General features: G+C 63.7%; 57 protein-coding genes and 1 pseudogene (1 of these 58 running past the window's edge). 23 read left to right on the top strand and 35 right to left on the bottom strand.

The features are described 5' to 3' along the window. Positions 1–42 precede the first annotated feature (42 nt). Together LB547_RS30020 and LB547_RS30015 are read right to left on the bottom strand one after the other, a co-directional pair. Positions 43–744, bottom strand: coding sequence for a haloacid dehalogenase type II (locus LB547_RS30020; RefSeq protein WP_140763693.1), 702 nt, complete (start codon positions 742–744; stop codon positions 43–45). A 203-nt stretch (positions 745–947) separates the two neighbouring features. Then, on the bottom strand, positions 948–1,409 hold the full coding sequence (locus LB547_RS30015; RefSeq protein ID WP_140763696.1) for a cupin domain-containing protein: 462 nt from the start codon (positions 1,407–1,409) through the stop codon (positions 948–950). 127 nt (positions 1,410–1,536) lie between these two features. Here LB547_RS30015 and LB547_RS30010 point away from each other — a divergent pair, with 127 nt between their 5' ends. After that, positions 1,537–3,075 (top strand): winged helix-turn-helix domain-containing tetratricopeptide repeat protein, encoded by a 1,539-nt coding sequence (locus LB547_RS30010; RefSeq protein WP_140763699.1) that lies wholly within the window; start codon positions 1,537–1,539, stop codon positions 3,073–3,075. Positions 3,076–3,094: 19 nt separating this feature from the next. Here the strand turns inward: LB547_RS30010 and LB547_RS30005 are convergent, their stop codons facing one another. The 5 genes from LB547_RS30005 to LB547_RS29985 form a co-directional block, all read right to left on the bottom strand. Continuing rightward, positions 3,095–3,895 carry a class I SAM-dependent methyltransferase gene (locus LB547_RS30005; RefSeq protein ID WP_140763702.1) on the bottom strand — a complete coding sequence of 267 codons (801 nt, stop codon included), beginning with the start codon at positions 3,893–3,895 and terminating at the stop codon, positions 3,095–3,097. Between the two features lie 280 nt (positions 3,896–4,175). Next, positions 4,176–4,688 (bottom strand): RidA family protein, encoded by a 513-nt coding sequence (locus tag LB547_RS30000; protein ID WP_140628741.1) that lies wholly within the window; start codon positions 4,686–4,688, stop codon positions 4,176–4,178. A 90-nt stretch (positions 4,689–4,778) separates the two neighbouring features. Further along, the gene (locus LB547_RS29995; protein ID WP_140554582.1) at positions 4,779–5,192 is read right to left on the bottom strand and encodes a c-type cytochrome; all 414 of its coding nucleotides are present in this window, start codon (positions 5,190–5,192) and stop codon (positions 4,779–4,781) included. A 49-nt stretch (positions 5,193–5,241) separates the two neighbouring features. Continuing rightward, positions 5,242–6,843, bottom strand: a complete 1,602-nt coding sequence (locus LB547_RS29990; protein ID WP_224655984.1) for a flavin monoamine oxidase family protein — start codon at positions 6,841–6,843, stop codon at positions 5,242–5,244. Positions 6,844–7,202: 359 nt separating this feature from the next. After that, positions 7,203–8,297: a LacI family DNA-binding transcriptional regulator gene (locus tag LB547_RS29985; protein ID WP_181178040.1), complete on the bottom strand. Its 1,095-nt coding sequence runs from the start codon at positions 8,295–8,297 to the stop codon at positions 7,203–7,205. Positions 8,298–8,847: 550 nt separating this feature from the next. On the opposite strand from LB547_RS29985, the gene LB547_RS29980 reads away from it, so the two are divergent. The 4 genes from LB547_RS29980 (at position 8,848) to LB547_RS29965 (ending at position 13,261) form a co-directional block, all read left to right on the top strand. Continuing rightward, positions 8,848–9,810, top strand: a complete 963-nt coding sequence (locus LB547_RS29980) for a sugar-binding protein (RefSeq protein ID WP_140491278.1) — start codon at positions 8,848–8,850, stop codon at positions 9,808–9,810. 116 nt (positions 9,811–9,926) lie between these two features. Further along, complete coding sequence (locus LB547_RS29975; protein WP_140676583.1) at positions 9,927–11,465, top strand: sugar ABC transporter ATP-binding protein; 1,539 nt, start codon at positions 9,927–9,929, stop codon at positions 11,463–11,465. Positions 11,466–11,515: 50 nt separating this feature from the next. Then, entirely contained in the window at positions 11,516–12,511 is a 996-nt protein-coding gene (locus LB547_RS29970; protein ID WP_140517717.1) for an ABC transporter permease, read from the top strand. 231 nt (positions 12,512–12,742) lie between these two features. After that, the gene (locus tag LB547_RS29965) at positions 12,743–13,261 is read left to right on the top strand and encodes a DUF2231 domain-containing protein (RefSeq protein WP_140493403.1); all 519 of its coding nucleotides are present in this window, start codon (positions 12,743–12,745) and stop codon (positions 13,259–13,261) included. Positions 13,262–13,316: 55 nt separating this feature from the next. Here LB547_RS29965 and phnN read toward each other — a convergent pair whose 3' ends face one another. The 9 genes from phnN to LB547_RS29920 all read right to left on the bottom strand — a co-directional run bounded on the left by phnN (position 13,317) and on the right by LB547_RS29920 (position 22,933). Continuing rightward, positions 13,317–13,949 carry a phosphonate metabolism protein/1,5-bisphosphokinase (PRPP-forming) PhnN gene (gene phnN, locus LB547_RS29960; RefSeq protein ID WP_181178041.1) on the bottom strand — a complete coding sequence of 211 codons (633 nt, stop codon included), beginning with the start codon at positions 13,947–13,949 and terminating at the stop codon, positions 13,317–13,319. Next, positions 13,946–15,085: an alpha-D-ribose 1-methylphosphonate 5-triphosphate diphosphatase gene (locus LB547_RS29955; RefSeq protein WP_140582931.1), complete on the bottom strand. Its 1,140-nt coding sequence runs from the start codon at positions 15,083–15,085 to the stop codon at positions 13,946–13,948. Before LB547_RS29955 ends, phnN begins: the two co-directional genes overlap by 4 nt. Positions 15,086–15,129: 44 nt before the next feature. Continuing rightward, on the bottom strand, positions 15,130–15,837 hold the full coding sequence (locus tag LB547_RS29950; RefSeq protein ID WP_140625520.1) for a DUF1045 domain-containing protein: 708 nt from the start codon (positions 15,835–15,837) through the stop codon (positions 15,130–15,132). Between the two features lie 151 nt (positions 15,838–15,988). Then, on the bottom strand, positions 15,989–16,801 hold the full coding sequence (gene iolB, locus LB547_RS29945; protein WP_140625519.1) for a 5-deoxy-glucuronate isomerase: 813 nt from the start codon (positions 16,799–16,801) through the stop codon (positions 15,989–15,991). A gap of 4 nt (positions 16,802–16,805) precedes the next feature. Continuing rightward, positions 16,806–17,024, bottom strand: a complete 219-nt coding sequence (locus LB547_RS29940; RefSeq protein WP_140491266.1) for a DUF3329 domain-containing protein — start codon at positions 17,022–17,024, stop codon at positions 16,806–16,808. Between the two features lie 40 nt (positions 17,025–17,064). Beyond that, positions 17,065–17,982 (bottom strand): myo-inosose-2 dehydratase, encoded by a 918-nt coding sequence (gene iolE, locus LB547_RS29935; RefSeq protein WP_140524144.1) that lies wholly within the window; start codon positions 17,980–17,982, stop codon positions 17,065–17,067. A 144-nt stretch (positions 17,983–18,126) separates the two neighbouring features. Beyond that, entirely contained in the window at positions 18,127–19,977 is a 1,851-nt protein-coding gene (iolD, locus tag LB547_RS29930; RefSeq protein WP_140671620.1) for a 3D-(3,5/4)-trihydroxycyclohexane-1,2-dione acylhydrolase (decyclizing), read from the bottom strand. A 34-nt stretch (positions 19,978–20,011) separates the two neighbouring features. Beyond that, positions 20,012–21,946 carry a bifunctional 5-dehydro-2-deoxygluconokinase/5-dehydro-2-deoxyphosphogluconate aldolase gene (locus tag LB547_RS29925; protein WP_140662359.1) on the bottom strand — a complete coding sequence of 645 codons (1,935 nt, stop codon included), beginning with the start codon at positions 21,944–21,946 and terminating at the stop codon, positions 20,012–20,014. A gap of 141 nt (positions 21,947–22,087) precedes the next feature. Beyond that, complete coding sequence (locus tag LB547_RS29920) at positions 22,088–22,933, bottom strand: MurR/RpiR family transcriptional regulator (protein ID WP_181165350.1); 846 nt, start codon at positions 22,931–22,933, stop codon at positions 22,088–22,090. Between the two features lie 155 nt (positions 22,934–23,088). On the opposite strand from LB547_RS29920, the gene LB547_RS29915 reads away from it, so the two are divergent. From LB547_RS29915 to LB547_RS29900, 4 genes are all read left to right on the top strand, one after another. Next, the gene (locus LB547_RS29915) at positions 23,089–24,198 is read left to right on the top strand and encodes a Gfo/Idh/MocA family protein (RefSeq protein WP_140676504.1); all 1,110 of its coding nucleotides are present in this window, start codon (positions 23,089–23,091) and stop codon (positions 24,196–24,198) included. Between the two features lie 54 nt (positions 24,199–24,252). Beyond that, a complete protein-coding gene (locus tag LB547_RS29910) occupies positions 24,253–24,612 on the top strand; it encodes a hypothetical protein (protein ID WP_210241356.1) in 360 nt (119 codons plus the stop codon). Between the two features lie 163 nt (positions 24,613–24,775). After that, positions 24,776–24,967 carry a hypothetical protein gene (locus LB547_RS29905; RefSeq protein WP_140676507.1) on the top strand — a complete coding sequence of 64 codons (192 nt, stop codon included), beginning with the start codon at positions 24,776–24,778 and terminating at the stop codon, positions 24,965–24,967. A 246-nt stretch (positions 24,968–25,213) separates the two neighbouring features. Continuing rightward, on the top strand, positions 25,214–25,828 hold the full coding sequence (locus LB547_RS29900) for a hypothetical protein (RefSeq protein ID WP_140676510.1): 615 nt from the start codon (positions 25,214–25,216) through the stop codon (positions 25,826–25,828). Positions 25,829–25,861: 33 nt separating this feature from the next. Here the strand turns inward: LB547_RS29900 and LB547_RS29895 are convergent. Then, a pseudogene (locus LB547_RS29895) lies at positions 25,862–26,235 on the bottom strand (helix-turn-helix transcriptional regulator); the annotation flags it as partial. A gap of 58 nt (positions 26,236–26,293) precedes the next feature. Between LB547_RS29895 and LB547_RS29890 the strand changes: the two are divergent. Further along, positions 26,294–26,929, top strand: coding sequence for a LysE family translocator (locus LB547_RS29890; RefSeq protein WP_140563550.1), 636 nt, complete (start codon positions 26,294–26,296; stop codon positions 26,927–26,929). A 49-nt stretch (positions 26,930–26,978) separates the two neighbouring features. Here the strand turns inward: LB547_RS29890 and LB547_RS29885 are convergent, their stop codons facing one another. The 9 genes from LB547_RS29885 to LB547_RS29845 form a co-directional block, all read right to left on the bottom strand. Then, positions 26,979–27,476 carry an SRPBCC family protein gene (locus LB547_RS29885; protein WP_140676513.1) on the bottom strand — a complete coding sequence of 166 codons (498 nt, stop codon included), beginning with the start codon at positions 27,474–27,476 and terminating at the stop codon, positions 26,979–26,981. Further along, positions 27,454–27,819: an ArsR/SmtB family transcription factor gene (locus LB547_RS29880; protein WP_140676516.1), complete on the bottom strand. Its 366-nt coding sequence runs from the start codon at positions 27,817–27,819 to the stop codon at positions 27,454–27,456. The genes LB547_RS29885 and LB547_RS29880 overlap by 23 nt, the downstream gene beginning before the upstream one ends. A 219-nt stretch (positions 27,820–28,038) precedes the next feature. Then, positions 28,039–29,130, bottom strand: a complete 1,092-nt coding sequence (locus LB547_RS29875; protein ID WP_140738861.1) for a 3-deoxy-7-phosphoheptulonate synthase — start codon at positions 29,128–29,130, stop codon at positions 28,039–28,041. Positions 29,131–29,586: 456 nt separating this feature from the next. After that, positions 29,587–30,381 carry an SDR family oxidoreductase gene (locus tag LB547_RS29870; protein WP_140517731.1) on the bottom strand — a complete coding sequence of 265 codons (795 nt, stop codon included), beginning with the start codon at positions 30,379–30,381 and terminating at the stop codon, positions 29,587–29,589. Between the two features lie 25 nt (positions 30,382–30,406). Further along, positions 30,407–31,402 carry an inositol 2-dehydrogenase gene (gene iolG / locus LB547_RS29865; protein WP_140563543.1) on the bottom strand — a complete coding sequence of 332 codons (996 nt, stop codon included), beginning with the start codon at positions 31,400–31,402 and terminating at the stop codon, positions 30,407–30,409. Positions 31,403–31,520: 118 nt separating this feature from the next. Continuing rightward, the gene (locus LB547_RS29860; RefSeq protein ID WP_140491237.1) at positions 31,521–32,288 is read right to left on the bottom strand and encodes an ATP-binding cassette domain-containing protein; all 768 of its coding nucleotides are present in this window, start codon (positions 32,286–32,288) and stop codon (positions 31,521–31,523) included. 2 nt (positions 32,289–32,290) lie between these two features. Continuing rightward, a complete protein-coding gene (locus LB547_RS29855; protein WP_140491235.1) occupies positions 32,291–33,367 on the bottom strand; it encodes an ABC transporter permease in 1,077 nt (358 codons plus the stop codon). Between the two features lie 108 nt (positions 33,368–33,475). Then, positions 33,476–34,417 carry a sugar ABC transporter substrate-binding protein gene (locus LB547_RS29850; protein ID WP_140491233.1) on the bottom strand — a complete coding sequence of 314 codons (942 nt, stop codon included), beginning with the start codon at positions 34,415–34,417 and terminating at the stop codon, positions 33,476–33,478. A 393-nt stretch (positions 34,418–34,810) separates the two neighbouring features. Further along, a complete protein-coding gene (locus tag LB547_RS29845) occupies positions 34,811–35,842 on the bottom strand; it encodes a LacI family DNA-binding transcriptional regulator (protein ID WP_140685563.1) in 1,032 nt (343 codons plus the stop codon). A 166-nt stretch (positions 35,843–36,008) separates the two neighbouring features. Here LB547_RS29845 and LB547_RS29840 point away from each other — a divergent pair, with 166 nt between their 5' ends. The 3 genes from LB547_RS29840 to LB547_RS29830 are packed head-to-tail and all read left to right on the top strand — an operon-like array spanning position 36,009 to position 38,701. Beyond that, positions 36,009–37,106, top strand: a complete 1,098-nt coding sequence (locus LB547_RS29840) for a fatty acid desaturase family protein (protein ID WP_140491229.1) — start codon at positions 36,009–36,011, stop codon at positions 37,104–37,106. A gap of 45 nt (positions 37,107–37,151) precedes the next feature. After that, positions 37,152–37,466: a MocE family 2Fe-2S type ferredoxin gene (locus tag LB547_RS29835; RefSeq protein WP_140763707.1), complete on the top strand. Its 315-nt coding sequence runs from the start codon at positions 37,152–37,154 to the stop codon at positions 37,464–37,466. Then, entirely contained in the window at positions 37,463–38,701 is a 1,239-nt protein-coding gene (locus LB547_RS29830) for an NAD(P)/FAD-dependent oxidoreductase (RefSeq protein WP_181178042.1), read from the top strand. Before LB547_RS29835 ends, LB547_RS29830 begins: the two co-directional genes overlap by 4 nt. A 71-nt stretch (positions 38,702–38,772) precedes the next feature. Here the strand turns inward: LB547_RS29830 and LB547_RS29825 are convergent, their stop codons facing one another. The 5 genes from LB547_RS29825 to hslV form a co-directional block, all read right to left on the bottom strand. Next, positions 38,773–39,732, bottom strand: a complete 960-nt coding sequence (locus LB547_RS29825; RefSeq protein ID WP_140763713.1) for a DUF1402 family protein — start codon at positions 39,730–39,732, stop codon at positions 38,773–38,775. Between the two features lie 162 nt (positions 39,733–39,894). Next, positions 39,895–41,205: an ATP-dependent protease ATPase subunit HslU gene (hslU, locus tag LB547_RS29820; RefSeq protein ID WP_140763716.1), complete on the bottom strand. Its 1,311-nt coding sequence runs from the start codon at positions 41,203–41,205 to the stop codon at positions 39,895–39,897. 4 nt (positions 41,206–41,209) lie between these two features. Continuing rightward, on the bottom strand, positions 41,210–41,809 hold the full coding sequence (locus LB547_RS29815; RefSeq protein WP_140491219.1) for a DUF2585 domain-containing protein: 600 nt from the start codon (positions 41,807–41,809) through the stop codon (positions 41,210–41,212). A gap of 3 nt (positions 41,810–41,812) precedes the next feature. Continuing rightward, complete coding sequence (locus LB547_RS29810) at positions 41,813–42,346, bottom strand: GNAT family N-acetyltransferase (protein WP_140763720.1); 534 nt, start codon at positions 42,344–42,346, stop codon at positions 41,813–41,815. A gap of 74 nt (positions 42,347–42,420) precedes the next feature. Beyond that, entirely contained in the window at positions 42,421–42,972 is a 552-nt protein-coding gene (hslV, locus tag LB547_RS29805) for an ATP-dependent protease subunit HslV (protein WP_140524119.1), read from the bottom strand. Positions 42,973–43,185: 213 nt separating this feature from the next. On the opposite strand from hslV, the gene hisB reads away from it, so the two are divergent. The 10 genes from hisB to LB547_RS29755 all read left to right on the top strand — a co-directional run bounded on the left by hisB (position 43,186) and on the right by LB547_RS29755 (position 50,669). Then, a complete protein-coding gene (gene hisB, locus LB547_RS29800; protein ID WP_140763725.1) occupies positions 43,186–43,785 on the top strand; it encodes an imidazoleglycerol-phosphate dehydratase HisB in 600 nt (199 codons plus the stop codon). A 4-nt stretch (positions 43,786–43,789) separates the two neighbouring features. Next, complete coding sequence (locus LB547_RS29795) at positions 43,790–44,266, top strand: DUF2628 domain-containing protein (RefSeq protein ID WP_140554571.1); 477 nt, start codon at positions 43,790–43,792, stop codon at positions 44,264–44,266. A gap of 1 nt (position 44,267) precedes the next feature. Next, positions 44,268–44,918 (top strand): imidazole glycerol phosphate synthase subunit HisH, encoded by a 651-nt coding sequence (hisH, locus tag LB547_RS29790; RefSeq protein ID WP_140491209.1) that lies wholly within the window; start codon positions 44,268–44,270, stop codon positions 44,916–44,918. 6 nt (positions 44,919–44,924) lie between these two features. Further along, on the top strand, positions 44,925–45,215 hold the full coding sequence (locus LB547_RS29785) for a DUF1330 domain-containing protein (protein ID WP_140491206.1): 291 nt from the start codon (positions 44,925–44,927) through the stop codon (positions 45,213–45,215). Positions 45,216–45,219: 4 nt separating this feature from the next. Then, positions 45,220–45,969: a 1-(5-phosphoribosyl)-5-[(5-phosphoribosylamino)methylideneamino]imidazole-4-carboxamide isomerase gene (gene hisA, locus LB547_RS29780; protein WP_140491204.1), complete on the top strand. Its 750-nt coding sequence runs from the start codon at positions 45,220–45,222 to the stop codon at positions 45,967–45,969. After that, on the top strand, positions 45,966–46,802 hold the full coding sequence (locus LB547_RS29775; RefSeq protein WP_140763728.1) for an arginase family protein: 837 nt from the start codon (positions 45,966–45,968) through the stop codon (positions 46,800–46,802). The genes hisA and LB547_RS29775 overlap by 4 nt, the downstream gene beginning before the upstream one ends. Continuing rightward, positions 46,799–47,593: an imidazole glycerol phosphate synthase subunit HisF gene (gene hisF, locus LB547_RS29770; protein WP_181173428.1), complete on the top strand. Its 795-nt coding sequence runs from the start codon at positions 46,799–46,801 to the stop codon at positions 47,591–47,593. Before LB547_RS29775 ends, hisF begins: the two co-directional genes overlap by 4 nt. 33 nt (positions 47,594–47,626) lie before the next feature. Further along, positions 47,627–47,950, top strand: a complete 324-nt coding sequence (locus tag LB547_RS29765; protein WP_140491199.1) for a phosphoribosyl-ATP diphosphatase — start codon at positions 47,627–47,629, stop codon at positions 47,948–47,950. Positions 47,951–47,973: 23 nt separating this feature from the next. Beyond that, entirely contained in the window at positions 47,974–48,933 is a 960-nt protein-coding gene (gene coaA / locus LB547_RS29760; RefSeq protein ID WP_140491197.1) for a type I pantothenate kinase, read from the top strand. A 143-nt stretch (positions 48,934–49,076) separates the two neighbouring features. Then, on the top strand, positions 49,077–50,669 hold the full coding sequence (locus tag LB547_RS29755; protein WP_140582995.1) for a hypothetical protein: 1,593 nt from the start codon (positions 49,077–49,079) through the stop codon (positions 50,667–50,669). On the opposite strand, the gene LB547_RS29750 is transcribed toward LB547_RS29755, so the two are convergent. From LB547_RS29750 to LB547_RS29735, 4 genes are all read right to left on the bottom strand, one after another. Then, on the bottom strand, positions 50,663–51,280 hold the full coding sequence (locus LB547_RS29750; RefSeq protein ID WP_140524103.1) for an alpha-ketoglutarate-dependent dioxygenase AlkB family protein: 618 nt from the start codon (positions 51,278–51,280) through the stop codon (positions 50,663–50,665). The two genes, LB547_RS29755 and LB547_RS29750, sit on opposite strands and share 7 nt — an antisense overlap. Before the next feature lie 103 nt (positions 51,281–51,383). Then, positions 51,384–51,857: a peptidoglycan-binding protein LysM gene (gene lysM, locus LB547_RS29745; RefSeq protein WP_140491191.1), complete on the bottom strand. Its 474-nt coding sequence runs from the start codon at positions 51,855–51,857 to the stop codon at positions 51,384–51,386. Positions 51,858–51,946: 89 nt separating this feature from the next. Next, positions 51,947–52,384 carry an alternative ribosome rescue aminoacyl-tRNA hydrolase ArfB gene (arfB, locus tag LB547_RS29740; protein ID WP_140491189.1) on the bottom strand — a complete coding sequence of 146 codons (438 nt, stop codon included), beginning with the start codon at positions 52,382–52,384 and terminating at the stop codon, positions 51,947–51,949. 83 nt (positions 52,385–52,467) lie between these two features. Further along, positions 52,468–53,455 carry the 3' portion of a phosphoenolpyruvate carboxykinase gene (locus LB547_RS29735; protein ID WP_140563523.1) on the bottom strand. Its footprint extends 623 nt past the window's final position, so 988 of the gene's 1,611 nt are visible here — the last part of the coding sequence; its start codon lies beyond the right edge, outside the window; it ends in the stop codon at positions 52,468–52,470.

The raw sequence follows: 53,455 nt of genomic DNA, 5'->3' as shown, positions 1-53,455 counted from the left end.
GGTTTTGGAGTGGTTCGAGCCCGCCCACCCATCCCTCCGACATCAAACCCACCCAGCCTCTTCAAAAAACCCAGGCACCTCGTCCAGCCCCCGCGCGACCGCGTCCGGCTCGTAATCCGCCGGCGGCCTTCGTCCAGTCCCGCGATCCACCCACACAGCGCGGAAGTGCAGGTCGCGGGCGGCGGTCAGGTCGAGGTGCGGGCTGGCGCAGATGTGGACCAGCTCGTCCCTGGTCACGCCAAGGGTGCGCCAGGCGTGTTCGAAGATCTGCCGCGACGGCTTGTAGGCCTGCGCCTGTTGCGCCGTGATGACCCGGTCGATGGCGCCGCCAAGCTGCGCGACATTGCCGGCGATGATGGCGTCGTCGGTGTTGGAGATGATCGCCAGCTTGAAGCCGGCCTGCTTCAGCCTTTGCAGCGTCGCGACGACTTCCGGGAAGGGCGGCATGCGGCCGATCGAGGATGTCAGCAGTTCGGCGTCGCCGGCTTCCGCTTCCAGCGAAAAATCCCGCATCGCCAGATGCAGCGCCTTGGCCGTCACCTCGGCGAAGGAGAGGTGCGGCCTGGTATGCTCGAGCTGGTGTTCGTGCCGGTCGTAGACCGGGATGAATGTCTGCGCCTCGATCCTGCGGCCCTTGCGCGACAGGATCGTCTCCATCGCGGCCATCAGCCCTTCATCCCATTGGATCAGCGTGCCGTAGCAGTCGAAAGTAAGCCAGGTCGGGCGCGGTCCGCCAAGTGCCATTCGGGAACCTTTTGCGAAAAGACGTCGGGAGCCTCCGGGCACAACTTAGACCATTGGGCGCTTTTATCCAGGTGCAGGATTCTCCGCGTCGGACGGCCGGCTCTCGGCCGCAGCGATGATCTTTGCTGTGTCCAGGCATCCGAGGCACCGAAGGCCGCCGTTACGCCGGAAGCATGCCGATCACGCCTATGTACCAACTGCGCCTATGCACTCGTCGTCAACGTGGAGAGCTGGTCGGTGTCGTAGCGGTTCCGCAGTTCGGCAAGCGCCTTCGGGTCCGGGGAGCCTTTTGCGGCAAGCCTGGCAAGGTCTTCGAAATAGTGCTCATGGCCGGGCGGCGAGACGGTCATCAGCACGCGGGCCGGTTTTTCGCCGACATTGGTGATGTTGTGCTGCACGCCGGGCGGAATGAACAGGAAGGTGCCGGGGGTCGCGCGGATCACCTGCGCGCCGACGTGCCAGACACATTCGCCGTCAAGCACATAGAAGGTTTCTTCCTGCACGCGATGGACATGCAGGCCGGTGGCGAAGCCGGCCGGTATGGTCCAGTCGAACATGCTCGTGTGTCTGGTATCCGCGCCGGTGACGAGGAACACCATCGGCTGGCCACGCAGCATGACCCCCTTGTTCTCGTCGGGCATCCGGATGACAGGGGCGGCGCTCATTTGATCCTCCATCGGTTCGCTGCTTTTTCCCGCAGCCACCGGCACAGGATGCCTCTACCCGGCCGGCCAGTCGTGAAGCCGTTGCGAAATCATTGCGAAAAGATTGCAAACGGTATCTCCTTCGGGAATGGCAACGAGCCTCGCCTTTGGCCCCTTTCGCATCGACGGCGAAGCCGGGATCCTGTTCCACGGTGACCAGCCGACGCCGCTCGGCCAACGGGCCGTCGCGCTGCTGGCGCTGCTTGTCGAACGCACGGGCAAGCCGGTTCCCAAGCAGGCGCTGATCGACGCCGCATGGCCGGGCCAAGCGATCGAGGACAGCAATCTGACGGTGCAGATCGCGGCGGCCAGGCGCATGCTGGAGAGCGCGGCCGGCGGCGGAAGCTGGATCGAGACGCTGCCGCGGCACGGCTATCGCTATGTCGGGCCCGAGGTCGCGATCGGTGGTCTTGGCCCCGAGGCGGCAACGCTGACATGGCCCGGCAAGCCTTCGATCGCGGTTCTGCCGTTCTCGAACCTGAGCGGTGATCCGGAGCAGGACTATTTCGCCGACGGCATCGTCGACGACATCACCACCGGCCTGGCGCGCATCAACTGGCTGTTCGTCATCGCGCGCAACTCCTCCTTCACCTATAAGGGGCGCGCGGTGGACGTGAAGCAGGTCGGCCGCGAGCTCGGCGTCCACTATGTGCTCGAAGGCAGCGTGCGCAGGGCCGGCGGCAGCGTGCGCGTCACCGGCCAGTTGATCGACACCTCGACCGGTGCCCACATATGGGCCGAGCGCTTCGACCGCGCCTCCGCCGATATTTTCGCGCTCCAGGATGAGATCGCGCTCGCGGCCGTCGGCGCGATCGCGCCCAGCCTGCGGCGCGTCGAGATCGAGAGGGTGAGGCGCAAGCGACCCGACAGTCTCGATGCCTACGACCTCGTGCTGCGGGCCCAGCCGGACGTGGATTCCGGCATGCCCGAACGGGTGACGCAGGCGCTCGTGCTGCTCGAACGCGCCATCGAACTCGAGCCGACCTATGCGCTTGCCCACGGCAACGCCGCCATGTGCCACCATTGCCTGTTCGTTCGCGCCGGCATGCAGGAAGCCGATCGCGAGGCTTCGGTACGCCATGCCCGCCTGGCCATCCTGCACGGGCAGGACGACGCCTCGGCGCTTACCCTTGCGGGGTTTTCGATCGGCATGGACGGACATGACCGCAAGGCCGCCTTCACCGCCCTGGAAGCCGCGCTCGCCGTCAGCCCGTCATCCGCCCTGACCTACATTCTGGGCAGCGTGATCCTGGGCTGGAGCGGCGAAGCCGAGCAAGCCATCGCGTGGAGCGAGCGCGGGATGCGGCTAAGCCCCTTCGATCCCTGGGCTTTCGCCGCCTTCGACGCCCAGGCGATGAGCCATCTGCTGCGCGGTCGCTACGGCGAGGCCTGCCGCGCCGCATACAGGTCCGTTCAGGCCAATCCCGCCCACAGCATCACCTATGTGCAATTGGCCGCCGCTTTGGCCAAGCTCGGCCGGCTGGAAGAGGCGGCGGCGGCGGCGGCGCGGGTGCGTGAGCTGCACCCGACGTTTCGCTACAGCCGGCAGTTCGCCGCCGTACACTGCGCCCCGGCGCTCGCGCAATGCCTTGGCGAGGCGCTGCAGGCCGCCGGTTTGCCGCAATAGGGCGGCTCTTCGACCCCCTTTACCGCACCACGCCCCTGCAAGCCCAGGCCACATTCGCGAACGACCGCGGCCCATCCGGCCGGCCTGCCTCATAGGCATCGCGGACGGCGGCCTCGGTGCGCGACCGCTCGGCTGGGTCGAGCGTCATCATGTATCTGCCGAGCGGGCCTTCGCCGGCCGCTATCGGCGCCCAATAGTCGTCGAAGTCCCGGTAATCCATGCGGATCATCAGCTCGGTTTCGGTCACATCGGCCAGGTCCTGCTCGACAAAAGTCCGCTTCATTTCGCCCGGCTGCATCATCGGCTGGAAGCAATAGCGGCTGCGCATCTGGCGTCCGCCTTCGCTGAGCGCGGCCGCCGTGTCGATCATCATGCGCATGCCGGGCATGCCGCCGAGATGGTCCCACACGACGGCCGCCACCACGCCGCCCGGCCGCACCACGCGGCGCATCTCGCCCACCGCCTTGCCGGCCTCCTGCACGAAGTGGAGCACGAGCAGCGCCAGCGCGCGGTCGAAACCATCGTCGGCGAACGGCAAGGCGGTGGCGTCGGCTTGCTGGATCTCGATGCGCGGGTCGGTGTTGCGCCGCTTCGCCGCCTCGACGAAGACAGGCGAAAAGTCGATTGCCGCGATTGCCGCGAGCTCGGCGGATTTCGCCAGCTCGAACGTCAGGCTGCCGGTGCCGCAGCCGACGTCGAGGATCTTTTCGCCACCGGCAAGCCCGGCGAAGTCGATGAATTTGGGCGCGAGCTTGCGGCTCCAGCGGCCCATGAGCTGCTCATATCCGCTGGCGTCATGAACGGTGAAACTTGAGGTCATCTCGCTCTCCCTGCGCTGAAGAGGCGAGGCTAGGGCAATTCCGGGAAAGGTGTGAGGCGGTTTTCCGTCCGCGGTCGCGCGACCTGCCTTCGACGAATGGCTAGTGCCTGGGCGTGGGCTCCGCGCGGTTTAGCCCTCACTGGCGGGTCAACATCGCCCAACTCCGCCTTTCGGTGGGTGCCTGAAGGTCACTTCAACCGTACGATTCCCGCCCCGCCGGATCCGCGCCTCGCCAGCCCGTTTGGCATCCTGGCGCAACGGGCTGGCCGAACACCCGGCTTCAGGGCCGCACGGCGGTCACTTCGATTTCGACCAGGAAGCCGGGACCGGCGAGGCCCGCGACCTGCACCACCGAACGCGTCGGCAGGTTCGGCTGGTCCTTGGTGCCGAAAAACTTCGTGTATCCTTTCATGAAGCCGGCAAAATCCATCTTGCCGCCCTTGGCGGGATCGCCGACCAGGAAGACCTGCATCTTGACGACGTCGCCCATCTTCAGGCCGAGATCGGCCAGCGTCTTGTCGATCGACTTCAGCACCGAGCCGGTCTGGGCCTCGGTGTCGCCATAGGCGGCGATCGTCGCCTTGTCGGCCTTCTCGTCGATGACCGACGGCACGGCGCCGCTGAGATAGACCGTGGTCTTGCCGGCCGGCACCTCGACGGCGCGCAGGATCGGAAAATCCGAATTCGGAATCTTGTGGCGAACGACGTCGTCGGCCACGGCCGCGCCGGCCGCCAGCATTCCCGCCGCCAGCACGGCGGCCCCAATCCATGATTTCCCGATCGATGGTTTCATGACCCGTTTCCTTCCATTCGAGAGGGCGGCGAGCGCCGGAATGCCCGCCGCGCGGTTTGCGTTGCCGCATGTGCGGGCGACATCCGCCACTCAGCGGACATCCTTCACGTCCTGCGCCGTCACGGCATCCTTGTAGTCGTTGCCGAAATGCGTCCTGACATAGTTGACCACGGCCGCGACCTGGTCGTCGCTCATCATCTGCCCCACCGGCGGCATGCCGTTTTGCCCGTGCAGGACGAGGCTTACGGGATAGCCGCCGGTCTCCAGGTTCTTGTTCTTGGCCAGCGCCGGATAGTGGCCGGCGCCGACCGCGCCTTGCCCCTTGTCCAGGTGGCAGGCGGCGCAGACATTGGCATAGAGCGCCGCGCCGTCCTTTTCGGTGAAAGTATCGCCCTGGCTGAACGTGACACCGGCCGAATCGGCGAACGCGCCGGGGGCCGTGAACGCCATGGCGACGGCCATGGCGGCGATGAGACCGCTGGGTCTTTTGAAGGAGCTGCTCATGATGGGATGCCTCGCGGGATACGGGGTGAACGAAGGAATCGGCATGGCCTCATCCCTGCATGACGCGCTGGTGCAGGCGGGTGATGGCGTTGAGCGAGGACAGGATCGCGCCCTCCTGCCAGGCGGGAATGTAGGAGGCATGCTCGCCGGCCAGCACGATGCGGCCGTCGATCTGGCACAGATTGTCGTAATGCTCCTTGCGTGCCTCCTCGGTCCAGTCGCCCGCGCAGCCAAGCGTGAAGGGCGAGCGGTGCCATGCCCAGGAAACGCCGGTCTCGAATTCCTGCTTGTATTGCGGGTGGAGCTGCGCGCCGTATTCCACCGCCTTCTGCACGCGCTCCTGCGGGGTCATGGCGGTGAATTCGTAGGAGTTCGGTCCGTTCCATGTGTAGCAGCCGAGCAGCACGCCCTTGCCGCCGGCGTTGAAGCCGGTGCTGGGGTAGGAGATCTGCGAAATGGGCAAGTTGGTGTAGCTGACGCCGCCGAAGATCGATTCGTCCTCCTCCCAGAAACGGCGCTTCATCTGCAGGCCGACCTTGACCGAGGACGCATAGGGCACCGCCCCGATCGCCGCCTGCATGGCGCCGCCGACCTGGATTTCGATCTGGCTGAGGATGGTGAGCGGAATGGTGCACACGCACCAGTCGGCGCTGGCTTCCTGGGCGGTTCCGGGGTTTTTCGCGTCCTCATAGGTCACCGTCACGCCCTTGTCGTTCTGGGCGATCTTGGTGACCTTGGCATTGTAGGTGATGAGGTCGCCGACCTGCTTGGCGAAGGCTTCGCCGATCCTGCCCATGCCGCCGACCGGCTGGAACATGGTGGTCTGGAATTCGTAGAGCGAGAAGTTGGCGAGGCTGCCCCACAGGCGCGAATTCAATACGTCGGACGCGCCGATGATCTGACCCGCCACCGGCTCGGCGCCGATGCCGCCGCCCGGCTCCTTCTCGTAGCCGCGGAACTCGGCGGTCGCGAGGCTGGATTTGTAGCTGTAGTCCTTGTCCAGCGCCCCCCAGGACTGCAGCGCCTCGAGCAGCACCTCCTGGTCCTCCTTGGAGACGAGCCCTTCCAGCTGGCCCTTCTTGGCCACCTTGGCCAGCAGCTCCGACGTGTGGCCCTTGAAGTCGGTCTCGATCTCGCGCACGCGCTTGGGCTTGCCGCCGAAGGCCTCGGTCGAGTGCAGCAGGGCGTTGTGATTGGTCTGCTGGAACGGCTCCAGCGTCACCCCGAGCCTCCGGCAGTAGGCCAACAGCCCGTTGTGATGGTAAGGGATGCGCCAGGGGCCGGGATTGAGGTAGAGCCCCTCGTCGAACTCGCATTTCTGCGTGTAGCCGCCAAGTTCGGTAACGGTGTCGCCGCCGCGTATCGTCCAGTTGCGGCCGCCGGCGCGGGCATTGTATTCGAGGATCTTCACCTTGTAGCCGGCCTGGCGCAGTTCCAGGGCCGCCAGCATGCCGGCCAGGCCGGCGCCCAGGACGAGCACCGAAGCGCCCTTCGGGTCGCCTTCGAGCTTGATCGGTCCCTTGTAATCGGACTCTGCCGCCAGCCCCATGCTGGTCATGGCCTGGTACATTGCGGCGCTGCCCGCCGTGATGCCGATCATTTTGAGAAGGTCGCGCCGGCGCATGCCGGCAAGGGATTGTTTGAGTTGCATGTTCGTCTCCTCGATCAGCGGCACGCCGCGATCCGCCGCCTGTTGCCCCCGCAAGCTCGAGGCGAGCCCCGGTGGACGACCCAAGGCTATGCCTGCAACCCAGTCTGTTCAACCAACACGCCGCGCTTGGAACAAATGTCCTCGAACATTGGCGCAATAGGGCTCTCGCGGCGTCGCTGGCCGGCATTTTCCACGCCCTCGCGGCCTCGGGGCCGGCGGCCAGACCACTTGCTGTGCCAATTGAAAGGGCACGCCTGGCTGGCCCGACAGCGGAAAAGTCCGACGGGAAAGTCCGTGGCCGGCCGGCGCTCGCGGCGCCGGCTTTCATCACCCAAATGCTTGCCTTGTCGGCCGGTCGGTCAGCCTGCCACGGCCCGCACGCTCTCCCTCTCCACCAGCGGACATTCCAGCTTGGTGATGGGATAGCGCCCCCGTCCCACCGTCGCCGGCGCCTCGAGCTGTTCGATCGCCCATTGGCCCATCGCCATATGCGGCAGGATCGAGGTGGTCAGCGGCGGGAACAGATGCCTGGCGATTTCCTCGTCGTCGTAGCCGACCACGGAGATGTCCTGCGGGATGTGCAGGCCGGCTTCCTTCAGCGCTTCGTAGCAGCCGATCGCGGTGCGGTCGTTCTGGCAGAAGATGGCGGTCGGGCGGTCCTTCAGCGCCAGGAGCTTGACGGTCGCGGCATAGCCGGCACTTGCCGACCAGTCGCCCTCGACCACCAGTTCGGGATCGAAAGGGATGTCGGCGGTGGCAAGAGCGCGGCGGTAGCCTTTCAGGCGGTCCTGTGCCGCCTGCATCCAGGGCTCGCCGGTGATGGTGGCGATGCGGCGGTGGCCGTGGCTGATCAGGTGCCGGGTGGAGCTCTGGCCGCCGGCGATCTCGGAGGGCACCACGGCGGGGAAGGCGTAATCCGACGTGTAGCAGTTGAGCAGGATCACCGGGATGTCGAGGCTGTAGAGGAAGTCGGGCGCCGTGATCTCGCGGGTGAAGATGGTCATGTAGATCAGCGCCGAAATGCCCCGCCTGGTCAGCGCCTCTATCGCGCGCGGCTCCATCACGGCGTCGCCCATGGTCTGCGCCACCAGAAGCACGTTGCCGGCGTTCCACGAGGCCTGGCGCGCGCCCTCGATGGCGACGACGGCTTCCGGGCTGGTGGCGAGCTGGTCGACGGCGAAGCCGATCACCCCGTCCAGCCCGTCGAAGGCGCTGGCCGGCGCCTTCAGTGCCGAAAAGGCCGGCGCACTATAGCCCAGCGCGCGCGCCGCCTCGATCACCCGCTCGCGCGTCTGTCGCGACAGTTTTATGCCAGGCGAATTGTTGAGCACGAAGGAAACAGTCGCCTGCGAGCAGCCGGCGGCGCGCGCAATGTCGGTCATGGTGACCCGGCCCTTGGGCTTCACCGGCGCCTTGCGGCGCTTTGCCGTCGGGATATCGGTGGTCTCGCTCATGCTGTTCGTGTTCCCCGGCCTGTCCGGCCTGCCCGGCGACCATCAAGGCCGCGCCGGTTTATAGAAATATCGGCTAACTTATATCTATTAGCGGGCGACCGGTCTACTGGCTAGCCGGCTCCGGGCAGCTCAAATCACAGCATATGAGCCGATTACCCCGTTTGCGCCAAGCCATTGCGTTCCAGGCAAACCCAACGGCGTCATCGCCGGCGTGGTCGCCATCGAACGCAACTAATACCGTTTACTAATACGAAAATGCGCTGTAACGTCGGTCCGTCGCGTCCGTTTTCCCTGGGGCGCGGTGCATGCGAATGGTCCGATGGCAAGCGGACAGTACCCCGCGAAGCCTTGTCGCGGACATGTGATATGTCAGACAAATCGGACTATTTACGAACGGGGGATGAGTCTCTAAAGTCCGTCGCCGTGGCTGGAACGACGCCATCTTCAGTGCCGGGAACCCTTGAGGAGGAGGGCGTCCAAGCCGCGAACGGCAAATCAGACAAGTGCAGGATCGGCCGGTCCGACGACCGGCCAAAACGGGAGGTTGAACATGAAATCCTTGATACGCAATGCATCCGTGGCCACCGCGGCGCTGCTGCTTGGCCTGACGGCGAGCACGATCGCGCGCGCCGACGACAAGCCGACGCTGGCCTTCGTCGTCAACGGCGCTTCCGACTTCTGGAAGGCGGCCGAGGCCGGCGTCAAGAAGGCGCAGGGCGAACTGCCCGACTACAATCTCGAGCTGAAATATCCCGAGCAGTCCTCGGTCGCCATCCAGCAGCGGCTGATGGACGATCTGGTCACCGCCGGCGTCAAGGGCATCATGGTTTCGGCCGTCGATCCCAAGACCTCTACCGACGGGCTGAACAAGATCGCCTCGGAAACGGCGCTGTTCACCACCGACAGCGACGCTCCGCAGACCAAGCGCGTCGCCTATATCGGCTCGTCCAATGTCGATGCCGGCAAGCAGGCGGCCGAAATCGCCAAGAAGGCGATGCCGGACGGCGGCAAGTGCCTCGGCTTCGTCGGCCTGCTCGGCGCCGACAATGCCAAGGAGCGCATCCAGGGCATGAAGGATGGCCTGGCCGGCACCAAGATCGAGCTCGTCGACGTGCGCGGCGACGACATCGACCAGGCCCGCGCCAAGAAGAACGTCGAGGACGCGCTCGTCGCCAGCCCCGACGTCACCTGCATGGTCGGCTTCTACTCCTACAACACGCCGCGCATCTATGAAGCGCTGCGCGATGCCGGCAAGCTCGGCTCGATCACCGTCGTCGGCTTCGATGACGATCCGATCACCCTGGGCGGCGTCAAGGAAGGCACCATTGCCGCCACCGTCGTGCAGCAGCCCTTCGAGTGGGCCTATCAGGGCATGAAGCTGATGGCATCCTATCTCAAGGGCGACAAGTCGGGCATCCCGGCCGACGGCCTCATCATCATCCCGACCAAGATCATCGGCAAGGATGACGTCGACGCCTACGCCGCCAATCTGAAGGCGATGGCTGGAAACTAAGACCGAAGGCAGAGCAGCCGGCTCAACGTCGCTTGAGCCGGCTGCTCTCGCATTGACGAACCCTTCGAGGCCAGTCAGTCTGCCAAGAGGTCGGCCCGCCAACGCTGTCAGGCATGATGAATTATTCCGACACATCCATCGCCGCGACCACCCCGTTCCTCAGTCTCGAGAACGTGCGCAAGACCTATCCGGGCGTCGTCGCGCTCGATGGCTTCTCGATGGAGGTCAGGCCGGGCGAGGTCATCGGCCTCGTCGGCGAGAACGGCGCCGGCAAATCCACCTTGATGAAGATCCTCGGCGGGGTGACGCGGCCCGACAGCGGCACCGTCACCGTCGACGGCACCGCCCATGACGGCCTGAGCGTCGAGGGCAGCCTGGGCTCCGGCATCGCCTTCGTCCATCAGGAACTCAACCTGTTCGAGAATCTCGACGTCGCTGCCAACATCTTCTTCGGCCGCGAACCGCTGCGCGCCGGGCCGCTCAGGCTCGTCGACCGCGCCAGGCTGCGCGCCATGGTGGCGCCGCTCCTGAAGCGCGTCGGCGCCAATTTCTCCGCCGACACGCCTGTCGCCGAACTGTCGCTCGCGCAGCAGCAGATGGTCGAGATCGCCAAGGCGCTGTCGATCAAGGCAAGGCTGGTCATCCTCGACGAACCGACGTCGAGCCTGCCGATCGCCGAGACCGACAAATTGCTCGACGTCATCAGGGCGCTGAAGGCGGACGGCATCAGCGTCATCTTCATTTCGCATCGCCTGCACGAGGTCGAGCGTGTCGCCGACCGCGTCATCGTGCTGCGCGACGGCATGCTGGCCGGCACCTTGCCCAAGCGCGACATCAACCACGACCAGATGGTCAAGCTGATGATCGGCCGCATGCTGAAGGAGCGCGAGAAGGCTTCCGAGGCGGCCCGCGCCCCCGGCGCCGTCGCCCTGTCGGCCAAGGCCATCCGCACCCCGACCTATCCCGGCCGCCCGGTAGATCTCGACGTCAGGCGCGGTGAAATCCTCGGCCTTGCCGGCCTTGTCGGTTCCGGCCGCACCGAGCTGGCGCGGGTGTTCTTCGGCATCGAAAGCAGCCTCGGCGGCACGCTCGAGCTCGCCGGCAAGCCGCTCTCCCTGGGCTCGGCGGCCGATGCCGTCGCGCACGGCATCTTCCTGGTGCCGGAGGACCGCAAGCTGACCGGTATCCTGCTCGACCTTTCGATCGCCCAGAACATTTCGCTGCCCAACCTGCCGGCGCATGCCAAGCGCTCCTTGGTGTCGACCAGCGCCGAAACGGCAACCGCCGAGAAGCAGAAAAAAGATCTCGGCATCAAGGCGCCCTCGGTGCAGACGCGCACCGGCACGCTGTCGGGCGGCAACCAGCAGAAGGTCGTGCTGGCCAAATGGCTGGCGATGAACCCCAAGGTGATGATCCTCGATGAGCCGACGCGCGGCATCGACATCGGCGCCAAGGCGGAGATCTACGGGCTGATGCGTGCGCTGGCCGACGCCGGCGTCGCCGTGCTGATGATCTCCAGCGACATGGAGGAGGTGATCGGCGTGTCCGACCGCATCGCCGTCATGCATGAGGGCCAGATCTCGGGCATTCTGGACAAGGACCAGTTCAGCCAGGAAAACGTGCTGCTGCTGGCGGTAGGCAAGCAGCCGAAATAATTCTGCCGCCGCGCCGCGGAAGCGCTCGGGCCGGCATTGGGGAGAAGATGATGAGCAAGAAAGATCTCGGCCTGCTGATCCTGATCCTGGTGGTCGGCGCCATCGTCGCCATCATCAATCCGCGCTTCCTGCTGCCGATCAATCTCGCCAACACCTCGAACCTGATCGGACTGTTCGGCATCCTGTCGATCGGCCAGGCCTTCGTCATCATCACCGGCGGCATCGAATTGTCGGTCGGCTCGCTGGTGGCGCTGCTGGGAACGCTCTTCATCGACTTCATCGCCGTGCGCGGCATGGAATGGCCGCTGGCCTTCGTGCTCATCCTGGTGCTCGGTGCCATCATCGGCCTGGCGCATGGCTGGCTGATCACGCGGCTCAAATTGCAGCCCTTCGTGGTGACCTTGTGCGGCCTTTTGATCTATCGCGGCGTCGCCCGCTTCTACACCGCCGACGGCACCGCCGGCTTCGCCTTCGGCCAGAATTTCCCGGAGCTCGAATTCTTGACCGCCGGCCGCTCCTGGGGCGTGCCGAACTCCTTCTTCGCCCTGATCGTCATCGCCATCGTTATGTGGGTGGTGCTGCACCGCTCGGTGTTCGGCCGCTATCTCTACGCCATCGGCAAGAACGAGGAGGCGGCGAAATATTCCGGCATCCGCACCGGGCGTGTCGTCATGGCCGCCTACGTCATCTGCGGGGTACTGACGGCGCTGTCGGCGATCTATTTCGCCATGTACACGCGATCCATCTCGCCGGCCAGCCACGGCCAGTTCTACGAGCTTTACGCCATTGCCGCGGCCGTGCTCGGCGGCTTCTCGCTGCGCGGCGGCGAGGGCTCGCTGATCGGCGTCATCCTCGGCACCGTGCTGCTGCAGGAGCTGCAGAACCTCGTCAATCTGCTCGGCATCCCGTCCTCGCTCAACTTCGCGGTGATGGGCGGCGTCATCCTCATCGGCGTGCTGATCGACCAGCAGTGGGGCGTGTTCCGCGCGCGGCGGCGCATGGTCGACGCCAGCCGCAAGAGCATCGCCGGGGCAGCGGCGGAATAGTCAGGGGCAAAAAGCCGCCGTCCGCCGTGGCCGTCGAAAGATAACGCCGCTCTATCTCGCCCGCCCCGCAATTCCGCTCGATCTGTTGTCGGCCGTATCTGTGCGGCCCCAAGTGACTTGAGTGCAAAAGGGGGGCGGCATCGCGAAAACGGTCTTGCGAGCTTCCATCCGGATTGGAACGAAACCCTTATCTGGGCGTTGTTCAAAGCTTTTCTATTCGGAGGCATTGTCATGGCCGCGAATCCGCTAAGCACCGCCAAGGTGGGAGGTCATCCCATCCATCCGATGCTCATTCCCTTTCCTGTCGCGTTCCTTGTCGGCGCGTTTCTCACCGATTTGATGTTCTGGGGGACTGCCGACGCCTTTTGGGCACGCGCGTCGATGTGGCTGATTGGAGCAGCCATCGTCATGGCTCTCCTGGCGGCGATTGCCGGCTTTATCGATTTCCTGAGCGAGCCGCGCATCCGCGCCCTGACGGACGCCTGGTACCACATGGTCGGCAATTTGACCGCCGTCGTTCTGGCGCTGATCAATTTCTATCTTCGCTACAGCCAAGGCGCCGAAGCGGCAGTTCGCCCATGGGGAGTGCTGCTTTCATTGATCGTTGTCTGCATCCTGCTGTTTACCGGCTGGAAAGGCTGGGAAATGGTGTACCGCCATCACGTCGCGGTTCTGGACGCGCCGACACAACCTTCGGCAACGCCGTCGGCCAGCACGCGTCGTGCCGATCACGACCGGCACGCGGCATAAAAGGAAGGTGTTTCGATGTTCAGGTCAGGCGAGCGCCACCTGACCATCAACACCTTTAGTCGATCAGCCCCGACATGTCGGAGAACGCCATCGCCTTGCGCAGCACCTCGGCAAAGCGCTCGCCTGCCGCTTCGCGCGAACCGCTATTGTCGATCGAGGTGACGCCGGGTCCGGAGAGCGTCACAGGGGCGCTGCGCGCCAGGCGTGCCAGAACCTCCCCGCGCGACTCGCGGCCACGCATCGCCAGCCGCCCGGCCAGCACATCGGGCGAAGCGGTGATCTCGACGATGACCAGATTGGCATAGCGCTTTCGCAAGGCAGGGATGATCGCGCGCGATACGTTGGCGACAGCGACATGGCCGTTGGCCACTGCCCAATCGACCTCGGCCGGCAGGCCGTAGCGCAGGCCGTGCGCCTCCCAGGAGACGGCGAAGGCGCCGTCGGCTTCGGCCTCGATGAAGGCGGCATCGGCCAGCGTGTCGTGATCCTCGCTTGCCGGGTCGCTCGGTCTGGTGATGACGCGGCGCACGAACTCCAGCCGCGTCTCGTCGGCGAAAAGCGCCTTGGCATGGCCGATGATCGTATCCTTGCCGGCGCCGCTCGGGCCCACCACGGCAACGAAGACGCCGTCGCGTATCGGAAACGCCTCGGCCGACAGTTCACGCTCGATCAATGCCGAAGCCATCACGCGACCCGCCGCCCCTGCCGCCAGACCGTGCGCACCACTGGAACGTGGTCGTCGAGGCGCACGCGCACCAGGTCGGCCCGGCGGCCCTCTTCGATGACGCCGCGATCGGAAAGACCGACGGCCTCGGCCGGGTTCTTGGACACCATCGCCACCGCCTGCGGCAGGGAAATGCCGTCGACGACGTCGCCAAGAAAGAAGGCGGACTGGATCAGGCTGAAGGGGATGTAGTCGGACGACAATATGTCGAGCAGGCCGTCGCTGGCCAGCGTGCGCGCCGAGACATTGCCCGAATGCGAGGCGCCGCGCATGACATTGGGCGCGCCCATCAGCACGCCGAGCCCGGCATCCTTCGAAGCTCTGGCGGCCTCCTCGGTGGTCGGGAATTCGGCAACGCGCACGCCTTGCTCGATGGCTTCGTCGACATGGCCCGTCGTCGCATCGTCATGGCTCGCAAGCACGATGCCGCGCTCGTGGCAGGCGGCGGCGATGAAGACGCGGTTCGTGGCCGAATTCCGGGCCGATTCGCCCATCCGTTTCTCGCAGAATTTCTGGAAATCGTGATCGGTCAGCTTCAGCTTGCGCTGATAGTAGTAGGCGTAGGTTTCGAGGTTGACGAACTGGCGCTGGCCTGGCGCATGGTCCATCAGCGAGGCGAGCTTCACCCGTTCGTCCGTCTCGAAATTGGCGAAGGCCCTGAGGCAATCCGGCGCCGAGACCTCGCAGCGTAGATGGATGAAATGATCGGCCCGCAATCGATCCATCCGCACGCTGTCCTCGATCGCGTCGGCGAGCTTGCGGATGTCAGCGGCGTTGAGATCGGCATCCTCGTCCATGCCGACACGCAAGGCATCGAGCACGGTGGTAATGCCGGCGGTCGCCACTTGCGCGTCATGGGCGAGCACGGCGGCGATCGGATTCCAACGCACCTTGGGCCGCGGCGCATAGTGGCCTTCCAGGTGATCGGTGTGCAGCTCGACCAGTCCCGGAATGATGAAGTCGCCAGCCATGTCCTCGCCGGCTCGCACGGCGCCGGCGGATATGTCGGCGATCAGACCGTCACGCATCACGAGCGAGCCGTCGATGATCTCGTCGGCAAGAATGATGCGGGCGTTGCTCAGAATGGTCTCGGCGGTCATTTCAGGCAGTCCTTGGTTTTTTCTGGCCTTTACGGCTTGTTGCTTCAGGCGGTTTTTCTGGCCGGACGGCGCCCGAGCGCGTGCTGGGAAAGCACCATGAACGGGGCGCCGGGTTCGGGCTCGATGAACAACGTCAGCGCGTCCACCGGAACCGGCTGGCGCAGCACCTCGGCGAACAGGCCCTCGATTGCCAGGCGAAGACGAGGGCTTTCCTGTGGCCCGGCCCTGCCGGACAGCGTCATGTGAAAGCGGAAGCTCTCGAAGACGTAAGGATAGCCCCATTGGCAGAGATTGCGGAATTCGCCCGGCTTCAGCGAGTCCGGGCTGCGCCGCTCGATCTCGGCCTCCGTCAACGGCGCGCGAAAGCGGTCGAAATCGCGCACCACGTCATCGGCGAAGCGACTGAGCGGAGGCAATGGCGCCTCCGGCACCAGTGCGAAGAAACCGTCGATCTGGCTGACGACGAGACGCGGGATCATCACAACGGGCGTCGCCTCGGCAAAGGCGTCGAGCGCTGCGCGCAACGAGGCTTCGGTTTCGTTGGCCGCTAACCGGAAAGGGGCTTTCAGCGTTGCGTGAAAACCATAGCGCCGTGCCGATGCGGTGTGGAAGGCGACTTCCGCCGCCGACAAATCGCCCACCGCCTCCACCGGTCGCGTCGCGGCGCCGAACGGGTCACGGCCCAGCCAGTTGGCGGCGATCCGCGCCAATTTTTCGTCCTGTTGGGGGGTGAAGTAGATGGCGTAGCGCATCGAAGATCCTCGTCAGCCCGTTGCCATAGGTGATTTCCATGACGGATTGACGAAGCTTTGAAGGGTTTTCGAAGGCAAATCGACCCCGCCGGTCCTTAGCCGACGATTTTCCTGATCTGGACCAACAGGTTCAGCCGTGAACGCGCAACGGTCAGGCCTTCATCAGCCATTCGTGCTCGGGCGCATTGTGGAATTTCCACGTCCGCTTCGGGCCGGCCATGACGTTGAGGTAGTAGAGGTCGTAGCCATGACAAGCCGCGCAGGGGTGATAGCCCCTGGGCACCAGCACGACATCGCCGTCCTCGATCGCCATCGCCTCGTCCAGATCGCGGGAGCCGTCCTTGTCGGCGTCGGTATAGACCCGCTGGAAAGCAAAGCCCTGCGGCGGGTTGAGGCGGTGGTAATAGGTCTCCTCGAGATAGGACTCGGCAGGCAGATTGTCCTGGTCGTGCTTGTGCGGCGGATAGCTCGACGTGTGGCCGCCGGGCGTGATGACCTCGACCACCAGCAGCGAATCGGCCGGCTTGCCCTCGGGCAGGATGTTGGTGACGTAGCGTGTATTGGTGCCCTTGCCGCGTACCTCCTGGCCGAGGTCGTCAGGCCCGATGACGCGAACTGGCAGGCCGCCGCTCAATCCCGGCGCCGAGCAGACCGCCAGTTCCAGTCCGCTATCAGCCGTCACCGACCAGTCCGATCCCTGCGGCACATAGACCGACCATGGTTTGCCTTCGAAGGGCGACATGCGCTGGCCAAGCAGGCCGAGATCCTTGCCGCCGGCCGTGACCGTGCCCTTGCCGGTGACGAACACCAGGCAGACTTCGCGATCGTCCGTTGTTCCCGAAGCCGTTTGCCCTGATTTCAGCCGATGCAGGTCGAACCCGACATAGGTCCACCCGGCGCTTTGCGGGGTGACATGCGCGACACGGCCATGGCCCTTGTCGGCTTTGACCAGCAGCTTCGACATCCGGTTACTCCTTCGGTTCGACTTCGGCGGGCGCCTTGTTCTCGTCGGCCGGCTTGTAGAGATAAAAAAACTGCCAGACGCCATAGCCGGCGAAGCCCAGCGCGATCACGCCCCAGAACGGCGTGCCGCTCGCGAATTCGATGATCGACCAGATGACGCACACCGCGACGACGGCGACACGCCGCCACAATGGCCGGAAGAAGGGGTGCTCGGAATCTTTCATCGCGGCAACCTACAGCAAGCCCGGCCTGGCGAGAACCCGATCAGACATCGGGGAAGCCCTGCGTCTCGACCGTATAGCCGGCCGCCGTCATCACCCGCATCAACTCCTTGTGGCCCACCTGCGCCATCTTGAGCGGCGGGTTCTTCTTCGGGTCCTGTTCGGCCTCGACCACGAACCAGCCTTCATAGCCATGGTCGGCGAAACGCTGCACGATGGCGCCGAAATCCAGCGAGCCGTCGCCCGGCACGGTGAAGGCGCCGAGAGCCACCGCATCGAGGAAGGACTGCCTCGTGCGGTCGAGCTTCTCGATCACACCCATGCGTACATCCTTCACATGCACATGGCTGATGCGCTTGTGGTGATTGTCGATGGCGCGCAGCACATCGCCGCCGGCAAAGGCCAGATGTCCAGCGTCGAGCAGCAGCGGAATGCCCGCTCCGGAATGGCGCATGAAGGCGTCGAGCTCCGCCTCGGTCTCGACCACCGCCGCCATGTGATGATGATAGGAAAGCGGCATGCCTTGCTCGGCGCACCATTCGCCGAATTCGGTCAGGCGCCTGGCATAGGCCTTCATCTCGTCGCTCGAGAGTTTCGGCTTGGTGGCGAGCGGCTTCGAGCGGTCGCCCTGGATCGAACGGCCAACCTCGCCATAGACGATGCAAGGCGCGTTGACCGCCTTGAACAGGTCGATCATCGGCTGGATGCGATCCTTGTTCTTGCTCATCTCCTCGTCGACCAGCGTGCCCGAGAACCAGCCGCCGCACAGCGTGACGTCAGCCGCCTTCAGGATCGGCAGCATCACCTTGGGGTCCTTGGGAAAGCGCCGTCCCATCTCCATGCCGGTGAAGCCGGCCGAACGCGACTGGCGTAGGCACTCCTCCAACGACACGTCGTCGCTGAGTTCCGCAAGATCGTCGTTCCACCACGCGATGGGGGACATGCCCAGTTTGGCTTTCAAGTCGTCACTCCGGTTCTTGTTCACCCTCCCCCTTGTGGGGAGGGTCGCTGCGAAGCAGCGGGGTGGGGCCGCGGCGCCAGACCCTACCCGGACCTTCGGTCCGACCTCCCCACAAGGAGAGGTAGGGGGTGGGCAGCGCCGAGATCAATCGCCGACGCTCTGCATCCGCCGCTTCTCGTCATAGACCTTGCGCGCCGCGTTCACTTGGCTGCGCTCGGAGACTTCCGGCACCGCCACGTCCCACCAGTGGCCGCCGGCATCGGTGGAGACCAGCGGATCGGTGTCGATGACCAGCACCGTGGTGCGGTCGTTGCCTTTCGCCTGAGCCAGCGCCGTCTCCAGCCCTGCGATCGACGAGACCTTCTCGGCGATCGCCCCCATGCTCGCGGCGTGCGCGGCAAAGTCGACGTCGGGCAGCACCTCGTGGCGCGCGTCCTTCAGGAGATTGTTGAAGTTGGCGCCGCCGGTCGCCATCTGCAGCCGGTTGATGCAGCCAAAACCCCTGTTGTCGAGCAGCACGATGGTTAGCTTCAGGCCGAGCATCACCGAGGTGGCGATCTCGGAATTGAGCATCAGATAAGAGCCGTCGCCGATCATGACGACGACCTCTTCCCCGGGCTTGGCCATCTTGGTGCCGAGCCCGCCGGCAATCTCGTAACCCATGGTCGAGAAGCCGTATTCGGCATGATACGAGCCGGGCGCGCCGGCCTGCCAAAGCTTGTGCAATTCGCCCGGCAGCCCGCCGGCGGCGTTGAGCAGCGTCACGCCGGAGCCCATGGCGCGTTGCACGGCGCCGATCACCTGCGCGTCGGAAGGGTAGGCGGCATTGGTCGACGCCGTCACCTTGGCGGCTTCGGCCTGCCATTCCTTCTTGCCGGCTGCCGCATTGTCGGTCCAGGCGGATGGCGCCTTCCAACCCTTCAGCGCGGCACCGAGTTCGGCCAAGCCTTCGGCCGCGTCGGCGACCAGCGGCGATGCCCGATGCTTGCCGGCATCGAAAGGCTGCACATTCAAGCCGATGATGGTCTTGCCCGAATTCTTGAACAGCGCCCAGGAGCCGGTGGTGAAATCCTGCAGGCGCGTGCCGATGGCGAGCACGACATCGGCCTCTTCCGCCAGCCGGTTGGCGGCCGGCGTGCCGGTGACGCCGATCGCCGCCATGTTGAGCGGATGATCGTCCGGCAGCGAGGATTTGCCGCCCTGCGTTTCGCAGACCGGAATGCCGGCGCCTTCAACGAATTTCGCCAGTTCGTCCGAGGCCCGAGAATAGAGCACGCCGCCGCCGGCGATCACCAGCGGCTTGCTTGCGCTCTTCAGCGCTGCAACCGCAGCCGCCAATTCAGCCCGATCCGGGCGCGGCCGGCGCTGGCGCCAGACCCGTTCGGCAAAGAAGCTCTCGGGATAGTCATAGGCCTCGGCCTGCACGTCCTGGCAGAGCGACAAGGTCACCGGCCCGCATTCGGCCGGATCGGTCAGCACGGCCATGGCGCGGTTAAGCGCCGGGATGATCTGCTCCGGCCGCGTGATACGGTCGAAATAGCGCGACACCGGACGAAAACAGTCATTGACCGTCGCCGTGCCGTCGGAAAAATCCTCGGCCTGCTGCAGCACCGGGTCAGGAATGCGGTTGGCGAAGACGTCGCCCGGCAGAAACAGGACAGGCAACCTGTTTACATGCGCAAGTGCCGCCGCCGTCACCATGTTGAGCGCGCCGGGTCCGATCGAAGAGGTGGCGGCCATGAAGCGGCGACGGAAATTGGCCTTGCCATAGGCGATCGCCGCATGCGCCATCGCCTGTTCATTGTGGGCGCGGAAGGTCGGCAGTTCGTCGCGCACTTGGTAGAGCGCCTCGCCGATGCCGGCAACATTGCCGTGGCCGAAGATGGCCCAGACGCCGCCGAAGATCGGTACCCTTGCGCCGTCGATCTCGGTCTTCTGTTTGCTCAGGAAACGGGTCAGCGCCTGCGCCATCGTCAGGCGGATTGTCTTGCTCATTGGTTTCCTCCGCAGTCCCAGTGCCCGTGCCTTCTTATGCTGCTTTACGGCCGCGCGCGGCAAGCCATGCCTCGGTCAGCTGCTCGAAGCGCGATGCCATGTCGGCAACCGCTTCGTCGTCCGACATCCTGCCGGAAAGCCATTGTTCGGCGGCGTTGATGAAGATGGTGCGGCCGACCGCGAAACCCTTCACGATAGGCGCCTTGGCCGTCGCTGCGAAGGCGGCCTCCAACTCGTCCTGCGGCGCCTCCAGGCCGAGCAGCACGACGCCGCGGCACCAGGGGTCGTTCTTCAGGATCACGGCCTCGATCTTCGTCCACGCGCCTGCGGATGCCTGCGGTTCGAGCTTCCACCAATCCGGCTTGATGCCGAGCGCATAGAGTTCCTCAAGCGCACGCGGGATGGTCGTGTCGTCGAGCTTGCCGTGCTTGCCGGCGATGATCTCGATGAGAAGCTCCCTGCCCACTTTCCGCGCGGCCTCGAACAGAGTGCGTAATTTCTGCTGCTGTTCCTCCTTCAAGCCCGGCGGATCGTCGGGATGATAGAAGCACAGGCATTTGATGCAGTGTTCGACCGGCCATTCGGTGAGCTGCGAGCCGATATCCTGCGAGAATTCGAAACGCAGCGGCCGCGAGCCCGGCAACTCCACCGGCCGCCCGAGCCAGGCAAAGGAATGCCTGGCGAATTCGAACATCGCCTCGCGGCCATGTCGCTCGTCAAGCAGCATGCCGTAGCCGTCGCGTCCGGCGGCGACCTTGGCCGCCGCCTTCACCGTCAGCACCTTGAAATCCTCGATGCGCGAGGCATCGGCGCCGGTCTTGGCCGCGACGTCCTCGAGCTGCACCCGGTGATCGCAGGCGAACGCCATCAGCGAGGGAATGTCGTGCCGGCGCGTCGTTGCCCAGTGGATGTGGTTGATCGCCTCGTCCTTGCGCAAGGCCAGATGCCTGCTGCCGTGTTTGAGGAAGAACTGCAATTCCTCGAAGGTCGGATATTCCGGCGCACACAACAGCCGCGACACGGCGAAGGCGCCGCAGGCATTGGCCCAGGTCGCCGCCGTGGCAAGGCTTTCGCCGCCCAGCCAGCCGCGTAGGAAGCCCGACATGAAGGCATCGCCGGCGCCAAGCACGTTGTAGATCTCGATCGGAAAACCCTTGCCGACCACGCCGTCCTCGAGATCGTCGCTGATAGGCCCGTCATAGACGATGCAGCCCATGGCGCCGCGCTTCAAGACGATGGTGGCCGGGGACAGCGAACGGATCGTCTTCAGGGCGCTCAGGCAGTCGTCGGCGCCCGAGGCGATCATGATCTCTTCCTCGGTGCCCACGACGAGGTCGCAATCGGGCAGCACCGTCTTCAACTGCGCCGAGACGCGGTCGGACTTGACGTAGCGCTCAAAACCCTCGGCGTGGCCGGCCAGGCCCCAGAGGTTCGGCCGGTAGTCGATGTCGAACACGACCTTGCCGCCCTTGGCCTTCATGATGCGGATCGCCTTGCGCTGGGCGGCATCGCTGTTGGGCCGGGAAAAATGCGTGCCGGTGACGACGACCGCGCGAGCCGAGGAAATAAACGTCTCGTCGATGTCCTCCTCGGCCAGCGCCATGTCGGCGCAGTCGGAGCGGTAGAAGATCATCGGCGAAACGCCTTCGCTCTCGACCGAAAGCAGCACCAGCGCGGTCAATCGCTCCTTGTCGGTCTTCAGCCCGTCGGTGTTGACGCCTTCGCGCTTCAATTGTTCACGGATGAAGCGGCCCATCTGCTCGTCACCGACCCGCGTCAGCAGCGCCGAACGCAGGCCGAGCCGCGCCGTGCCGACCGAGATGTTGGCCGGGCAGCCGCCCACCGACTTGGCGAAGGAGGTGATGTCCTCCAGCCGCGAGCCGATCTGCTGGCCATAGAGGTCGACGGAAGCCCGCCCGATGGTGATGACGTCGAGCGCAGCGTATTTCGCGTCCACGGCTTCGCTCATTGGAACCTCCCGTCGGGCCTGTTATGTTGGGGTACACGCGCGAGCGGCAGCGTGGCGCCGAAAAATATGAAATAATAATTCCAATCCATAGTCAATATGGAATGAGCATTCCCCGATCTAAAATCGCCTTTTGCCTTCCACTCAGGCCTTGCGCCCTTTGCCGGGGTTGCGCCGCTTCTCGCCGACGCCAACGGTCAGCGCCATGGCCAGCGCCATCGTCGCCGATAGCGAGCGGAAGCCGGCAAAATCCGCCTCGGCAACCTCGAACCAGACGCTGGCGAACTGAGCAAGCGGTGAAAACGAGCTGTCGGTGATGGCAATGATCGGCACGCCCTGTTCCGAAATCGTGCGCGCCTCCTCGATCGTGGCCGGCGCATAGGGCGAGAAGGAAATGGCGACGACGGCATCCGCGGGCGTCGCAAAGCTGACCATCTCGGCGTTGAGGCCGGCGGCTGATTCGATCAGCTGGTTGCGGATCTTCAGCTTGCCAAGCGCATAGGCGATGTAGGACGCCACCGGATAGGAGCGCCGCTTGGCCAGCACATAGATGGTCTGTGCCTTGGCCAGCAGGGAAATCGCTTCTTCCAGATGCGCGTCGTCCAGCGTGCGCGAAATGTCGTTGAGCGAGGTGCTGGCGGCGGCGACGAAGCCGTCGAAGATCGCCCGGTGGCCGGCGCCGCCCTCGGCCTTGGCGCGCAGCGCCTGCAGCCGTTCGTCATAGGAGGAGTTGCGCTCGCGCAGCCGTTCGCGAAACACCTGCTGCAGGCTGGTGAAGCCGTCAAAGCCGAGCTGCTGGGCAAAGCGGATCAGCGTCGAGGGCTGCACGCCGGCCGAGGCGGCAATGCTGGCGGCGGTGCCGAAGGCGATATCGTCGGGATTGTCGAGCGCATAAGCGGCGATCTGGGCGATGCGCTTGGGCAGGCTTTCGCGCCGATCGAGGATCGTGGCGCGCAGCGTCTCGAAGTCGCGAGGTACCCGTTCGTCCATCGTCGGCCCGTCCAAGCTCATCGGTGAAGCGTCCTCTCTGCCCCATCATAGCGAGGCTGCGCAAGAACACCATAAAAAATGAGGCAGACATTCCATTCCGAACAAAAATGGACTAATTCATCCACGTAGCATCTATGACGGTGGAGGAACGGAAAATGGTCGGCGTCGGTCTTATTGGCACGGGATTTATGGGCAAGTGCCACGCCATCGCGTGGAGTGCCGTCGGCGCCGTCTTTCCCGACATGACCAAACCGCGGCTTGTCCATCTCGGCGAGGTCAATGAGGATCTCGCCAGGCGCAAGGCCGGCGAGTTCGGTTTCGCCAGGGCGTCCGGTGACTGGCGCGCCGTCGTCAACGATCCCGAAGTGGACGTCGTCTCGCTCACCACGCCCAACCAGTTCCATCCGGAAATGGCCATCGCAGTTCTCGAGGCCGGCAAGCATTTGTGGTGCGAAAAGCCGATGGCGCCGAGCTTCGCCGAAGCCGAGGCGATGGCGGCCGCGGCGAAGAAATCCGACAAGGTCGCGGCGCTCGGTTACAACTACATCCAGAGCCCGGCCATCCGCCATATCGGCGCGCTGCTGGACGAAAAGATCATCGGCGAGGTCAACCATCTGCGCATCGAGATGGACGAGGATTTCATGGCCGATCCCGAGGCGCTGTTCTTCTGGAAGCACGAAGCATCTTCCGGCTATGGCGCGCTTGATGATTTCGCCGTGCATCCGCTGTCGCTGGTGTCGGCCCTGTTCGGCCGCGTCGCCAGCGTCATCTGCGACATGGCCAAGCCCTATGCCGACCGCAAGCTGGCCGCCGGCGGCCGCCGCGCGGTCGAGACCTACGACATTGCCTCCGTGCTGATGCATCTGGAGAACGGCATCGCCGGTACGCTTCTGGTCAACCGCTCGGCCTGGGGCCGCAAGGGCCGCATCGCCGTCCAGATCTTCGGCTCCAAGGGCTCGATCCTGTTCGACCAGGAGCGGATGAACGAGTTCCAGCTCTACCTCACATCGGATCGCCCGACCGAACAGGGCTATCGCACCATCCTCGTGTCGCCACAGCACAAGCCCTACGATCTGTTCGTGCCCGCGCCCGGGCATAGCCTCGGCTTCAACGATCTCAAGATCATCGAATGCCATGAACTGCTGACCCGGCTCGCCGGCAGACCGGCGCGGCTCATCGAATTCGACGAAGGTCTGGAGATCGAGCGCACCGTGCATGCGATGGCGCGATCGTTCGAGGAGAAGCGCTGGGTGGATGTAAGGTAAGGTTCGCTCCGCTGGTCGGTTTAGCCGACGGCCGCTGCGTTGACTTCCCACCCATTGACCCAGATCTGCCGCAACCGATCGCGTTCCGTCACCAATGCGACCAGCGGCAAGATTTTCAAGGGCCTGTCGGGCGGTGAGAAGCGCAAGGTCCGGATCGCGACCGCGCTGGCGCTCCAGGATCTCGTGGCGACCAGGGCGTCCAAGCCGATCGACCTGTTCATCGGCGACGAGATTGACGACGCGCTCGACCCCGCCGGCCTGGAGCGGCTGACGATGATCCTTGAGGAGAAGGCGCGCGAGCGTGGCTCGGTGTTCGTCATCAGCCACAATGAAATGCGGGATCACGTCAAGCAGGTGATGCTGATCGAGAAGATGCCCAACAAGACGACGAAGGTAACGGAGATGGCAGCATAAGCAAGACGACGAGCGGCGTAGGCGCAACGAGGAAGAGGAGCGCCGCCGGCGCGAGTGGGACAATAGCCTGGTGAACCCGGCGAACCCCCTCTCGCCGCTCAACCCGACCAATCCCTCAACCCGACCAGTCCGGCAAATCCGTTCAACAACTTCGGATTCTGACATGAACCGGCACGAGCATCTTGTGACCATCCTTGGCGAGGAAGGCGTCGAAGTCTCGCAACGCTGCTCAAAGGCGCTGCGCTTCGGCCTTAAGGAGGTCCAGCCGGGGCAGCAGATCGACAACGCATTCCGCATCTACGAGGAATTCCTGGATCTGGTCGCCGTTTGGAGACGGCGATCGACGAGGGCTTAGTTCCCGTGCCCTTCGAGCCCTTCGATGAGCAGTGGAAGACGGAAAAGAAGACAAAGGTCGAGAAGTTTCTGCGCTACTCGCGTGAACAGGGGGCGCTGACTGATGGTTGGGGTCGGCGAGTCCCTCTGGCCTAATCAAAACCGCACATTTCGCCGCGACGTGCGGCAGTGTGTCGGCTCGCAAATGTTGAATTGGCGCCGGCAAAACAATACAAAGCCCCGGGGCTTAAATAAGGGGGAACTACCAGTGGCAAATGAACGGCTATCAGCAAGCCTATGGCGTGCTGAAGCAGCGACGCACGCGGCTTTTCAGACAATCAAAGACTTCATCTACCCTGAATACGAAAATCCGGTCAAGGATGCCCTCGTGACGGCGTTCTTGAATGAGAGTGCCCAGATCACGAGATACGTTTCTCCGATCTCTCCGGTGCGAAACCCCGATGCCTTCTACGAAGTGATCGGCTGGGAGAGGGGTATGTTAATCCTGAAGAACCACAATGGCGGGCGCCTCTTTGTGCTGCCCAAGCACTACGAACCGCATCCCGGCCCGGCTAGACCGCCGCGCCGCCAGTGGTGGCAATTTTGGAGAAAGCGCATGCTCTCTATGAACGACTTCCCGTCTCTGCTTCCTCGCACGCCGAGGCCCGAACTCGAATACGAGCACCGGGCCTGCTCTGTGTGTGGATCGCTTACCGATGAAGAGGCCGCAACCCGTTGCAAGCTGGGGCCGGATCGCCGCTGTAAGGGCGGTGCCGAAGCGATGAGCTACCCTGACGGCCGGCTACGGTTTCTTACCGCCGATAGCGCCACCCGCCTGAACGAATACTATGCCTCGCTCGCCAAGTGGGAGGACTGGTCGTGAAGCTCACCGAGAATAAGGCGCATGATCCTTGAAGCGGAGTCCTGTCGGCCGGTAATCCTCGTCGCGTATGGCGCGGCGCACCAGCGCCAGGTCGATCGCACCTGCAGAGGGCGCGGCGAATCCCCACGCATGCAGCGCATTGCCGTCGAGGGTCTGGCGCAAAGGCGGCGGTACCGCGCCGGCGATCTTGGCGCCGACGCGCTGGCTGCCTGCTTGAGCTCGTCGTCGCCCGTGCACTCCAGCAGCGCCAGTGACAGCACGATCGCCTCCATCTCCTCGATCGAAAACATCAGAGGCGGCAAGTCGAAGCCGGGGCGCAGGATATAGCCGATGCTCCTCCCGCCCTCGATCGGCACGCGCATGGCCTGAAGCGCTGCGATGTCGCGATAGATCGAGCGTATCGTCACCTTTGAAAATCAACAGGTTCCGCTGCGGCTGGGCCGAGCGAGGCGACAGGCTACTGACATGAGCTATGCTGAAAATCTCTGGCTGTTCTTTATCCTGCTGTTCGGCATCATCGCCGTTCCGGGCATGGACATGCTGTTCGTGCTGGCCAATGCGCTGACGGGCGGGCGCGACAGGGGCCTTGCCGCGACCGGCGGCATCATGGTCGGCGGCATGGTGCACACGCTGAACGGCGCGATCGGCGTCGGCCTGCTGATGCATTTTTTGCCGATCCTGTTCAAGCCGCTGTTGATTGCAGGCGCCGCCTACATGGCCTTCATCGGCATCACGCTGATGCGCAGCTCCATCACTGTCGGTCGCGACGGGCCCGCCGGCAGCCGCTCGGCATGGAAGGCGTTTCGCCAAGGCCTTGTGACCTGCCTGATCAATCCGAAGGCCTACCTGTTCGTCCTTGCCGTCTATCCGCAGTTCCTGAGAACGGACTACGGCCCGATCTGGATGCAGGCGACGGTGATGGGCCTGCTGACCGTGCTGACGCAGGCCGCGATCTATGGCGGGCTCGCAATATCGGCCGGCCGCAGCCGCAAGTTGCTGATCGCCAATCCGCGGGCGACCATCCTTGCCGGCCGGGCGGCTGGGCTGCTGCTCTTCGCGGTGTCCGTGTTCACCGCATGGGAAGGGCTGAGGGCGGCGTAGTCTTGGGTTGGACCCGACCCGCCGCCCTTCACCTGGGACTCCGGCCGAATCAGGCGGCGCCCTGCTGCGTGGCGAGAAGCTCGTCCAGCTGCTCGAACTGCTCGGACATCGCATCCGCCGCCCCGGCGCCGGCGTCGAGGGCTTCCTTCGAGGGATAGAGCTCGCGCATGACCAGCAGCGTCTTGCCGCCTTTTTCCTCGAAGGTCACCGTGGTGACGGGTCCACCCTCACCCCCTTCGTCATTGGTCCAGACGAGGCGCGAGTGCGGTGTCACTTCGAGATACCTGCCGAAGAACTCGGCAGGGTTCGAGCCGTCATGCCCGAACACCAAACGGTACCCGCCTCCCACACGAACATCCATCTCGCAGGAACGCAGGAACATGCCCATCGACTTCGGCACCCACCACTGCTTGAACAGCTCAGGCTTGGTCCACGCCTCGAACACGACGCGCGCAGGCGCGTCGAAGCTTCGCGTAACGACCAACTCCCGGTCGGACCTCCGTTCCACCGTCGTGCGTTTGGCCTCACTCGCTCTTCCTGCGTCCATCGACTTCCTCCTTGCGTTTCAATTCCTCGACAACCTTGTCCAGCTCGTCGAAGCGTGCGGCCCAGAGCTGCCGGTATCTCTCGATCCATTCCGCCTCATCCTCCAGGCGGCGCAGGCCCAGCTTGCAGGTCCGCACGCGCCCGACCTTCCGCGTCGTGACGAGTCCCGCCTGCTCCAGGACGCCGACATGCTTCTTCATGCCCGTGAGGGTCATGTGGAATTTCTGGGCCAGGTCCGTGATCGAAGCGTCCGCACGGCCCAGCTGCTCCAGAACCCCGCGTCGGGTGGCGTCCGAAAGCGCGGCGAACGAGGCATCCAGGCGGGTCGCGGAATACTGAACCATTTGGTTCAGTATGTAACACGGGGATCGGTGGCATGCAAGGGAGGTGGAGGGCTGCGGCCCTAGAGCAATTCCAAGAAAAGTGCGTGCGGTTTTCTGTCCGGAATTGCGTCAAAACAAAGAGTTAGAGCGGTTCGCCGTTTCCATGAAACGGTGAACTGCTCTAAGGGCGGCGTGGTCCTGGGCTGAAACCGGAAACGCCGCCCTTATGCTCCAACCGGATCAGGCGGCGCCCTGCCGGCTCTCCATCAAGGCGCGGCGCGCCGACCGGCGCCATTCCACGGCGCCGGCAAGGCCGTGCAGCACCGTCTCCGTGGCCGCCCAGTCGATGCAGCCATCGGTGATGCTCTGGCCGTAGACGAGCTGCTTGCCCGGCACGACATCCTGCCGGCCGGCGACGAGATTGCTCTCGATCATGACGCCGATAATGCGCTCGTCCCCCGCCGCGACCTGTCCTGCCACGTCAGCCGCGACCTTGGGCTGGTTCTCCGGCTTCTTGGCTGAGTTGGCGTGGCTGACATCGATCATCAGGCGGGGGGCGATACCGATGCGGGCGAGTTCGACCGATGCGGCCTCGACGCTTGCCGCATCGTAGTTGGGCTGAATGCCGCCACGCAGGATGACATGGCAATCCTCGTTTCCAGTCGTTGCCGCGATGGCGCTGCGTCCGCCCTTGGTCACCGCCATGAAATGATGCGGCTGCGCGGCCGACTTCACCGCCTCGGCGGCGATCCTGAGATTGCCGTCGGTGCCGTTCTTGAAGCCGACCGGGCAAGAGAGGCCCGAGGCCAGCTCGCGATGGATCTGGCTCTCGGTCGTGCGCGCGCCGATCGCGCCCCAGGCGACGAGGTCGGCAATGTATTGCGGCGTGGTCATATCGAGGAATTCGGTCGCCGCCGGCAGGCCCAGATTGTTGACGGCCGACAGCACATTGCGTGCCATCCGCAGCCCCTCGTCGATGTTGAAGCTGCCGTCGAGGTCGGGGTCGTTGATCAGGCCCTTCCAGCCGACCGTCGTGCGCGGCTTTTCGAAATAGACCCGCATCACGATCTCGAGCCGGTCGGACAGAGCTTCGCGCAGCGCCGCCAGACGGCTGGCATAGTCAACGGCCGCGACCGGATCGTGGATGGAACAAGGGCCGACGATGACAACAAGTCGGTCGTCGGCCCCGGTCAGGATGGAGTGGATGGCGTTGCGCGAGGCGGCAACGGTGCGCGTCGCCGTGAGTGAGCGCGGTATCTCGCGCATCACCTCTTCCGGCGTGCTCAGCAGTCTCAGTTCCTTGACCCGAAGGTCGTCTGTGGTGGTCAACACGGCTTCTGCTCCTGGTTGGGAGACCTGCCGGCTGAAAACAAAAAAGCCGCCAGGTCTGGCGGCTTGTCGGACTGTTTGCTGCAATCTTCAGATCGAGCGCAATCCTCCCGCCGCCAGCGAGCTGCTAAAGTACCAATAGGTGGCGGTCAGGTGGATCATGCGGCTCATATAGTCGAAGCGGCGGCGTTTGTCACGTACCCTGGTAGCAAGCAATTTCAGGTGAGGGCCGAGCCTTTGCGATTTCGTCATTCTAGGGCGAAGCAGGAGCGAAGCTCCGTCGCGGAGACCCTGGGATCCATGCCGCGACCTAGATGGGAGAGTGCTGCGGTGCAGAATCTTGCGCCGTAGCGACGGCCCGGAAGTCGCGGCATGGATCCTCGGGTCTGCGCCGCGTCGCTGCGCTCCTTGCTCCGCCCGTGGATGACCACCTGGTTAACGGTTTCGCTTACGCGGCCGCTACTCCGGCGACGCCCCAGCGATGCTCTGGTCGTAGTCGACCAGCGAGCCGGTCATCACGCCGGACTGCGGGCTGACCATGTAGCTGATCAGCCGGGCCAACTGGTCCGGCTTCACCAGCTGGCCCATCGGCTGCGCGGCCTCGGCCTTCTCGAGCCAGTCGTCGGGTGCGTCATGCCATTTCTTCTGCACGATATCCTCGCCCTCGGTGTCCATCCAGCCGGGCAGCACGGCGTTGCAGCGGATGCGATTGAAGCGATAGGCGTTGGCGACATTCTTGGTCAGCGTCATCAGAGCGCCCTTGCTGGTCGAATAGGGTGTCAGGAACGACTGGCCGGTATGCGCCGACATCGACAGCACGTTGACGATCGATCCGGGGGCCTTTTTCTCAAGCAGATGCGCCACCACGCCCTGCATCAGGAAGAAGGGTCCTCGCACATTGGTGTCGAAGATGGTGTCGAACAGCTCCTCGCTAGTCTCCACCAGCGAGCCGCGCGCGGATGTGGCGGCGGCGTTGACCAGGGCGTTGATGGTGCCGAAATGCGAAAGCGCGGTGGCGACGGCGCGCTTGCAGTCGGCCACCTTGGAGACATCGGCGCTGATGAAGATCGCGTCGACGCCCGACTTCTTGAGGCTGGCGACTGCCTTGTCGCCCTTTTCCTGCGAGCGGCCGATCAGCGCCAGCGCCCGGCAGCCTTCGTCCGCCAATGCCTCGGCGACCGCGAAGCCTATGCCTTGTGCGCCGCCGGTGACGATGGCGCGCGTTTGTGAATTGCGATCGGCTGATGCGCTCATCGCTCTGCTCCTGTGCTTTAAGTCGTTACTTGTCGAGGCGGACGGTCTGGCCTGATGTCGCCGATTTCAGTGCCGCATCCGCCAGCCGAAGTGCGATGAGTCCGTCCGTCCCGCTCGGTGCCGCCTTCTTGCCCGACGTCGCGGCGGCGATGAAGGACGCAATCTCAATGGCATAGGCGTCGAGGTAGCGGGTCATGAAGAAATCGTGCAGCGGCGGGCGGGTATAGCCCTTTTCATTGGCCAGTTCGATCGAGACCGGCCGCTGGTTTTCGGCCGCGACCATGCCTTTCGAGCCATGCACCTCGATGCGCTGGTCGTAGCCATAAGTGGCGCGGCGGGAATTGGAGATGACGGCCTGCTTGCCCGACGCGGTTTCGAGGATGACGCTGACCGAGTCGAAATCGCCGGCCTCGCCGATCTTCTTGTCGACCAGCACCGAGGCATGCGCACTGACCGCCACCGGCTCTTCGCCGAGCAGGAAGCGCGCCATGTCGAAATCATGGATGGTCATGTCGCGAAAGATTCCGCCGGAGCGCGCGATGTAGTCGATCGGCGGTGCGCCCGGATCGCGCGACGTGATGGTCACCATCTCGACCGTGCCGATGGCGCCGTCATCGATTGCCTTGCGCACCGCAGCGAAGTGCGGGTCGAAGCGCCTGTTGAAGCCGACCATCAGCGTCGCCTTGGCCTTCTCGACCACGGCCAGGCACTGCTCGACCCGCTTGACATCGAGGTCGATCGGTTTCTCGCAGAAGATCGCCTTGCCGGCCTTGGCGAAGCGCTCGATCAGGTCGGCATGGGTGTCGGTCGGCGTGCAGATCACGACCGCGTCGATGTCCCCGGATTTCTCGATGGCATCAATGGTGCGCACCTCGGCGCCGTAGGCCGTGGCGAGTTCGCTCGCCGCCTTCTCGAAAGCGTCGGCAACGGCGACCAGTTTGGCCTGCGGATTGGAGCCGACGGCGCGGGCGTGGACCTTGCCGATGCGGCCGGCACCGAGGAGGGCGAAGCGGAGAGTCATGGAAATTTCCTCTGGGGAATGGTTCGAAGGTTGGCGGGGCGCCGGTCATGCGCGCAGGTGTTTTTCCGGTCAAGACAAGATCGACAGGGAGGCGATGACCGCCGCCTCCGCGCCCGGTCTAGGCCGCGAGTTCGGCCTCTCCGGTCTTGGCGCCGGTGATGTAGGAAACGATATCGTTTCCGTCGGTGTTCTCCTTGCGCAAATTGGCGACGATGCGGCCACGCCGGAAGACGACGATGCGGTCGCAAAGGTCGAACACCTGGCGCATATTGTGGCTGATCAGGATCAGCGGCTCGCCATTATCCTTCAGCGTGCGGATGATGTTCTCGACCTGCGCGGTCTCCTGCACGCCGAGTGCCGCCGTCGGCTCGTCCATGATGATCAGCTTGGAGGCGAAGGTCGCGGTCCGGGCGATCGCCACGCATTGCCGCTGGCCGCCCGACATATGGCGGATGGTGTTCGACAGGTTGGGGATTTTCACCGCCGTGCGCACCAGCGCGGCTTCGGTCGCCTTGCGCATCCCCCGGCGGTCCAGGATCGAAAACGGTCCCAGATTGAACAGCACTTTTTCTCGGCCAAGGAACAGGTTCGACGGCACGTCGAGGTCGTCGGCCAGCGCCAGGTTCTGGAACACGGTCTCGATGCCGGCCTCTCGCGCCTCGATAGGGCCCGAAAAATTGACTTGCTTGCCGTCGAACCAGATCTGGCCGCTGGTCGGTTGCTCGACGGCGGTGATCTGGCGCACGAAGGTCGACTTGCCGGCGCCATTGTCGCCCATGATGGCGACGTGTTCGCCCTTGCGCAGCTCGAAATTCGCGCCTTCCAGCGCCTGCACGCCGCCATAGCGCTTGGTCAGGTTTTCGGTCTTCAGGACGATGTCTGACATGGTCAAGCCCTCAATGCCCGCAGGCGTTGGCGCCACTGGTCGAGAACGACGGCGCCGACGATGATCACGCCCTTGACCATCTCCTGGTAGTAGGCGTCGAGGCGCAGGAAGGTGAAGCCGGAGATGATGACGCCGAAGATCAGCGCGCCGATCACCGTGCCGATGATCGAGCCGCGGCCGCCCGACAGCGATACGCCGCCGATGACCGCCATGGCGATGGCGTCGAGTTCGTACATCACGCCCATGCCGGCCTGGGCGGTGAGGTTCTTGGAAGACAGCACCACCGCGGCGAGCGACGCGAGTATGCCGGCGATGACGTAGACCAGGATCTTGTGGTTGGCGATCTTGATGCCGGACATGCGCGCGGCGTCCTCGTTGGAGCCGATCGCATAGCAATGCTTGCCGTATCGTGTGTAGGTCATGATCAGCTGGAACAGCACGGCCAGCGACAGGAAGATGATGACGGGCATCAGGCCCTTGCCGATGGCGGCGAAGCTCTCGGTCGGGAACGAGATGGGCTGCCCCTTCGACCACCATTTGGCGATGCCGCGCGCGGTCACCATCATGCCTAGCGTGGCGATGAAGGGCGGAATGCGCGTGTAGGCGATCAGGGCGCCGTTGACCAGGCCTGCCAGCAGCCCGCAGCCGATGGCGACCAGCACCGGTACGATGACCGGCAGGTCGGTCCAGCCCTGAGCCAGGAACATCGCCTTGGGATTGGGGTTGCCGTTGACCGTCGCCACCTGGGCGAAGCTCATGGCGATCATGGCGGTGGCGCCCACGATCGAACCCGACGACAGGTCGATGCCGCCCGATATGATAACCTGCGTCACGCCGATGGCGATGATGCCGACGATCGATACTTGCAGGATGATGATCTGTAGCCGCGCCTCGTTGAAGAGGCCGCCGACATTGCTGCGGGTGTTGAACAGGAAGCTGTCGCCGAGGAAGACGCGGCCGATCAATTCGAAGATGACGACCAGAATGACGAGCGCCAGAAAGACGTTGAATTCCGCCGGCCATATGCGCTTCTTCGCATCATAGCTGACCCCGCCGACGCCATGAGATGTCTGTGCCAATCTTCTATCCTCCGTCAGCCGCGGTCGCTCCTGGCACCATGAAAGCGCCGAGAGGAGGAGCGGCGCCCGGTCCTATGAGCGCCGCCCCGAGGTGAACCGTTCCGCCGCTCAGTTCTTCTTCAGGAACTTGTCGATGTTGGCCGGCGTCACCAGTTGGAAGGGCACGTAGACCTTGTGTTCGACCTTCTCGCCCTTGGACAGTTTCAGTGCCGCGTCGAGCGCGCCGGCGCCCTGGCCGGCCGCGTCCTGGAACACGGTGGCGTCGAGGTCGCCTGCCTGCATGGCGGCGAGCGCGTCCTGCGTGGCGTCGACACCGCCGACGACAACCGTCTTCATGTCGACATTGGCGGCCTTCATTGCCTGGATGGCGCCGATGGCGCTTTCGTCATTGTTGGCGATGACGCCGTCGAACGGCTTGCCGGTCGACAGCCAGTTGGTCATCAGGTTCTGGGCCTCGTCGCGGTTCCAGTTCGACGTCTGCTTGTCGATGATCTTGATGAAGCTGCAATCCGGCGTCGCGATCACCTCCTCGATGTCCTTGGTGCGCTGCACGGCTGCCTGGTTGGAAAGCTCGCCCATGATCACATAGACATTGGCTTCCTTCTTGCCGGCTTCCTTGAACAGGCGGCAGACCTCCTTGGTTTCGAGCGTGCCGGAATCGGCCTCGTTCGAAGCGACGAAGGCCTGATTGTCAGGCAGCGTGTCGACATTGACCGGTTCGCGGTTGACATAGACCAGCGGGATCTTGGCGGCGGCCGCGGCATCCGACATCGCCTGCGTGGCCGAGGTGTCGACCGGATTGACGATGATGGCGTCGACGCCCGATGCGGCGAAGTTCTTGATCTGGTCGAGCTGTTTGGCGACGTCGTTCTGTGCGTCCTCGACCTGCAGCTCCACGCCGCTCATGCCCTTGGCCTGCTCGATCATGCCGTTGCGCAGCACGGTCAGGAAATTGTCGTCGAACTTGGCCATCGACACGCCGATCTTGGCGGCCATGGCGGACGAACTCATCAGCGCCGCGAAAGCGACGCCCAAAATCATTTTCTTCATTGTATCTCTCCTCCACTTTGGGTGTCCGGTCGCACCGATCTATCCGGAATCCCCGATCTCCTCGGGGAATCTCTCCCTGATATAATTTCGTTCCAACGCGGTTCACCACTGGCTGGAACGCCGAACTGCCTGCTCGAACCAGATGTTGTCGGAACGAAAGAACCAAAATGTACAGTCAGTGAAATATTTATTCCATTTCGGATCGGGGCGTCAAGGGAGATTCCGAATCCGGGCGTGCGATTTTCGGCTGCCTCTGATGGGTTCTATCATTTCAGGCGGCCGGTTTGCGGCAGACCGGGCTGCCCGAGGGTTTTATCGTTTCATGGAAACGCTCTACCTTCCGTCCTGACGCGACCTGGACGGAAAACCGCTGCGCGCATTCCTGAAATGGCTTCAGATGTTTTCCGGCAAATAGATGTCGAAGGGGAGGAATGTCTGGCCCGGCGCATTGGCCGCACCGGTTTCGATGGCATGCGCCATCCGATCGACGAGCTCGCGACAGAGCGCAGCAAGCGGCGTCGAGATCACCATCGTCAGGATGTTGTCGGCAAGCGCGGCGCGCGATTCGGCGTTGATCTCGTTGCAGACGACCACCGGCATGCTTGCGGGCTTCGCTGTCCGCAGCGCCGAGACGGCGCCTTCCATGCCGCCGCCGGCGACGTAGCAGCCGACAAGATCCGGATATCGCGCCAGAAGATCGATCGTCGCATCATGGGTCACCTGGTTGGCCTCCAGATTGACCAGCGTCTCCAGCACGTTGAAGTCCGGCGCATGCTCGCGAAAGAAGGAGCGGAAACCGATCTCACGCAGCTCATGGCCGTGGAAGCGATGGCTGCCGACAAAAAGGGCGACCTTGCCGGGCTTCCTCGCAGCCTTCGAGATCATCCAGGCGGCGGTGCGGCCGACCTTGCGGTTGTCGAGCCCGACATAGCCTTCGCGGATGCCGGCGGCGAAGTCGGACAGCAGGGAGAAGACCGGCTGTCCCCTGGCTTTTAGCGCCTCCACGACCGCCGTCAGCGTCGGATGGTCAGGGCCGACCACGGCGATCGCCCGCGATTTCGCCGCCAGCCTGCGCATCTGGGCAGCGATCTCATCCGGGGCCAGGGAACTGGCGAAATCGATGGTTGCGACGCCACGGAAGCGCTGCGATTGTGCGACCGCGAGTTCGAGTTCCCGCGCGAAATCGCCATAGAAAACGTCATTGCCCCGAAGCAGCAGGAAACCCAGCCGATACTCGGGCAATTCCTGGCGCATACGCTGCTTGATCAGGCCTGCGGCGTGATAGCCGATCTCGGTCGCGGCGTCATAGACGCGGCGCGCCGTTTCCTCGCGCACAGGCAGGCGGCTGTTGAGCACCCGGTCCACCGTGGCGACGCTGACGCCGGAGATGCGCGCCAGATCTGATATGGTCGGCCGTTTCGCCATGTCTGTCCTCATTTGACCGTGCATCTTTCCTACATCTTGATGATAGGAAATGATAGAAACTATCTTTATGATGTTGAGTCTATCATGAGCTGGCGTTATTTTCAGCCTCGAAGTCAGGAAATGTCGGGCATTCGCGTGGCGGATGCCCTTGCCGAGGGAGGCAACCATGCATGCTGCGCCGTCCCGGCGTGACTACAGCCTGATCGGCCGCGACGCCAGGCTGGCCGTCGAGACCGGCCTGTCGGCGGCCGAATGGTATCACACCGACATTCCCCGCAAGCAGATGAAGGAGCTGATGCAGCGCTCCGACGCGCCCGCGCTCCGCGACACGGCGATCTGGATCGCCGCGCTCATCGTCAGCGGCGCCGGCGGTGCCTGGTTCTGGGGCACCTGGTGGTGCGTGCCGTTCTTCTTCGCCTATGGCGTGCTCTACGGCTCGTCCACGGATTCCCGCTGGCACGAATGCGGCCATGGTACGGCCTTCCGCACGCAGTGGATGAATGATTGGGTCTATCAGGTCGCCTGCTTCATGATCATGCGCAACCCGGTGACCTGGCGCTGGAGCCACACGCGCCATCACACCGACACCATCATCGTCGGCCGCGACCCGGAAATCTCGGTTATGCGGCCGCCGGACCTGGTGCGCGCCATCCTCGGCTTTGTCGGCGTGCTCGACGCCTGGCATGCGATGTCAGACATGCTGCGCAACGCCGCCGGCAACATCAGCGCGGCCGAAAAGACCTTTATTCCCGAGCAGGAACAGCCGAAAGCGATCCGCATCGCCCGCATCTGGACCGCGATCTATGCCGCAACCATCGCGCTGGCGCTCTATACCGGCTCGTTCCTGCCCTTGATGCTGGTCGGCCTGCCCAGGCTCTATGGCGCCTGGCATCACGTCATGGTCGGCCTGCTGCAGCATGGCGGTCTTGCCGACAACGTCACCGACCATCGGCTGAACAGCCGCACCGTGTACATGAACCCGATCAGCCGTTTCATCTACTGGAACATGAACTACCACGTCGAGCATCATATGTTCCCGATGGTGCCCTACCATGCGCTGCCGAAGCTGCATGAATTGATCAAGCACGATTTGCCGGCGCCGACGCCGTCGATCCTGGCCGGCTATCGCGAGATGCTACCTGTCTTCTGGCGCCAGTTGCGCAACGAGGATTATTTCCTCAAGCGCGAGCTGCCGCCCACCGCCAGGCCGTATCGCGAGGATCTGCACAACGACAATGCTGCCTTCAACGCCGCGGCGGAGTGATATCCGCCCGTGAGGCGCGATCGGGAAATTTCGCGGGAGAAATGTATGAGCGACTGGGTCGAGGCCTGTGCCGTGGGAGACATCGACGAAGAAGATGTGATGCGGTTCGATCACGGCGGCCGCAGCTACGCCATCTATCGCAGCCCCGATGACGAGTATTTCGCCACCGACGGCCTGTGCACGCACGAAAAGGTGCATCTCGCCGACGGGCTTGTCATGGACGAGATCATCGAATGTCCCAAGCACAATGGCCGCTTCAACTACAAGACAGGCCAGGCTAAGGGCGCGCCGGCCTGCGTCAATCTCAGGACCTATCCGGTCAAGGTCGACGCCGGCAGCGTCTTCGTCCAGATCGGATGACCGGTATGACGCGCGGAATGGTCATCATCGGCGCCGGGGAATGCGGCGGCCGGGCAGCGCTTGCATTGCGTGACCTCGGCTATGAGGGACCAGTGACGCTGGTCGGCGACGAGCCGCATCTGCCCTATGAACGGCCGCCTCTGTCCAAGGACGCCATGGCCGGCGGCGCGCCCGAGATCAAGGCGATCGCCAGCGACGAGATCCTCGCCGAAAAGTCGATCCGGCATATCCATTCCATTCAGGCTGCAGCGATCGATCGCGCCGCGCATACTGTGCGCCTGCCGGACGGCTCGATGCTGCCCTACGACAAGCTGCTGCTGGCGACCGGCTCGACGCCCCGCAAACTGTCGATGCCTGGCCTTGACGGGCGCTGCGTCTACCTCCGCACCTTCGTCGATGCGCTGGCTATCCGCGCCCATCTCAAGGCGGGTAACCGCATTGCCGTCATCGGCGGCGGCTTCATCGGCCTCGAGCTCGCCGCGGCGGCCCGCAAGCTCGGTGCTGCGGTCGCCGTCATCGAGGCGCAGCCGCGTATCCTGATGCGCGGCGTACCGGCCGAGATCGCCAAGGTCGTCCATGACACCCACGTCGCCGAAGGCGTCGACATAGCGTGCGGCGAAGGCATTGCCTTGATCGCCGACGACGGCAGGCAGGTGCGCATCGCGCTTGCCGGCGGCCGCGAAATCCTCGCCGATCTCGCCATCATCGGCATCGGCGCCGTGCCGGTGACGGCTCTTGCCGCCGAAGCGGGACTGGCCATCGACAACGGCATATCAGTCGACGCCGAACTGCGCAGCAGCGACCCCGACATCTTCGCTGCCGGCGACTGCTGTTCGTTCCCGCTTGCCGTCTATGGCGGCCGTCGCGTGCGGCTGGAGGCCTGGCGCAACGCCCAGGAACAAGGCGCGCTGGCGGCAAAAAACATGCTCGGCGCCGGCGAAGCACATGCGGCGGTGCCGTGGTTCTGGTCGGATCAATATGGCCTGTCCCTGCAGATCGCGGGGCTTTCCGACGAAGGCCGCAGCACGGTGCGCCGCGATCTCGGCGAGGACGCCTTCATCCTCTTTCACCTTGCCGAGGACGGCAGGCTGGTGGCCGCCAGCGGCATCGGGCCGGGCAATGCGGTCGCCCGCGATATCAGGCTGGCGGAGATGCTGATCGGCAAACGGGCGAGGCCGGCGCCGGAAGCGCTCGGTTCGCAGGCGGTGAAATTGAAGTCGCTGCTGGCGGCGTAGGATGAAACGCCAATTGTCAGGGTCTGCGGCGCAGGCCTTGGCAAATCAACGTCAGCGCGCCGGGTCCGCCCTTAGAAAAGCGCCTTCAGCTCCGGCAGTTTGTCATTGACCAGCCAGCCGTAATAATTCTCCTCCGGCAGCTTCACAGGCTCGCCGGCGGCGCTGCGCTTGTCGTTCTCCGCCTTCAGCGCATAGGCGCGTTGCTCGGGATTGCCGACATTGTAGAGCGTGGCGGTCAGGCCCGGATTGCCCGAAATATCGAAGCCGGCAATGCTCTTGTAGGCGTCGATCGATTTCCGGATCGTCGCGGCGACATAAGGCAGCGTCAGGTCGGGATCCATGATGGTCTTGTAGACCGCATTGGGATCGCCAACGTCGAGCTTCGGCAGGCCCGAAACCTTGTGCACGAGATCGCTCATCTGGAGCGCGGTCAGCGGATTGAGCTGGCCGAGACCAAAGGTCTGGCCGGCATAGTAAGGCTGGAAGAAAGTGGCGCCGAATCGGTCGTTGGGAAAGTCTTCGCCGCCGACGGTCTTGCCGCGAAACGAACGGTTCCACACCTGCTCGCGGCATTCCCACAAATCGTAACTGTCGGACATCCCAGCGCATTTCCTGAATTCCGGCCGCTGCACGAAATCCGTGATGTCCTCGCCGTCATAGGCGAAGGACAGCTTGCTGGAGAGATAGGAGATCGCCTTGACGTAGTAGGTCTGCAGCCGGTCGTAGGCGTCGACATTGTAGGTGTGCTCGCCGACGATGGCGCCGACAATGTGCATTGGATCGATGCCGTAGACGCTTGCTGCCTTCTTGATCTTGCCGCGCAGGTCGGCGTCGTTCTGCAGCAGCGCATAGACCTTGCGGTATTTTGCCTGGAACGTGGTGTTGGTGGCCTGCGTGCGCCGGCTCGAGGCTCCCGGAATGCTGGGCTGCTCGGCACTGCGGTTTCCCGGCGGCACCAGGGTTGCCGCGTCGGCGCCGAACAGCGTTGCCGCCAGCGTCAAGCCGAGAATGACTGGGATGAGTTTTTTCATGCGCCCCGCGCCTAGAGAATTGCCGCGCAAACTAGGTAAAGCTCTTGGTCGAGTCGAGAGCGGCCCTGCGCTCGGCAGAACGAAAGGTGGCCGAATGATACCATCCGGCCACACATGATCCATTCGCCCGACAGGCGCCGGAACGATCCGGCGCGCGCCTGCTCAAAGAATGAAGCGCGACAGATCGGTGTTCCTCGACAAGTCGCCGACATGTTTCTCCACATAGGCGGCGTCGATGGTCACCGCAGTGCCGTTGCGGTCCGGCGCGTCGTAGGAGATCTCGTCCAGCACGCGCTCCATCACCGTCTGCAAACGCCTCGCGCCGATGTTCTCGACGCTGGCGTTGAGGTCGACGGCGATGCCGGCCAGCGAATCGATGGCGTCGTCGGTGAAGGTCAGGTCGACGCCTTCGGTCTTCATCAGCGCGATATACTGCTTGATGAGGCTCGCTTCCGTCTCGGTCAGGATACGAACGAAGTCCTGCTTTTCCAGGGCGCGCAATTCGACCCGGATAGGCAGGCGGCCCTGCAGCTCTGGCAAAAGGTCGGACGGCTTCGAGACGTGGAACGCACCCGATGCGATGAACAGGATGTGATCCGTCTTCAACGGCCCATATTTGGTCGCCACCGTGGTGCCTTCGACCAGCGGCAGCAAGTCGCGCTGCACGCCTTCGCGCGAAGGGCCGCCGGAGATGTCCGACCGGGCCGCAATCTTGTCGATCTCGTCGAGGAAGACGATGCCGTCATTTTCCGCGGCGTCCAGCGCCCGGCGAACCACCTCGTCCTGGTCGAGCAGCTTGTCGGACTCGTCGTTGACCAGCAGGTCGTAGGATTCCTTCACCGTCGTCTTGCGCAATTTGGTCTTCTTGCCGCCCATCGCCTTGGACAGCATGTCGTTGATGTTGAGCACGCCGATATTGGCGCCCGGCATGCCGGGAATCTCGAAGCCGGGCATGCCGCCATTGCCGGTATCGGCCACTTCGATCTCGATCTCCTTGTCGTCGAGTTCGCCCTCGCGCAGCTTCTTGCGGAAAGAATCGCGTGTGGCAGGGCTGGCGGTCTTGCCGACCAGCGCCTCCAGCACGCGTTCCTCGGCGTTGACATGGGCGCGCGCCTTGACGTCCTCACGCATCTTCTCGCGCACCAGGCCGATGGCGACCTCGACGAGGTCGCGCACGATCTGCTCGACATCTCGGCCGACATAGCCGACCTCGGTGAATTTGGTTGCCTCGACCTTGACGAAGGGCGCACCGGCCAGCCGCGCCAGGCGGCGCGAGATTTCGGTCTTGCCGACGCCGGTCGGCCCGATCATGAGGATGTTCTTCGGCATCACCTCTTCGCGCATCTGGCCTTCCAGCTGCTGGCGGCGCCAGCGGTTGCGCAAGGCGATGGCCACGGCACGCTTGGCGTCTTTCTGGCCGATGATGAAGCGGTCGAGTTCCGAAACGATTTCGCGGGGAGAAAATGTGCTCATATCGCTAAATTCCACTTTGCCACTGCTTGATGGCCTCGAACGGATGCAGCAGCATGATCACGTTGAGTGTCAGATTGTCCCGGATAAGGTAGCCTGTACCCAGTTCGAAAAGGATGGCGAGGCTGACGATCACCCATATAGGTAGCCTTCGCGCCATCACAAATCCCAGCACCATGGCCAGTGTATCGGACACCGAATTGATGATGCTGTCGCCGTAATAGTCGAGCGAGATGGTGCCGGCGCGGTAGCGCTCTATGATGAACGGGCTGTTCTCGATCAGCTCCCAGCCGCCCTCTATGAAGACGGCGAAAGCCAGCCTTAAGCCGACCGGCGATCGCGGAAACAGGAACCTGGCCAGCGCATAGAACAGGAAACCGTGGATGATGTGCGAGAACGTGTACCAGTCCGATATATGCTGGGAATTCTCGGAACTGTTCACCACGCCGTGCCAGAGCTTGACATAGCCGCAGGTGCAGATCGGCGGATGCCCCATGCCATAGAGGGCTCCAGCCTGGAAGATGACCAGGGCGAGCACGAGCAGAAGCCCCATCCGCCAGCTGTCTTCATAGGCCGAGAGCGTTCTGTCCTCGCCAACTGCGTTCATCCGTCAGTTCCCCGCTTCCGTGTCGCCCGCTTGCGTCTCATGCGCATCGATTGCCATCAGCACGACATCACCATATCTGGATTGCCGGCGATCAATTGTCCGGAATCCCGCCTTTTCATAGGCGCGGATGGCGCGTCCATTGGATGGGTCGGGATCGATGATGACGCGCGGCACGCCTTCCTCGAACAACTGCTCGACGAACTGGCGTACCATCGCCGAGCCATGGCCGATGCCGACCAGTTCCGGCCGGCCGATCGACAGGTCGATGCCGAGCGTCCCGAACGGCTGGTCGGCATAAGGGTGGTCTTCTTCCAGGTGTGGATCGTAGCTTTGCAGGTAAGCGATCGGCGTGCCGTCGAGTTCCACGATCAGCGGCTCGACGGAAATCGAATCGATATGATCGCGAATCTCGGCGATTTCCGTCTCTGGATCGTCCCACCACTGAGCGACATGCGGTTCGGCGAGCCAGCCGGCGATCATCGGCAGGTCCTTCTGGGTCACCGGCCGAAAATCGTAGCTATGTTCGTGTCTTTCCATGATCTTCTCCGAAGCCGGCCTCCATTTTTCGCTTGCGCGGTCTTTCGGATCGGGATCATGGACGCCGGCCTGTTTCAGGCGGCATCGAGTGTTTCGACGACGAAATTGTTGTTGGTGTAGACGCAGATGTCGGAGGCGATCTGCATCGCCTTGCGCGCGATCTCCTCGGCATCCTTGTCGCTGTCCATCAAGGCGCGGGCCGCAGCCAGCGCATAGTTGCCGCCTGAACCGATGGCCATGACGCCATGCTCGGGTTCGAGCACGTCGCCGGTGCCGGTCAGCGCCAGCGAGACCGACTTGTCGGCCACCAGCATCATCGCTTCCAGCCGGCGCAGATAGCGGTCGGTGCGCCAGTCCTTGGCGAGTTCGACGCAGGCGCGCGTCAACTGGTCGGGATATTGTTCGAGCTTGGCCTCGAGCCGCTCCAGAAGCGTGAAGGCGTCCGCCGTGGCACCGGCGAAACCGGCGATCACGTTTCCGCCCTTGCCGATGCGGCGCACCTTTCTCGCGTTGCCCTTCATGATGGTCTGGCCAAGGCTGACCTGGCCGTCGCCGGCGATCACCACCTTGTTGCCCTTGCGCACCGTCACGATAGTCGTGGCGTGCATGGTCAGTTCATTGGACATTTGCTGCTCCGATTCGCGCCATCCCTCAAAAGGCGATCGGCGCGGTACGAGTGACTTTGATCGGCCCATATGTATGCATGGGGGCGGTGATTGCAAACGCTCGATACCGGCCTGGATCGCAACTGGCAATCGCCGGATCATGCTGCTAGAAGGCTTTCGTTTTCAAGCAGGCGAACGCCTGAAGCGCTTAAACTCACGGACAAGGACAAGGCCATGTCGCCCCGTTCAGCCGAAATCAGCCGCAAGACCAGGGAAACCGACATTGCCGTGTCGGTCCATGTCGACGGCTCCGGCAAATCGGACATCGTGACCGGCGTCGGCTTCTTCGATCATATGCTCGACCAGCTTTCGCGCCATTCGCTGATCGACATGACCGTTCGGGCCAGGGGCGACCTGCACATAGACGACCACCACACGGTCGAGGACACCGGCATCGCGCTCGGCCAGGCGCTGGCCAAGGCGCTGGGCGAGCGGCGCGGCATCATGCGCTATGCCTCGATCGATCTTGCCATGGACGAGACGCTGACGCGCGCGGCGATCGATGTCTCCGGCCGTCCCTTCCTGGTGTGGAACGTTTCGTTTTCCTCGCCCAAGATCGGCACCTTCGACACCGAGCTGGTGCGCGAATTCTTCCAGGCGCTGGCACAGAACGCCGGCATCACGCTGCATGTCGCCAATCACTATGGCGCCAACAACCACCACATTGCCGAAACCTGCTTCAAGGCGGTTGCGCGTGCGCTGCGGGCAGCGCTGGAGCGCGACCCGCGCCAGCCGGACGCGGTTCCCTCCACCAAGGGATCGTTGAAGGGATAGCGTCATGGCCAGCTATGTCGTGATGGAACCGCCGGGCCCTGGCGAAAAGGCCGATGCGACGGCGCTTGTCCGCGACGGCTTCACCTGGCTCGGCCTGCTGGTGCCGCCGCTGTGGTTCGCTTGGCATCGGCTGTGGATCGAAGCGGCACTCACCTTCATTGTCATGGCGGTGCTTTCGATGCTTGGCGAAAGGCTCGGTCTTGGATGGGCCGGCTCGCTGCTGTCCCTGCTTGTCTCGCTCTATGTCGGGCTGGAAGGACAGGCGCTGCGCATCGCGGCACTCCGCCGCCGCGGGTGGCGCGAATGGGGGGTGGTCGAAGCCGGTTGGCTCGACGATGCCGATGCGCGCTTTGCCCTGGAGGCCGAGCGACATGCGGATGAAGCCGAGCCTGCGCCGCGCATGGTGCCGGACGCCGCCCTGGCGCGCCCGGCGCAGCCGGGCATGGCGCTGGGGCTGACCCACATTCCGGGAAGACGCTGACATGCGCGTTGCGATCATCGATTACGGCTCGGGCAATTTGCGCTCGGCCACCAAGGCCTTCGAGCGCGCGGCGCGCGAGGCGGGCATCGCCGCCGGCATCGACCTGACCGCCGACGCCGAGCGGGTGCGCACGGCCGACCGCATCGTGCTGCCCGGCGTCGGCGCCTATGCCGATTGCGCGGCCGGCCTGCGTGCCGTCCCCGGCATGTGGGAAGCTGTCGAGGAAGTCGCCATCGCCAAGGGGCGTCCATTCCTCGGCATCTGCGTCGGCATGCAGCTGATGTCCCAGCGGGGCCTCGAAAAGACGATCACCGATGGCTTTGGCTGGATATCAGGTGACGTGAAGGAGATCACGCCGGCCGATCCGGCACTGAAGATCCCGCAGATCGGCTGGAACACGATCGAGCTGATGCGCAAGCATCCGCTGTTCTCCGGCGTTCCAACCGGGCCAACCGGCCTGCACGCCTATTTCGTCCATTCCTATCATCTCGATGCGCGCAAGCCCGACGAGGTGCTGGCGATCGCCGACTATGGCGGCCCGGTAACGGCGACCGTCGCCCGCGACAATCTCGTCGGCACGCAGTTCCACCCAGAGAAGAGCCAGGCGCTGGGCCTCGCCCTGATCACCAATTTCCTGCGCTGGAGGCCTTGAGGAGCCATGAGCAAGAAGGGCTATTGGATGGCGATGATCGATGTTCGCGATCCCGATCTGTACAAGCGGTATATCGAGGCGAATGCCGTTGCCTTCGCCAAGTACGGCGCGAAATTCGTCGTGCGGGCGGGACGCCACGAGAGCCCGGAAGGGCCAACCGGCAACCGCCACGTCCTGGTCGAGTTCGAATCCTACGCCAAGGCCGTCGAATGCTATCATTCGCCGGAATATCAGCAGGCCTCTAAATTCCGGCTTGCCGCCTCGACCGGCCATTTTGTCATTGTCGAAGGCGCCTGAGAAAATGATCCTGTTTCCGGCAATCGACCTCAAGGACGGCCAGTGCGTGCGCCTCAGGCACGGCGACATGGCGACCGCGACCATCTACAACGACGACCCGGCCGCCCAGGCAAAGGCATTTGAAGAGCAGGGCTTCGAATGGCTGCATGTCGTCGACCTCAATGGCGCCTTCCAGGGTCAGAGCGTCAACAGCGCCGCGGTCGGCGCCATCCTCAAGGCGACCAAGAACCCGGTGCAGCTCGGCGGCGGCATCCGCACGCTCGAGCAGATCGAGGATTGGCTCGACCGCGGGCTTGCCCGTGTCATTCTCGGCACCGTGGCCGTGCGCGATCCGGACCTGGTCAGGCAGGCTTGCAAGGCCTTTCCGGGCAAGGTCGCCGTCGGCATCGACGCCAAGGGCGGCAAGGTGGCGGTCGAGGGCTGGGCCGAAGCGTCGAGCCTCGGCGTCGTTGAGCTAGCCAGGAAATTCGAAGGCGCCGGCGTCGCCGCCATCATCTACACCGACATCGACCGCGATGGCGTGCTGACCGGCATCAACTGGGATTCCACGATCAGCCTCGCCGATGCCGTGTCGATCCCCGTCATCGCGTCGGGCGGCCTCGCCTCGATCGCCGACATCGTGCGCATGACCATGCCCGACGCGCAAAAGCTCGAAGGGGCGATCTCCGGCCGTGCGCTTTACGACGGCCGTATCGACCCGGCCGAAGCATTGGCGATCCTGAAAGGCGCGCCCCCGGTGGAGATGCGATCTTGAAAGTCTCGATCATCCTGGCCTCCTATGACAGCGGCCATTATCATGGCGGCATGGGGCAGGGGCCGGACGCGCTGATTGCGGGCGGACTGGTCGAAGCCCTGACCATGGCCGGCCACGATGTCGCGGTCGAGGACATCGGCAAGGTCGGCGATGCCCAGGAGCGTGAGATCGCCACCGGTTTCGCTGTCTGCAATGCCGTTTCGGGCGAGGTCCGCATTGCCCGCGACAGGGGACGCTTTCCCATCGTGCTGGCCGGAAACTGCCTGACATCAGCCGGCGCGGTCGCCGGCGAAGGCGCCGACGCGATCATCTGGGCCGACCAGCACGGCGACCTCAACACGCCCGACACATCCATATACGGGTTTCTCGACGGCATGGCGCTGGCCACCGTGCTTGGCCTGTGCTGGCGCCCGATGGCGGCGGCCATTCCCGGCTTCCAGCCGATCGATCCGTCGCGCTGCGTGCTCGTCAACGCCCGCGATCTCGACCCGGAAGAGAAACAGCTTCTGGAGGCATTGCCGGTGATCCGCACGGAATGTCCGGGAGCGGCAGCGGCAACCGAAAAACTCAAGGTCGCCGGCGCTAAACGCGTGCACTTGCATCTCGATCTCGACGTGCACGACCCTGAGGCGCTGCAGGCCAACCGCTATGTAGCGCCGGGCGGGCCGAACCCGGAACAATTGCGCGACGCGACCTGCGCTATGGCGCTTGCGGTGCCGATCGTCGGCATCACCGTTTCCGCCTACGATCCGGCTTTCGATGCGCAGGCCGATGTGCCGCCGCTGGTCGGGCAGCTGCTCAACGATCTCATAGCCACGATAGAAGGCCGCTGATGCTGAAAGCCCGCGTCATCCCCTGTCTCGACGTCAAGGGCGGCCGCGTCGTCAAGGGCGTCAACTTCGTCGATCTCGTCGATGCCGGCGACCCGGTCGAGGCCGCCAAGGCCTATGACGCGGCTGGCGCCGACGAGCTTTGCTTCCTCGACATCACCGCGTCATCGGACAATCGCGAGACCATCTTCGATGTCGTCGCCCGCACGGCCGAGCAATGCTTCATGCCGCTCACCGTCGGCGGCGGGGTGCGCCAGGTTGCCGATATCAGGAAATTGCTCCTGGCCGGCGCCGACAAGGTGTCGATCAACACGGCGGCGGTGAAGAACCCGGATTTCGTCGCCGAGGCCGCCGACAAGTTCGGCAACCAGTGTATCGTCGTCGCCATCGACGCCAAGAAAGTGTCAGGCGCCGGCGAGGCCGATCGCTGGGAGATATTCACCCATGGCGGGCGGGAAAAAACCGGCATGGATGCGGTCGAATTCGCCCACAAAATGGTCGATCGCGGTGCCGGCGAGATCCTGTTGACCTCAATGGATCGCGACGGCACCAAGGCCGGTTATGACATCGCGCTGACCCGCGCGGTATCGGACGCGGTGCGCGCGCCGGTGATCGCTTCGGGCGGCGTCGGCACGCTCGACCATATGGTCGAAGGCATTCGCGACGGTCATGCAGGTGCCGTGCTGGCGGCCTCCATCTTCCATTTCGGTACCTATACGATCGCCGAGGCCAAGGCCCATATGGCGCAAGCCGGCCTGCCGATGCGGCTGGACTCCTCGGGCGATCGGCCCTAGAGGCTTGCGGCTAAGAAATAGGGCCAAGGCGCCATGACCGGGTTTTCACTCTCCGATCTGGAGACAATCATCAGCGAACGCGCCCATTCCGGCGATCCGGACTCGTGGACCGCCAAGCTTTACGCGCGCGGCATCGAGAAGGCGGCGCAGAAGCTCGGCGAAGAGGCGGTCGAGACGGTGATTGCCGCCATCAAGGGCGACAAACACGCGCTCGTTTCGGAAAGTGCCGATCTTATATACCATTGGCTCGTCGTTCTCGGCATTTCGGGTGTGCCGCTGGACGACGTGCTTAAGGAGCTCGAAAGCCGCACCGGGCGTTCGGGTATCGCCGAGAAGGCGTCACGGTCCAAGCGCTGACCGCGAGGAGGGCAGGAATCTCGATGGATCAGCTCGCACCGACCGAGAAATATTCCCCCTTTCGTTTCTTCTCGGCCGAGCAATGGTCGCAATTCCGCGCCGACACGCCGCTGACGCTGAGCGAGGATGAATTCCGCCGCCTGCGGTCGCTGAACGATCCAATCGATCTCGAAGAGGTCAAGCGCATCTATCTGTCGCTGTCGCGGCTTCTGTCGGCGCATGTCGAGGCCAGCCAGCTGCTGTTCCGGCAGCGCCAGGCTTTCTTCAACGCCTCGGACGTGGTCAAGACGCCCTTCATCATCGGCATCGCCGGTTCGGTCGCGGTCGGCAAATCGACCACGGCGCGCGTACTGAAGGAGCTGCTCGCGCGCTGGCCGTCCAGCCCCAAGGTCGATCTCATCACCACCGACGGTTTCCTGCTGCCCAACGAGGTACTGCGCCGCGAAAACCTGATGGAGCGCAAGGGCTTTCCCGACAGCTACGACGTCGGCGCGCTGCTGCGCTTCCTCTCGGGCATCAAGTCGGCGCTGCCAGATATCCGCGCGCCGGTCTATTCGCACCTCACCTATGACGTCATCCCCGGCGAGTTCGTCACCATCGACCGGCCCGACATCCTGATCTTCGAGGGCATCAATGTGCTGCAGCCGGGCAAGCTGCCGCAGGACGGCAAGATCGTGCCTTTCCTGTCCGACTTCTTCGACTTCGCCATCTACATCGATGCCGACGAGAAGCTGATCCACGAATGGTACATTTCCCGCTTCATGCGGCTGCGCGAGACCGCTTTCCGCAATCCGGAATCGTTCTTCCATCGCTATTCGCAACTGTCGGAGGATTCGGCACGGGCGATTGCCGAAGGCCTGTGGACCAACATCAACCTGAAGAACCTGCGCGAAAACATCCTGCCGACACGCGCCCGCGCCGACTTGATCCTACGCAAAGGCGCCGACCACCTGGTCGAGGAAGTGGCGCTGCGCAAGCTTTAGCTGGCGCGATTAACGGCACTTTAGGCTATCCGAGCTAGTTTCCGATGCAATCTTAATGGGATCGCAAGCAGCTATGCCTCTGTCCCAGTTTCGATCATGACCTTTAATCTTTTGCGGAGGCTCGTCCTTTTAGAGGCAATCATATGAGCTTGTCGGGCGCAAGAACGTTCGATGCGATGGTCGCATCCCAGTACCGTATCGGCAGTCTGCGGCAATTCTCGCTCGTTGGACTGGTCGTCGTGATCTCCTTTTTCATGCCTTGGACAGCGGGTGACAACACCGATGTGAGTTGGATAATCATTATCTGCGAGAAGATTTTTTCTGGTCAGAAACTCTATGTCGACATTTTAGAAACCAACCCGCCTTTTTCGGTCGCTCTGTATATCGGACCAGTGTGGTTGTCCCATAGGTTGGGAATTTCGCCGGAATTGGCGATCGAATATTTCATCTATCTTATCTTCGTCGTTTCGATTTTGTTGTCGGCCCTTGTGATCGAGAAAGGCAGGATCTTTGTCGATCTCAGAACCCAGTGGGTCTATCCCATGCTCGCGGTTCTGCTTCTGATCATGCCAGGGAATATTTTCGGACAACGCGAGCATATCGGTATGATGCTGTTCATGCCGATGCTGTTCCTGATGATGTGGCGTTCCAACGATAGTCCAGGCCAGCATATACCATTTGCACTTGCATTCACCGTTGGGCTGGCGGCAAGCGTGTTGCTGCTCGTTAAGCCCCACTGGGCACTTGGCATCGCACTGCCTTATCTTGTCATCGCCTGGCGAAGGCGGTCGCTTCTGGCCTGCCTGACTGTTGAGAATATCGTCATAGGCGCGATCTGCACGGGGTATCTCGCCAGCGTGCGAATATGGTTCCCAGAATTTCTTGATACATTCTTGCCTTTGCTGATGCGCTACTATGTCAGTCTGCGGGCCAACATAAATATTCTGTTGGCGCTGCCGACCTTTGCGGTGTTCGTCGTTTTTATAGCCTTCCAGATGCGGAAATCTGCTTGGCGAAGTGATGTGGCAATTGCGGTAACAAGTGGCGCAGGCTTCTTTGTCTCAATGGCATATCTTGGCAAATATTGGCCCAATCACCAGTATCCGTATCAGCTTGCGTTGCTGGTCGCGATGCTGTTGGCTGTTGCATCGCGACGGCAAAAAGTGCTCGCGCTTTCAGGAGAAGAAGCGGCCTCGGAGCGCGCCAATGCGAGACTTCATTCTAGCGCCGCCTTTGCTGTGGTTGTCGCTCTCACGGTAACGCACCACCAGTTTTACCAGATGCCGGAAAAGAGCCTGGTCGATGCAATCAAGGCCCGATACTCCTCGCCGTCCATTGTTCAGGTCAGTTCGGATCTTTCCGTCGGGAATCCGCTGGCGAGGATGGTCAATGGCCGTTGGCTTTCAGCCTACGCTCATGATTGGGTTGGCGCCCATGCGCTTTGGGGTTTGATGAAAGGCAACTATCACGGCGAAGACGAACGAATAGCGCGGCACGACCTCGACAACTATACGCTTTATGTCAACTCCTTGATCCGCGACAACAAGCCGGACATCATCCTTGTCGATCGCTTGGACAAGAAGAAATCCGTGTTGTCGTTGGCGGCGAATTATCCTCCAATATGGACTACCTGGATGCGTCAGAACGCTGACTTCCAGGCCTTGATGAGCAATTACGAAGAGATCGCGCTAGGAGACTACATCGAGGTCTATGCGCGGCGCAGCAGTGCTCACTGACCCCTCGTCACCCGCCGCAGCGTCAGATTGATCCTGCCGCCATTTTTCAGCAGCGCCGAGGTCGAGGGGTAGATGCGGTCGACGCCGTGAAAGCAGAGGCGTCCTTCGCCGCCGAGCACGACGACGTCGCCGCTCTTCAGCCGGAACGACCGGGTCGCCCCCTCGCGCGTCGTCTGGCCGACCCTGAACAGGCAGTCGTCGCCCAGCGAGACCGATACAACGGGTGCTGAGAAATCCTCCTCGTCGCGGTCCTGATGCAGACCCATCTTCGCATCCGGCGCGTAGAAATTGACCAGGCATGCCTGCGGCGGATGCGGGTAGGCCGAGACCTCTCGCCACAACCGCATCAGCACATCCGGGATCGGCGGCCACGGCGTCCCTGTCACGGGGTGCGTCGGCTGGTAGCGATAGCCGCGTTCCTTGTCGGTGACCCAGCCGAGCGGGCCGCAATTGGTCATGCGCACGCTCATTTCCTTGCCGGTGCGCGGCATGGCCGGCACGAATAGCGGCGCCTGCTGGACGATGCCTCTCACATCCTCCACCAGCGCCTCCTGCACGTCGCGGGACAGATAGGCCGGCATGTGGCGGACGCCCTTGGGCAGAACGAGCATGAGGTCGGTCGCTAGCTCCGTTTCGTCGGTTCGAGCATGCCATCTGAAAATGAAAACGGCGACCCGAAAGCCGCCGTTCCCGAAAAATTCGCGTCTCCCTTGATCAGGTGAGGTCTGGAATGCGCAGGACCTGCCCCGGATAGATCTTGTCGGGATGGGTCAGCATCGGCTTGTTGGCCTCGAAGATGACCGTGTTCTTGGCGCCCTTGCCCTTGCCATAGCTTTTCTCGGCGATCTTCCAGAGATTGTCGCCCTTCTGGACGGTGTAGAAGGTCGGTTCCTTGGCCGCGGCCGCCGCCGAACCGGAGGCCGGCGCGACCTGCAACTCGTCCGCCTGCACCTTGGAGACGCCTAGCGTGTTGCCGACGGCGATGACCGCCTTTTCGAAAACCGACTGGTCCTTGACCACGCCCTTCAGCACCGCCGTGTCGCCCTGGACGACGACCTGCACGCCGTCGGTACCGAGCTTGTGCGAATCGAGTTCTTTCTTGAGCGTATCGGCGCTGGGTGCCGCTTCCTCGTCACCGCCTATGCCGAGCTTTTTGCCGACGCTCTTGACGAAATCGAACATACCCATCTCCAGGTCTCCTTGCTGTGGCAATGAGTAAACCTTGCATCTGCAAAGCGAAATTGAAAGCGGGTTCACGCGCGCGATTGGTGTGTTGCTTAATCGTTCTCTACCCGGCCGCGCAGTTTCTTGATGGTGCCGCGTCCGGCCTTGCTCTTCAGCCGCCGTTCGACCGCGCCTTTCGACGGTCTCGTCTTCTTGCGCGGCGGCGGTGGCGGCTCGGCCGCCTTGGCGACCAGCGCCGTCAGCCGCGCCCGTGCATCCGCCCGGTTCTGCTCCTGCGTGCGGAAGCGTCCGGCTTCGATGACGATGACGCCGTCCTTGGTGGCGCGCTGGCCGGCAAGCCTGATCGTGCGTTCGCGCACGCGCTCCGACAGGCCGGGTGCGTTGCGTGCATCGAAGCGCAGCTGCACCGCCGTCGCCACCTTGTTGACGTTCTGCCCGCCGGGGCCGGAGGAGCGGATGAAATCCTCGTGCAGATCACCCGGATGGATCACGGCATCGTCGGCAATGATGATTGTGTCGTCGCTCGTCATGCCGCAGTCATGGCGCGGCGCACGAAAAAAGAAAAGGCCCGATCGGGACCGGCCTTGCGAGGATGGCTGAGCCTGGCGGGCGATTATTCCGCCGCTTCCCGCATGTGCGGCGCCGCGCCGAGGACGGAGGCGTCGACATGGCTTTCGAACTTCTCGAAATTGACGGCGAACATGCCGACCAGCCTTGCCGCTTGCCGGTCATAGGCCGATTTGTCGGCCCAGGTCGATCGCGGGTCGAGGATGGCGGCGTCGACGCCCGGCACCGCCACCGGCACCTCGAAACCGAAATTGGCGTCGGTACGGAAACCGGTCGTCTTCAGAGAGCCGTCGAGTGCCGCGGCAAGCAGCGCGCGCGTCGCCTTGATCGGCATCCGCCTGCCTGTGCCGTAGGCGCCGCCAGTCCAGCCGGTGTTGACCAGCCAGCAATCGGCACCGTGCTGCGCGATCAGCTCGCGCAGCAGATTGCCATATTCCGAGGGATGGCGCGGCATGAACGGCGCGCCGAAACAGGTCGAGAACGTCGCTTCGGGCTCGGTCACGCCCTTCTCCGTTCCGGCCACCTTGGCCGTGTAGCCGGACAGGAAATGATACATCGCCTGCGCCGGGGTCAGTCGTGCGATCGGCGGCATCACGCCGAAAGCGTCGGCGGTCAGCATGATGATGTTCCGGGGATGGTCGGCGCGCCCCGTCTTGCTGGCATTGGGTATGAAGTCGAGCGGATAGGCGCAGCGCGTGTTCTCGGTGAGCCGGCTGTCGTCGAAATCCGGCACGCCATGGGCGTCGAGAACGACGTTCTCCAGCACCGTGCCGAAGCGCTGCGTGGTGGCGAAAATCTCAGGCTCCGCTTCCGCCGACAGCTTGATGGTCTTGGCATAGCAGCCGCCTTCGAAATTGAAGATGCCGTGCGGCCCCCAGCCGTGCTCGTCGTCGCCGATCAGCGTGCGCGACGGATCGGCCGACAGCGTCGTCTTGCCGGTGCCCGACAGGCCGAAGAAAATCGCGGCGTCGCCGCCAGCGCCCTCATTGGCCGAGCAGTGCATCGGCATCACGCCCTTGGCCGGCAGCAGGTAG

It is taken from the genome of Mesorhizobium sp. B264B1B (assembly GCF_020165765.1).
Classification (GTDB): Bacteria; Pseudomonadota; Alphaproteobacteria; order Rhizobiales; family Rhizobiaceae; genus Mesorhizobium.
This window is presented reverse-complemented; position numbering and strand designations above follow the sequence as displayed.

Coding starts and splice junctions, on each gene's coding strand:
- LB547_RS30015 (WP_140763696.1), bottom strand. CDS start 1,409: ATGAGCGCCGCCCCTGTCATCCGGATGCCCGACGAGAACAAGGGGGTC.
- LB547_RS29825 (WP_140763713.1), bottom strand. CDS start 39,732: ATGAAAAAACTCATCCCAGTCATTCTCGGCTTGACGCTGGCGGCAACG.
- LB547_RS30010 (WP_140763699.1), top strand. CDS start 1,537: ATGGCAACGAGCCTCGCCTTTGGCCCCTTTCGCATCGACGGCGAAGCC.
- coaA (WP_140491197.1), top strand. CDS start 47,974: ATGGATCAGCTCGCACCGACCGAGAAATATTCCCCCTTTCGTTTCTTC.
- LB547_RS29810 (WP_140763720.1), bottom strand. CDS start 42,346: ATGGAAAGACACGAACATAGCTACGATTTTCGGCCGGTGACCCAGAAG.
- LB547_RS29995 (WP_140554582.1), bottom strand. CDS start 5,192: ATGAGCAGCTCCTTCAAAAGACCCAGCGGTCTCATCGCCGCCATGGCC.
- LB547_RS29980 (WP_140491278.1), top strand. CDS start 8,848: ATGAAATCCTTGATACGCAATGCATCCGTGGCCACCGCGGCGCTGCTG.
- LB547_RS29905 (WP_140676507.1), top strand. CDS start 24,776: ATGAACCGGCACGAGCATCTTGTGACCATCCTTGGCGAGGAAGGCGTC.
- LB547_RS29795 (WP_140554571.1), top strand. CDS start 43,790: ATGGCCAGCTATGTCGTGATGGAACCGCCGGGCCCTGGCGAAAAGGCC.
- LB547_RS29915 (WP_140676504.1), top strand. CDS start 23,089: ATGGTCGGCGTCGGTCTTATTGGCACGGGATTTATGGGCAAGTGCCAC.
- LB547_RS29890 (WP_140563550.1), top strand. CDS start 26,294: ATGAGCTATGCTGAAAATCTCTGGCTGTTCTTTATCCTGCTGTTCGGC.
- LB547_RS29885 (WP_140676513.1), bottom strand. CDS start 27,476: ATGGACGCAGGAAGAGCGAGTGAGGCCAAACGCACGACGGTGGAACGG.
- LB547_RS29860 (WP_140491237.1), bottom strand. CDS start 32,288: ATGTCAGACATCGTCCTGAAGACCGAAAACCTGACCAAGCGCTATGGC.
- LB547_RS29950 (WP_140625520.1), bottom strand. CDS start 15,837: ATGCGCTACGCCATCTACTTCACCCCCCAACAGGACGAAAAATTGGCG.
- lysM (WP_140491191.1), bottom strand. CDS start 51,857: ATGGGTATGTTCGATTTCGTCAAGAGCGTCGGCAAAAAGCTCGGCATA.
- LB547_RS29985 (WP_181178040.1), bottom strand. CDS start 8,297: ATGAGCGAGACCACCGATATCCCGACGGCAAAGCGCCGCAAGGCGCCG.
- LB547_RS29925 (WP_140662359.1), bottom strand. CDS start 21,946: ATGAGCGAAGCCGTGGACGCGAAATACGCTGCGCTCGACGTCATCACC.
- hslV (WP_140524119.1), bottom strand. CDS start 42,972: ATGTCCAATGAACTGACCATGCACGCCACGACTATCGTGACGGTGCGC.
- LB547_RS29835 (WP_140763707.1), top strand. CDS start 37,152: ATGAGCGACTGGGTCGAGGCCTGTGCCGTGGGAGACATCGACGAAGAA.
- hisH (WP_140491209.1), top strand. CDS start 44,268: ATGCGCGTTGCGATCATCGATTACGGCTCGGGCAATTTGCGCTCGGCC.
- LB547_RS30005 (WP_140763702.1), bottom strand. CDS start 3,895: ATGACCTCAAGTTTCACCGTTCATGACGCCAGCGGATATGAGCAGCTC.
- arfB (WP_140491189.1), bottom strand. CDS start 52,384: ATGACGAGCGACGACACAATCATCATTGCCGACGATGCCGTGATCCAT.
- hslU (WP_140763716.1), bottom strand. CDS start 41,205: ATGAGCACATTTTCTCCCCGCGAAATCGTTTCGGAACTCGACCGCTTC.
- LB547_RS29955 (WP_140582931.1), bottom strand. CDS start 15,085: ATGACCGCCGAGACCATTCTGAGCAACGCCCGCATCATTCTTGCCGAC.
- LB547_RS29880 (WP_140676516.1), bottom strand. CDS start 27,819: ATGGTTCAGTATTCCGCGACCCGCCTGGATGCCTCGTTCGCCGCGCTT.
- LB547_RS29785 (WP_140491206.1), top strand. CDS start 44,925: ATGAGCAAGAAGGGCTATTGGATGGCGATGATCGATGTTCGCGATCCC.
- LB547_RS29870 (WP_140517731.1), bottom strand. CDS start 30,381: ATGAGCGCATCAGCCGATCGCAATTCACAAACGCGCGCCATCGTCACC.
- LB547_RS29765 (WP_140491199.1), top strand. CDS start 47,627: ATGACCGGGTTTTCACTCTCCGATCTGGAGACAATCATCAGCGAACGC.
- LB547_RS29750 (WP_140524103.1), bottom strand. CDS start 51,280: ATGCTCGTTCTGCCCAAGGGCGTCCGCCACATGCCGGCCTATCTGTCC.
- LB547_RS29845 (WP_140685563.1), bottom strand. CDS start 35,842: ATGGCGAAACGGCCGACCATATCAGATCTGGCGCGCATCTCCGGCGTC.
- LB547_RS29755 (WP_140582995.1), top strand. CDS start 49,077: ATGAGCTTGTCGGGCGCAAGAACGTTCGATGCGATGGTCGCATCCCAG.
- iolD (WP_140671620.1), bottom strand. CDS start 19,977: ATGAGCAAGACAATCCGCCTGACGATGGCGCAGGCGCTGACCCGTTTC.
- LB547_RS29965 (WP_140493403.1), top strand. CDS start 12,743: ATGGCCGCGAATCCGCTAAGCACCGCCAAGGTGGGAGGTCATCCCATC.
- LB547_RS29920 (WP_181165350.1), bottom strand. CDS start 22,933: ATGGACGAACGGGTACCTCGCGACTTCGAGACGCTGCGCGCCACGATC.
- LB547_RS29815 (WP_140491219.1), bottom strand. CDS start 41,809: ATGAACGCAGTTGGCGAGGACAGAACGCTCTCGGCCTATGAAGACAGC.
- LB547_RS30020 (WP_140763693.1), bottom strand. CDS start 744: ATGGCACTTGGCGGACCGCGCCCGACCTGGCTTACTTTCGACTGCTAC.
- LB547_RS29975 (WP_140676583.1), top strand. CDS start 9,927: ATGAATTATTCCGACACATCCATCGCCGCGACCACCCCGTTCCTCAGT.
- LB547_RS29850 (WP_140491233.1), bottom strand. CDS start 34,417: ATGAAGAAAATGATTTTGGGCGTCGCTTTCGCGGCGCTGATGAGTTCG.
- iolG (WP_140563543.1), bottom strand. CDS start 31,402: ATGACTCTCCGCTTCGCCCTCCTCGGTGCCGGCCGCATCGGCAAGGTC.
- LB547_RS29990 (WP_224655984.1), bottom strand. CDS start 6,843: ATGCAACTCAAACAATCCCTTGCCGGCATGCGCCGGCGCGACCTTCTC.
- LB547_RS30000 (WP_140628741.1), bottom strand. CDS start 4,688: ATGAAACCATCGATCGGGAAATCATGGATTGGGGCCGCCGTGCTGGCG.
- LB547_RS29940 (WP_140491266.1), bottom strand. CDS start 17,024: ATGAAAGATTCCGAGCACCCCTTCTTCCGGCCATTGTGGCGGCGTGTC.
- hisB (WP_140763725.1), top strand. CDS start 43,186: ATGTCGCCCCGTTCAGCCGAAATCAGCCGCAAGACCAGGGAAACCGAC.
- LB547_RS29840 (WP_140491229.1), top strand. CDS start 36,009: ATGCATGCTGCGCCGTCCCGGCGTGACTACAGCCTGATCGGCCGCGAC.
- hisA (WP_140491204.1), top strand. CDS start 45,220: ATGATCCTGTTTCCGGCAATCGACCTCAAGGACGGCCAGTGCGTGCGC.
- LB547_RS29830 (WP_181178042.1), top strand. CDS start 37,463: ATGACCGGTATGACGCGCGGAATGGTCATCATCGGCGCCGGGGAATGC.
- iolB (WP_140625519.1), bottom strand. CDS start 16,801: ATGTCGAAGCTGCTGGTCAAAGCCGACAAGGGCCATGGCCGTGTCGCG.
- LB547_RS29970 (WP_140517717.1), top strand. CDS start 11,516: ATGAGCAAGAAAGATCTCGGCCTGCTGATCCTGATCCTGGTGGTCGGC.